General features: G+C 61.5%; 53 protein-coding genes (2 of these 53 only partly in view). 28 read left to right on the forward strand and 25 right to left on the reverse strand.

Going from position 1 to position 55,621, the window contains the following annotated elements:
• The 3 genes in view from R2E40_RS22280 to pepQ are tightly spaced (at most 36 nt apart) and all read right to left on the reverse strand, a layout consistent with a single transcriptional unit that may run on beyond the window.
• A protein-coding gene (locus R2E40_RS22280) for a TrkH family potassium uptake protein (RefSeq protein ID WP_318164403.1) crosses the window boundary here: on the reverse strand, window positions 1-620 show its 5' portion. 838 nt of this gene lie to the left of the window's left edge; the window shows 620 of its 1,458 coding nt (coding positions 1-620); it begins with the start codon at window positions 618-620; its stop codon lies beyond the left edge, outside the window.
• A gap of 36 nt (window positions 621-656) precedes the next feature.
• Complete coding sequence (locus tag R2E40_RS22285; RefSeq protein WP_024945461.1) at window positions 657-1,274, reverse strand: YigZ family protein; 618 nt, start codon at window positions 1,272-1,274, stop codon at window positions 657-659.
• Window positions 1,274-2,596, reverse strand: a complete 1,323-nt coding sequence (gene pepQ / locus R2E40_RS22290) for a Xaa-Pro dipeptidase (RefSeq protein ID WP_318164404.1) — start codon at window positions 2,594-2,596, stop codon at window positions 1,274-1,276. Before pepQ ends, R2E40_RS22285 begins: the two co-directional genes overlap by 1 nt.
• A 190-nt stretch (window positions 2,597-2,786) precedes the next feature.
• Between pepQ and R2E40_RS22295 the strand changes: the two genes are divergently transcribed.
• The 6 genes from R2E40_RS22295 to R2E40_RS22320 all read left to right on the forward strand — a co-directional run bounded on the left by R2E40_RS22295 (window position 2,787) and on the right by R2E40_RS22320 (window position 12,047).
• Window positions 2,787-4,724, forward strand: a complete 1,938-nt coding sequence (locus R2E40_RS22295) for an acetoacetate--CoA ligase (RefSeq protein WP_318164405.1) — start codon at window positions 2,787-2,789, stop codon at window positions 4,722-4,724.
• 202 nt (window positions 4,725-4,926) lie between these two features.
• A complete protein-coding gene (fadB, locus tag R2E40_RS22300) occupies window positions 4,927-7,074 on the forward strand; it encodes a fatty acid oxidation complex subunit alpha FadB (protein WP_318164406.1) in 2,148 nt (715 codons plus the stop codon).
• 21 nt (window positions 7,075-7,095) lie between these two features.
• Complete coding sequence (gene fadA, locus R2E40_RS22305; RefSeq protein ID WP_016348993.1) at window positions 7,096-8,259, forward strand: acetyl-CoA C-acyltransferase FadA; 1,164 nt, start codon at window positions 7,096-7,098, stop codon at window positions 8,257-8,259.
• Between the two features lie 325 nt (window positions 8,260-8,584).
• A complete protein-coding gene (locus tag R2E40_RS22310) occupies window positions 8,585-9,307 on the forward strand; it encodes a response regulator (RefSeq protein ID WP_016348992.1) in 723 nt (240 codons plus the stop codon).
• Between the two features lie 51 nt (window positions 9,308-9,358).
• Window positions 9,359-10,804, forward strand: coding sequence for an ATP-binding protein (locus R2E40_RS22315; RefSeq protein WP_016348991.1), 1,446 nt, complete (start codon window positions 9,359-9,361; stop codon window positions 10,802-10,804).
• Between the two features lie 4 nt (window positions 10,805-10,808).
• On the forward strand, window positions 10,809-12,047 hold the full coding sequence (locus R2E40_RS22320; protein WP_318164407.1) for an ABC transporter substrate-binding protein: 1,239 nt from the start codon (window positions 10,809-10,811) through the stop codon (window positions 12,045-12,047).
• A gap of 72 nt (window positions 12,048-12,119) precedes the next feature.
• Here R2E40_RS22320 and R2E40_RS22325 read toward each other — a convergent pair whose 3' ends face one another.
• Entirely contained in the window at window positions 12,120-12,311 is a 192-nt protein-coding gene (locus R2E40_RS22325; RefSeq protein ID WP_005307420.1) for a hypothetical protein, read from the reverse strand.
• A 281-nt stretch (window positions 12,312-12,592) separates the two neighbouring features.
• Between R2E40_RS22325 and tusA the strand changes: the two genes are divergently transcribed.
• From tusA to R2E40_RS22340, 3 genes are read left to right on the forward strand one after another with little or no spacing between them, the layout of a single operon-like run.
• A complete protein-coding gene (gene tusA / locus R2E40_RS22330) occupies window positions 12,593-12,838 on the forward strand; it encodes a sulfurtransferase TusA (RefSeq protein ID WP_274277369.1) in 246 nt (81 codons plus the stop codon).
• A gap of 21 nt (window positions 12,839-12,859) precedes the next feature.
• Window positions 12,860-13,207: a RidA family protein gene (locus R2E40_RS22335; protein WP_318164408.1), complete on the forward strand. Its 348-nt coding sequence runs from the start codon at window positions 12,860-12,862 to the stop codon at window positions 13,205-13,207.
• A gap of 10 nt (window positions 13,208-13,217) precedes the next feature.
• Complete coding sequence (locus tag R2E40_RS22340; RefSeq protein ID WP_010672406.1) at window positions 13,218-13,325, forward strand: endoribonuclease L-PSP; 108 nt, start codon at window positions 13,218-13,220, stop codon at window positions 13,323-13,325.
• A gap of 145 nt (window positions 13,326-13,470) precedes the next feature.
• Here the strand turns inward: R2E40_RS22340 and R2E40_RS22345 are convergent, their stop codons facing one another.
• Complete coding sequence (locus R2E40_RS22345) at window positions 13,471-14,127, reverse strand: OmpA family lipoprotein (protein ID WP_029305236.1); 657 nt, start codon at window positions 14,125-14,127, stop codon at window positions 13,471-13,473.
• A 256-nt stretch (window positions 14,128-14,383) separates the two neighbouring features.
• Between R2E40_RS22345 and R2E40_RS22350 the strand changes: the two genes are divergently transcribed.
• On the forward strand, window positions 14,384-14,944 hold the full coding sequence (locus tag R2E40_RS22350; RefSeq protein ID WP_029302619.1) for a cysteine hydrolase family protein: 561 nt from the start codon (window positions 14,384-14,386) through the stop codon (window positions 14,942-14,944).
• Window positions 14,945-15,006: 62 nt separating this feature from the next.
• Here the strand turns inward: R2E40_RS22350 and R2E40_RS22355 are convergent, their stop codons facing one another.
• Window positions 15,007-15,588, reverse strand: a complete 582-nt coding sequence (locus R2E40_RS22355) for a DNA-3-methyladenine glycosylase I (RefSeq protein WP_318164409.1) — start codon at window positions 15,586-15,588, stop codon at window positions 15,007-15,009.
• A gap of 209 nt (window positions 15,589-15,797) precedes the next feature.
• Here R2E40_RS22355 and glyQ point away from each other — a divergent pair, with 209 nt between their 5' ends.
• Together glyQ and glyS are read left to right on the forward strand one after the other, a co-directional pair.
• Entirely contained in the window at window positions 15,798-16,742 is a 945-nt protein-coding gene (gene glyQ / locus R2E40_RS22360) for a glycine--tRNA ligase subunit alpha (RefSeq protein ID WP_075111873.1), read from the forward strand.
• Between the two features lie 9 nt (window positions 16,743-16,751).
• Window positions 16,752-18,821 carry a glycine--tRNA ligase subunit beta gene (gene glyS / locus R2E40_RS22365; protein ID WP_040069876.1) on the forward strand — a complete coding sequence of 690 codons (2,070 nt, stop codon included), beginning with the start codon at window positions 16,752-16,754 and terminating at the stop codon, window positions 18,819-18,821.
• A gap of 74 nt (window positions 18,822-18,895) precedes the next feature.
• On the opposite strand, the gene R2E40_RS22370 is transcribed toward glyS, so the two are convergent.
• From R2E40_RS22370 to R2E40_RS22380, 3 genes are all read right to left on the reverse strand, one after another.
• Window positions 18,896-19,633: an HIRAN domain-containing protein gene (locus tag R2E40_RS22370; protein ID WP_158654916.1), complete on the reverse strand. Its 738-nt coding sequence runs from the start codon at window positions 19,631-19,633 to the stop codon at window positions 18,896-18,898.
• Complete coding sequence (locus R2E40_RS22375) at window positions 19,626-20,597, reverse strand: HipA domain-containing protein (protein ID WP_158654915.1); 972 nt, start codon at window positions 20,595-20,597, stop codon at window positions 19,626-19,628. The genes R2E40_RS22370 and R2E40_RS22375 overlap by 8 nt, the downstream gene beginning before the upstream one ends.
• Before the next feature lie 369 nt (window positions 20,598-20,966).
• Window positions 20,967-21,473: an AAA family ATPase gene (locus R2E40_RS22380; protein ID WP_318164410.1), complete on the reverse strand. Its 507-nt coding sequence runs from the start codon at window positions 21,471-21,473 to the stop codon at window positions 20,967-20,969.
• A 565-nt stretch (window positions 21,474-22,038) separates the two neighbouring features.
• Here R2E40_RS22380 and R2E40_RS22385 point away from each other — a divergent pair.
• The 3 genes from R2E40_RS22385 to R2E40_RS22395 all read left to right on the forward strand — a co-directional run bounded on the left by R2E40_RS22385 (window position 22,039) and on the right by R2E40_RS22395 (window position 23,677).
• Window positions 22,039-22,419: a hypothetical protein gene (locus tag R2E40_RS22385; RefSeq protein ID WP_318164411.1), complete on the forward strand. Its 381-nt coding sequence runs from the start codon at window positions 22,039-22,041 to the stop codon at window positions 22,417-22,419.
• 260 nt (window positions 22,420-22,679) lie between these two features.
• A complete protein-coding gene (locus R2E40_RS22390) occupies window positions 22,680-23,084 on the forward strand; it encodes a PPC domain-containing protein (protein ID WP_049045715.1) in 405 nt (134 codons plus the stop codon).
• A 113-nt stretch (window positions 23,085-23,197) separates the two neighbouring features.
• The gene (locus R2E40_RS22395) at window positions 23,198-23,677 is read left to right on the forward strand and encodes a DM13 domain-containing protein (RefSeq protein WP_318164412.1); all 480 of its coding nucleotides are present in this window, start codon (window positions 23,198-23,200) and stop codon (window positions 23,675-23,677) included.
• An 83-nt stretch (window positions 23,678-23,760) separates the two neighbouring features.
• Here R2E40_RS22395 and R2E40_RS22400 read toward each other — a convergent pair whose 3' ends face one another.
• Entirely contained in the window at window positions 23,761-25,302 is a 1,542-nt protein-coding gene (locus tag R2E40_RS22400) for an ADP-ribosyltransferase (RefSeq protein WP_318164413.1), read from the reverse strand.
• Between the two features lie 198 nt (window positions 25,303-25,500).
• Between R2E40_RS22400 and R2E40_RS22405 the strand changes: the two genes are divergently transcribed.
• Window positions 25,501-25,857 carry a CesT family type III secretion system chaperone gene (locus R2E40_RS22405; protein ID WP_318164414.1) on the forward strand — a complete coding sequence of 119 codons (357 nt, stop codon included), beginning with the start codon at window positions 25,501-25,503 and terminating at the stop codon, window positions 25,855-25,857.
• A 122-nt stretch (window positions 25,858-25,979) separates the two neighbouring features.
• Here R2E40_RS22405 and R2E40_RS22410 read toward each other — a convergent pair whose 3' ends face one another.
• The 6 genes from R2E40_RS22410 to norV form a co-directional block, all read right to left on the reverse strand.
• The gene (locus tag R2E40_RS22410) at window positions 25,980-26,279 is read right to left on the reverse strand and encodes a hypothetical protein (protein ID WP_017410841.1); all 300 of its coding nucleotides are present in this window, start codon (window positions 26,277-26,279) and stop codon (window positions 25,980-25,982) included.
• Between the two features lie 166 nt (window positions 26,280-26,445).
• Window positions 26,446-27,672, reverse strand: a complete 1,227-nt coding sequence (locus tag R2E40_RS22415; protein ID WP_041218429.1) for an aromatic amino acid transporter — start codon at window positions 27,670-27,672, stop codon at window positions 26,446-26,448.
• Window positions 27,673-27,959: 287 nt separating this feature from the next.
• Complete coding sequence (locus tag R2E40_RS22420) at window positions 27,960-29,177, reverse strand: 4Fe-4S binding protein (protein ID WP_318164415.1); 1,218 nt, start codon at window positions 29,175-29,177, stop codon at window positions 27,960-27,962.
• Between the two features lie 119 nt (window positions 29,178-29,296).
• Window positions 29,297-29,638 (reverse strand): DUF1971 domain-containing protein, encoded by a 342-nt coding sequence (locus tag R2E40_RS22425; protein ID WP_016348974.1) that lies wholly within the window; start codon window positions 29,636-29,638, stop codon window positions 29,297-29,299.
• Window positions 29,639-29,689: 51 nt separating this feature from the next.
• Window positions 29,690-30,856 (reverse strand): NADH:flavorubredoxin reductase NorW, encoded by a 1,167-nt coding sequence (gene norW, locus R2E40_RS22430; protein WP_318164416.1) that lies wholly within the window; start codon window positions 30,854-30,856, stop codon window positions 29,690-29,692.
• Window positions 30,853-32,337: an anaerobic nitric oxide reductase flavorubredoxin gene (gene norV / locus R2E40_RS22435; RefSeq protein ID WP_318164417.1), complete on the reverse strand. Its 1,485-nt coding sequence runs from the start codon at window positions 32,335-32,337 to the stop codon at window positions 30,853-30,855. The genes norW and norV overlap by 4 nt, the downstream gene beginning before the upstream one ends.
• A 170-nt stretch (window positions 32,338-32,507) precedes the next feature.
• Between norV and norR the strand changes: the two genes are divergently transcribed.
• Complete coding sequence (gene norR, locus R2E40_RS22440) at window positions 32,508-34,034, forward strand: nitric oxide reductase transcriptional regulator NorR (RefSeq protein WP_318164418.1); 1,527 nt, start codon at window positions 32,508-32,510, stop codon at window positions 34,032-34,034.
• A gap of 78 nt (window positions 34,035-34,112) precedes the next feature.
• On the opposite strand, the gene R2E40_RS22445 is transcribed toward norR, so the two are convergent.
• A complete protein-coding gene (locus R2E40_RS22445; RefSeq protein ID WP_010635556.1) occupies window positions 34,113-34,820 on the reverse strand; it encodes a GntR family transcriptional regulator in 708 nt (235 codons plus the stop codon).
• A gap of 284 nt (window positions 34,821-35,104) precedes the next feature.
• Between R2E40_RS22445 and R2E40_RS22450 the strand changes: the two genes are divergently transcribed.
• Window positions 35,105-36,691 (forward strand): alpha-glucoside-specific PTS transporter subunit IIBC, encoded by a 1,587-nt coding sequence (locus tag R2E40_RS22450; RefSeq protein WP_318164419.1) that lies wholly within the window; start codon window positions 35,105-35,107, stop codon window positions 36,689-36,691.
• Window positions 36,688-38,013, forward strand: coding sequence for a 6-phospho-alpha-glucosidase (locus R2E40_RS22455; protein WP_286042428.1), 1,326 nt, complete (start codon window positions 36,688-36,690; stop codon window positions 38,011-38,013). Before R2E40_RS22450 ends, R2E40_RS22455 begins: the two co-directional genes overlap by 4 nt.
• A gap of 69 nt (window positions 38,014-38,082) precedes the next feature.
• On the opposite strand, the gene R2E40_RS22460 is transcribed toward R2E40_RS22455, so the two are convergent.
• On the reverse strand, window positions 38,083-39,087 hold the full coding sequence (locus R2E40_RS22460; protein ID WP_011704143.1) for a substrate-binding domain-containing protein: 1,005 nt from the start codon (window positions 39,085-39,087) through the stop codon (window positions 38,083-38,085).
• 435 nt (window positions 39,088-39,522) lie between these two features.
• On the opposite strand from R2E40_RS22460, the gene R2E40_RS22465 reads away from it, so the two are divergent.
• The 6 genes from R2E40_RS22465 (at window position 39,523) to R2E40_RS22490 (ending at window position 45,326) form a co-directional block, all read left to right on the forward strand.
• A complete protein-coding gene (locus tag R2E40_RS22465) occupies window positions 39,523-40,644 on the forward strand; it encodes a branched-chain amino acid ABC transporter substrate-binding protein (protein WP_016348967.1) in 1,122 nt (373 codons plus the stop codon).
• 64 nt (window positions 40,645-40,708) lie between these two features.
• Complete coding sequence (gene livH, locus R2E40_RS22470) at window positions 40,709-41,635, forward strand: high-affinity branched-chain amino acid ABC transporter permease LivH (protein ID WP_318164420.1); 927 nt, start codon at window positions 40,709-40,711, stop codon at window positions 41,633-41,635.
• Window positions 41,636-41,729: 94 nt separating this feature from the next.
• Window positions 41,730-42,998, forward strand: coding sequence for a high-affinity branched-chain amino acid ABC transporter permease LivM (locus R2E40_RS22475; protein WP_017410832.1), 1,269 nt, complete (start codon window positions 41,730-41,732; stop codon window positions 42,996-42,998).
• Window positions 42,995-43,768, forward strand: coding sequence for a high-affinity branched-chain amino acid ABC transporter ATP-binding protein LivG (gene livG / locus R2E40_RS22480; RefSeq protein ID WP_011704139.1), 774 nt, complete (start codon window positions 42,995-42,997; stop codon window positions 43,766-43,768). Before R2E40_RS22475 ends, livG begins: the two co-directional genes overlap by 4 nt.
• Before the next feature lie 10 nt (window positions 43,769-43,778).
• Window positions 43,779-44,480 (forward strand): ABC transporter ATP-binding protein, encoded by a 702-nt coding sequence (locus R2E40_RS22485; protein WP_011704138.1) that lies wholly within the window; start codon window positions 43,779-43,781, stop codon window positions 44,478-44,480.
• A 3-nt stretch (window positions 44,481-44,483) separates the two neighbouring features.
• On the forward strand, window positions 44,484-45,326 hold the full coding sequence (locus R2E40_RS22490) for an AraC family transcriptional regulator (protein ID WP_318164421.1): 843 nt from the start codon (window positions 44,484-44,486) through the stop codon (window positions 45,324-45,326).
• Here R2E40_RS22490 and R2E40_RS22495 read toward each other — a convergent pair.
• The gene (locus tag R2E40_RS22495; protein ID WP_318164422.1) at window positions 45,323-45,910 is read right to left on the reverse strand and encodes a LysE family translocator; all 588 of its coding nucleotides are present in this window, start codon (window positions 45,908-45,910) and stop codon (window positions 45,323-45,325) included. The two genes, R2E40_RS22490 and R2E40_RS22495, sit on opposite strands and share 4 nt — an antisense overlap.
• A gap of 169 nt (window positions 45,911-46,079) precedes the next feature.
• On the opposite strand from R2E40_RS22495, the gene glpE reads away from it, so the two are divergent.
• Window positions 46,080-46,403 (forward strand): thiosulfate sulfurtransferase GlpE, encoded by a 324-nt coding sequence (glpE, locus tag R2E40_RS22500; RefSeq protein ID WP_011704135.1) that lies wholly within the window; start codon window positions 46,080-46,082, stop codon window positions 46,401-46,403.
• Window positions 46,400-47,233: a rhomboid family intramembrane serine protease GlpG gene (glpG, locus tag R2E40_RS22505; RefSeq protein ID WP_011704134.1), complete on the forward strand. Its 834-nt coding sequence runs from the start codon at window positions 46,400-46,402 to the stop codon at window positions 47,231-47,233. Before glpE ends, glpG begins: the two co-directional genes overlap by 4 nt.
• Before the next feature lie 125 nt (window positions 47,234-47,358).
• On the opposite strand, the gene R2E40_RS22510 is transcribed toward glpG, so the two are convergent.
• A complete protein-coding gene (locus R2E40_RS22510) occupies window positions 47,359-49,779 on the reverse strand; it encodes a VolA/Pla-1 family phospholipase (protein WP_318164423.1) in 2,421 nt (806 codons plus the stop codon).
• A gap of 301 nt (window positions 49,780-50,080) precedes the next feature.
• Here R2E40_RS22510 and ubiK point away from each other — a divergent pair, with 301 nt between their 5' ends.
• Window positions 50,081-50,338: a ubiquinone biosynthesis accessory factor UbiK gene (gene ubiK, locus R2E40_RS22515; RefSeq protein ID WP_005307315.1), complete on the forward strand. Its 258-nt coding sequence runs from the start codon at window positions 50,081-50,083 to the stop codon at window positions 50,336-50,338.
• Window positions 50,339-50,467: 129 nt separating this feature from the next.
• Here the strand turns inward: ubiK and fre are convergent, their stop codons facing one another.
• The 5 genes from fre to trxA all read right to left on the reverse strand — a co-directional run.
• Window positions 50,468-51,166, reverse strand: coding sequence for an NAD(P)H-flavin reductase (gene fre / locus R2E40_RS22520; protein ID WP_318164424.1), 699 nt, complete (start codon window positions 51,164-51,166; stop codon window positions 50,468-50,470).
• Window positions 51,167-51,334: 168 nt separating this feature from the next.
• Window positions 51,335-52,804: a 4-hydroxy-3-polyprenylbenzoate decarboxylase gene (gene ubiD, locus R2E40_RS22525; RefSeq protein WP_101150834.1), complete on the reverse strand. Its 1,470-nt coding sequence runs from the start codon at window positions 52,802-52,804 to the stop codon at window positions 51,335-51,337.
• A gap of 30 nt (window positions 52,805-52,834) precedes the next feature.
• Complete coding sequence (locus tag R2E40_RS22530; protein ID WP_318164425.1) at window positions 52,835-53,842, reverse strand: hypothetical protein; 1,008 nt, start codon at window positions 53,840-53,842, stop codon at window positions 52,835-52,837.
• 106 nt (window positions 53,843-53,948) lie between these two features.
• A complete protein-coding gene (rho, locus tag R2E40_RS22535; protein ID WP_005307308.1) occupies window positions 53,949-55,214 on the reverse strand; it encodes a transcription termination factor Rho in 1,266 nt (421 codons plus the stop codon).
• Window positions 55,215-55,421: 207 nt separating this feature from the next.
• Window positions 55,422-55,621 carry the 3' portion of a thioredoxin TrxA gene (gene trxA, locus R2E40_RS22540; protein WP_005307306.1) on the reverse strand. The gene runs 127 nt beyond the window's last position, so the window shows 200 of its 327 coding nt (coding positions 128-327); its start codon lies beyond the right edge, outside the window; the stop codon is at window positions 55,422-55,424.

The raw sequence follows: 55,621 nt of genomic DNA on the forward strand, positions 1-55,621 counted from the left end.
AGGGTCATGCCCGCCATCCAGTACGCCAGGGCACAGAGGGAGGTAAGCAGCAGATAGATGAACCAGAGTGCCTTGGCTGTCTCGGCGATGCGCGGGGTGACCTTGTTGTCCTTGACCGGCCCCGGAATTTCGGCGCGATAGAGCTGCATGCCACCGATGCCGAGCAGCGGCAGTATGGCCACCGCCAGCACGATGATCCCCATGCCCCCCAGCCACTGCAGCAGCTGACGATAGAACAGAAACGCCTTGGGCAGGTTGTCCAGCCCGGTCAGCACGGTCGCCCCGGTGGTGGTCAGGCCGGAGAACGACTCGAAGAAGGCCTCGGATACCGTCATGCCGGGCACCTCTCCCAGCAGGAATGGCAAGGCCCCCACGCTGCCCAGCACCACCCAGAACAGCACGACGATGAGGAAGCCTTCCTTGGATCTGAGATCTTTCTTCTGATGGCGGTTGGGAAACCAGAGCGCGGCGCCGAGCAGCAGGGCGATGAAGAAGGAGTTGACGAACTCGGCACCACCGCCATCACGATAGCCAAAGGCGACCAGCGCGGGCAGCAACATGGTCGAACTGAACAGCGCGACCAGCAGGCCAACGATACGAATGATGCTCAGAATCTGCATTCCGGCTCCCTCTTCAGACTAAAAGAGCGATGGATTCTAGCCATCTAAGGGACGAAGAGATACCCGACCCTGGGTTCGGTCGGTCAATTCCTGTGCGATTCTGCTCCAAACAGCGGCTTCCCACGCCACCTGCAGGGTGACGCTGGCGCCGTAGTCGGCCGCCAGCAACTGACCCTGATGCGCCTGGATCAGCGCCTCCACCGCCCCCATGTCGGTATAGTCGCACTGGATGAGGGAGGCAGTCTGCTGGCGCTTGATACGGGTTTCGAGCTGCTTGAGGGCCGCGCCTACGCCACCGCCATAGGCCTTGACCAGGCCGCCGGTACCCAGCAGTACCCCACCGTAATAGCGCACCACCACGGCGGCGATCTCCCCGAGACCGGCCCCCATCAGCTGGGCCAGCATGGGCTTGCCGGCGGTGCCCGAGGGCTCGCCGTCATCGCTGAAACCGTACACCTGACTGTCCTGCGGGGCACCGGCGACAAAGGCCCAGCAGTGATGCCGGGCCCCGGGATGTTGCTGTTTTATCTCGCCGATCCAGGCTTTGGCAGCCTCTACGGTCGGCGTGTGGGCAATATAAGTGATGAAGCGGCTCTTCTTGATCTCCTCACTCACCTCCAGCGGTGCGGCCGGTATGGAATAGTCTGCCGCCATCAGAGCCCTGCTTGTCTGGTCAGGTTTTCCACCCCGTTGGCGTGCAGCACCACGTTGTCTTCGATACGGATACCGCCATAGGGGCGCAGCGCCTCGACCTTGTTCCAGTTGACCCGCTTGCCCTGTTCACCGAGGCGCAGCGGCTCCAGCAGGCTGTCGATGAAGTAGAGACCCGGCTCGATGGTGAACACCTGGCCCACTTCCATCACCCGGGTGCAGCGCAGATAGGGGAACTGTTCGGGGGCCGAAAGGTGGGTCCCGCGTTCATCCTGCATGAAGCCGCCGGCATCGTGTACCTGCAGGCCGAGGAAATGGCCGAGACCGTGGGGGAAGAAGACGTTGGTCACCCCGGTATGGATCATCTCGTCCACTGACATGTCCACCAGTTCGGTGGCTTGCAGCAGGCGCGCCAGTCGGTGGTGCATCTGCAGATGCAGCTCGCTGTAACGGCGACCCGGCTTGATCTCCTCGATGATCTCCTGCTGCTGGGCATCCAGCGCCGCAATCAAATCGGCAAACTCACCGCGGCGCCAGGCCCAGGTCCGGGTGATGTCGGAGGCATAACCGTGCACATCCACACCGGCGTCGATGAGGAAGGAGTACCGCTCTGCATCGGGCACCCGCTGGGTGGAGAGGTGGGTGTAGTGCAGGATGGCCGCATTGCGGTTGATGGCGACGATATTGCCGTAGGGCGCCTCATTGGCCCCCTGCCCGACCGCCTTCATGTAGGCCAGGTTGATCTCGAACTCGCTCGCCCCCGCCATGAAGGAGTCCTTGGCCGCAATGTGGCCGCGTACCCCGATGCGGTTGGCATCGCGCAGGCATTCCAGCTCATAGGCCGTCTTGTAGGCGCGATGATAATGCAGATAGTTGAGCACCGCCTCCGGATTGGGCTGGCCCAGCCCCAGCAGCTCGGCCACCTCCAGGTGGCCGCCCAGATAGGCCCACTCCTGCTTGTTGGCCGGCAGGTGATCCGCCACCTGCTCCGGTCGAGTCAGGAAACGGATATCGAAGAATTCGACCCAGAAGGCGTTAGGCAGCTCCGCCACCTTGTGCCAGAAATCCACCGGCCGGTAGAACAGCAGCACCGGCTTGTTCACGCCATCCACCAGCAACCAGCAGTGGGGATTGTCCAGCACCGGCAACCAGGCCTTGAACTGGGGGTTCACCTTGAAGGGGTAATCCTGATCATCGAGGAAGATGCGGTGGGTCTGGCCGGAGTGGATGGCCAGACCGCTCAGTCCCTGCTGTTGCAGTATGTCGCGGGTGCGTTGCTGCAAGGTGTCGAGGTGCTGGGCAAAAAGTTGGCTGTAGCTGCTCATGGCGTCCTGCTCCGGGAGAAATGTGGTTTCAGCATAACATCAAGCGAATCAAGGCTCGAACCGTCAAGCAATCGCTTCGTGAGGTAACGCATACGTTACAAGGCTTTTGTTATGAAACAAAAACCAACCATTAACAAATAAAAAACAATTCAATACACTGCCGGTAGATACATGCAGTCAGGGACTACTCATGCACAACCTTTGCCTGTGGCAACCGGATCAGGAGCGGATTCAGCAATCCAACCTCCAGCACTTCATGGCCGAGGTCAACCGCTTCCACGGCCTGCAGCTGCACAGCTACGCCCAGCTCTACCAGTGGTCGGTGGAGAAGACAACCCGTTTCTGGCCGCTGGTGTGGCAGCACTGCGGCGTCAAGGGCGAGCTCGGCAACATAGTGGCGGAGAACCGCCAGGAGATGCAGCGTACCCGCTGGTTCCCGGACAGCCGACTCAACTTCGCCGAAAACCTGTTGCGCCGCCAGGATGACACGCCGGCCATCATCTCCCGCATCGAGGGTAGCCCCAGCCACACCTTGAGCTGGCGCGAGCTGGCGGATCAGGTGTCCAGGCTGGCCCAGTGGCTGCGTGGCCAGGGCATCGGCCGGGGCGACGTAGTGGCAGCCTACCTGCCCAATATCCCGGAAACCGTGGTGGCCATGCTGGCGACCACCAGCCTGGGGGCGATCTGGACCTCCACCAGCCCCGATTTCGGCGAAGCCAGCGTGGTGGAGCGCTTCGGCCAGACCCGGCCGCGGGTGCTGTTTGCGGTGGATGGCTATCGCTACAACGGCAAGGCCATCGACATTCAGGACAAAGTGGCGGGGGTCGTCGGCCAGATCGACAACATAGAGCAGACAGTCATGATCCCCCTGCTGGGCCACCCCCTGCAGCTTGGCCACGACTGGCGCCAGATCCTGGCCAGCCAGCCGGATGCCAGCCTGCAGTTCGAGCCCATGGCCTTCAATGACCCGCTCTACATCCTCTATTCGTCCGGCACCACCGGCAAGCCCAAGTGCATCGTGCACGGCATCGGCGGCACCCTGCTGCAACATCTGAAAGAACACCAGCTGCACTGCGACATCAAGCCGGGGGAGCGCATCTTCTACTTCACCACCTGCGGCTGGATGATGTGGAACTGGCTGGTGAGCACGCTCGCCTCCGGCGCCACCCTGGTGCTCTACGACGGCTCCCCCTTCTACCCGGACGGCAACGTGTTGTGGGATCTCGCCCGCGACGAAGAGGTCGCCCTGTTCGGCACCTCGGCCAAATACCTGGATGCGCTGCACAAGCAGGGCTATGCCCCCATCAAGACTCACCAGCTGCCGCAGTTGCAGCTGATCTGCAGCACCGGCTCCGTGCTGTCGCCGGAGGGGTTCGACTACGTCTATCAGCAGATCAAGCGGGATGTGCAACTCAGCTCCATCTCCGGCGGCACCGACATCTGCTCCTGCTTCGTCATCGGCAACCCCATCAGCCCCGTCTACCGCGGCGAGAGCCAGGGACGCGGCCTCGGCCTCGCGGTACAGGTATTCAACGAAGCAGGCCAGCCGGTGCAGGGGGAAAAAGGCGAGCTGGTCTGTACCAAACCCTTCCCGGCCCAGCCCATCGGCTTTTGGGGGGACGACAGCGGCGACAAGTACCACGCCGCCTATTTCGAACGGTTCGACAACATCTGGTGCCATGGCGACTGGATCGAGCTGACCCCGACCGGCGGCATCCTGTTCTACGGCCGCTCCGACGCCACCCTCAACCCGGGCGGCGTGCGCATCGGCACCAGCGAGATCTACCGCTACGTCGAGCAGCTGGAGGAAGTAGAAGAGAGCATCGTCATCGGCCAGCAGTGGCAACAGGATGAGCGGGTGGTGCTGTTCGTCAAGCTCAAGCCAGGCCTCATGCTGGACGAAGCGCTGCGCGAGCGCATCCGCCAGCAGGTGCGCCAGCACTGCACCGCCCGTCACGTGCCGGCCCGCATCCTGCAGGTGGACGCCATTCCGCGCACCAAGTCCGGCAAAATCGTGGAGCTGGCGGTGCGGGAAGTGGTGCACAACCGGCCCGTCAACAACACCCACGCCCTCGCCGATCCCGAGGTACTGAGCCAATATCGCGACCGGCCCGAGCTGGCCAGCTGAGGCCACACAAGGTTAATAAAGGCGTCATCAGACGCCTTTATTTTGGTTGTTAATCTGAGGCGAGCTTTTACTCGAGATCTGTTAAACGAATGTTTTAAATAGGTGTTGAAATTGTCTTCTTTTGGATCAATAGTGAGCCTCGCCCCCTGCTGGGGATAAAGGAGCACCACCCCCCACCATGTGGGAACAAGGAGACACTCTCATGATCTACCAAGGCGAAACCCTGACGGTCAGCTACCTCGAAGACGGCATTGCCGAGCTGAGGTTCGATGCTCCGGGTTCAGTCAACAAGCTGGATCGCGCTACCCTGCTCTCCCTGAGCGAAGCGATCGCCGCATTACAACAAGAACGTGAACTAAAAGGTCTGATCCTCACCTCCGGCAAAGACGCCTTCATCGTCGGCGCCGACATTACCGAATTCCTGGAACTGTTCGATCTGCCGCAGGCTGATCTGCTCGGCTGGCTGAAAAAGGCCAACGACATCTTCAGCGCCATCGAAGATCTGCCGGTACCCACCCTCTGTGCCATCAAGGGTCACGCCCTGGGCGGCGGCTGCGAGACCATTCTCTCCACCGACTTCCGACTGGCTGACACCAGCGCCAAAATCGGCCTGCCCGAGACCAAGCTCGGCATCATGCCCGGCTTTGGCGGCACCGTCCGTCTGCCGCGGGTGATCGGCGCCGACAACGCGCTGGAGTGGATCACCACCGGCAAGGATTACCGTGCCGATGATGCCCTCAAGGTGGGTGCCATCGACGCCGTGGTCGCCCCAGAGGTGCTGCAGAGCGCTGCAGTGCAGATGATCAAGGACGCGATCAAAGGCAAGCTGGACTGGCAGGGCCGCCGCGCCGCCAAGAAGGCCCCGCTGCGCCTCTCCAAACTGGAAGCCATGATGAGCTTCACCACCGCCGCTGGCATGGTTGCCGCCGTGGCGGGCAAACACTATCCGGCGCCGATGACGGCGGTAAAAACCGTCGAAGCCGCTGCCGGCATGGGTCGTGACGAGGCGCTGGCCGTCGAGGCACAAGGCTTTATCAAGCTGGCCAAGACCGATGTCGCCAAGGCGCTGGTCGGTATCTTCCTCAACGATCAGCACATCAAGGCGCTGGCCAAGAAGGCTGCCAAGCAGGCAGCTAAGGCCACTAGCCACGCCGCCGTACTGGGTGCCGGCATCATGGGGGGCGGCATCGCCTACCAATCCGCCAGCAAGGGTATCCCGGCGGTGATGAAGGATATCAACGAGAAGGCGCTGGCGCTTGGCATGAATGAGGCCACCAAGCTGCTCAACGGCCAGCTCGAAAAGGGCCGCATCGACGGCATCAAGATGGGCCAGGTGCTCTCCGCCATCACCCCGACCCTCAGCTATGACAACGTCAAGCATGTGGACGTAGTGGTCGAAGCCGTGGTCGAGAACCCGAAAGTGAAGGCCGCCGTGCTGGGCGAAGTGGAAGGGATCATTGGCGAAGACGCCGTGCTCGCCAGCAACACCTCCACCATCCCCATCTCCCTGCTGGCCAAGGGACTGAAGCGCCCGCAGAACTTCTGCGGCATGCACTTCTTCAACCCGGTGCACCGCATGCCGCTGGTGGAGATCATCCGCGGCGAGCAGACCTCCGATGAAACCATCAACCGCGTGGTGGCCTACGCCGCCGCCATGGGCAAGTCCCCTGTAGTGGTCAACGACTGCCCGGGCTTCTTCGTCAACCGGGTGCTGTTCCCCTACTTCTTCGGCTTCAACAAGCTGGTTGCCGATGGCGCCGACTTCGCCGCCGTCGACAAGGTGATGGAGAAGGAGTTTGGCTGGCCGATGGGCCCCGCCTACCTGCTGGACGTGGTCGGCATCGACACCGGTCACCACGCCGGTGACGTGATGGCGCAGGGCTTCCCGGCACGCATGAGCAAGGAAGGCCGTACCGCCATCGACGTGATGTACGAAGTGAGCCGCTTCGGTCAGAAGAACGGCAAGGGCTTCTACGCCTACGAGCAGGACAAGAAGGGCAAGCCGAAGAAGGTGGCCGACGCCGCCAGCTACGAGCTGCTGGCCCCCATCGCCAAGCCGAAACAGGATTTCGACAAGGACGCCATCATCGCCCGCATGATGATCCCGATGATCAACGAGGTGGTGCTCTGTCTGGAAGAGGGCATAGTCGCCACGCCAGCCGAAGCCGACATCGCGCTGGTCTACGGTCTGGGCTTCCCTCCCTTCCGCGGCGGCGTGTTCCGCTATCTGGACACGATTGGTCTGGATCGCTACGTGGCTATGGCCGACCAGTATGCCGACTTGGGTCCGCTCTACCGCGTCAGCGACAAGCTGCGTGAGATGGCCGCCCAGGGCAAAACCTTTTACTGATTGCGGAAAGGAGATCCATTCATGAAAGACGTAGTCATTGTCGACTGTATCCGGACCCCGATGGGCCGGTCCAAGGGCGGCGCCTTCCGCAACGTGCGTGCAGAAGACTTGTCCGCGCACCTGATGAAATCCATCCTGCTGCGCAACCCCAACCTCGACCCGAACGAGATCGAGGATATCTACTGGGGCTGCGTGCAGCAGACCCTGGAGCAGGGCTTCAACATCGCCCGCAACGCCGCGCTGCTGGCCGGCATTCCGAAGCAGGTGGGGGCGGTCACCGTCAACCGCCTGTGCGGCTCCAGCATGCAGGCGCTGCACGACGCCTCCCGCGCCATCCAGGTGGGTGATGGGGATATCTTCATCATCGGCGGCGTCGAGCACATGGGTCACGTGCCGATGAGCCACGGGGTAGACTTCCACCCCGGCATGGCCAAATCGGTGGCAAAAGCCTCCGGCATGATGGGACTGACCGCCGAGATGCTCGGCAAGCTGCATGGCATCAGTCGTCAGCAGCAGGACGAGTTTGCCGCCCGCTCCCATCGCCGCGCTCACGCCGCCACCGTGGAAGGGCGTTTCGCCAAGGAGATCGTCGGGCTGGAAGGCCATGACGCCAGCGGCGCCCGCTTCTTCTACGACTATGACGAGGTGATCCGCCCGGAGACCACGGTGGAAACCCTGAGCCAGCTGCGCCCGGTGTTCGACCCGGTCAACGGCACCGTCACCGCCGGCACCTCCTCGGCGCTGTCCGATGGCGCCGCCGCCATGCTGGTGATGAGTGCGGATCGCGCCAAGGCGCTCGGTCTCACCCCGCGCGCCCGGGTGCGCGCCATGGCCGTCGCCGGCTGCGATGCCGCCATCATGGGTTACGGCCCGGTGCCGGCCACCCAGAAGGCGCTCAAGCGGGCCGGCCTGACCATCGGCGACATCGATCTGTTCGAACTGAACGAGGCGTTTGCCGCCCAGTCCCTGCCCTGCGTGAAGGATCTGGGTCTGCAAGACGTGGTGGATGAGAAGGTGAACCTGAACGGCGGCGCCATCGCCCTGGGTCACCCGCTCGGCTGCTCCGGCGCCCGCATCTCCACCACCCTGCTCAACCTGATGGAAGAGAAGGACGCCACCCTGGGGGTTGCCACCATGTGCATCGGCCTGGGTCAGGGCATCGCCACCGTGTTCGAACGAGTGTAAATAGCGCCCTGGCCGGTTCGCCGGCCGGGGGCTGGATTGACAGAGAGGAGCCCGTTCCTGCTTCCCGGCGAAGCGGGCTCCTGTCACCGGTTTTGGGGTCGATCTGCCCGGCCCGTCATCGAGTCTGTGGAGTGCGCCACACGGGGTGCACTTCTGCCGTCGGAATCTGCGTATTGGCCGGCCCGTTTGGGTCGGCCTTTTTTATTTGCACGGCAGGATATGGGAGGATATTGCCCATAACCTCACATTAGATGGGGGGCTTGCTTGCTTTTTGCGCCCCTGACAGGTTCAATCTGCACAAAAAAATGGGTGGATGCACATACATATGTCAACGAGCAAACAACTGCTGATCGTCGACGACGACCAAGAGATCCGCGAACTGCTCAACGAATACCTGACCAGGGCCGGCTTCGAGGTATTGACCGCAGCGGAGGGCAACGAGATGCGCAAGCAGCTCGCCCAGCACAACCCGGACCTCATCATTCTCGATATCATGATGCCGGGCGATGACGGTTTTACTCTCTGCCAGCAGATCCGTCGCGACTCCCAGGTGCCCATCATCATGCTGACCGCCGCCTCCGACGAAGCAGACCGGGTGATCGGCCTCGAACTCGGTGCCGATGACTACATCGCCAAGCCGTTCAGCCCGCGCGAGCTGCAGGCCCGCATCAAGGCGCTGCTGCGCCGCGCCGAATTCCGCCAGCCGGAGAAAGAGAAAGAGCCGAGCCGCCGGCTGCGCTTCGCCGAGTGGACCCTGGATACCCTGAGCCACCAGCTGACCCACGAGGACGGCAGCCTGCTGGACCTCTCCGGCAGCGATGCCCTGCTGCTCGGCATGTTCCTGCAGCAGCCCGGCGTGGTGCTGGACCGGGATACCATCTCTGACGCCACCCGCGGTCGCGAGAGCCTGCCGATGGAGCGCGGCATCGACGTGCAGATCAGCCGCTTGCGCCAGAAGCTGGGTGACAACGGCAAGAGCCCGCGCATCATCAAGACCATTCGCGGCAGCGGCTACATGCTGATCGCCGAGGTGCACGAGATCCCATGAGAGCCAGCAAGGTAGCGACGGCATGCTGATCGACACAAGGCGAGAGATCCCATGAATACCAGATGGTTCTGGCGGGCGCTGGTGCCCCGTTCCCTGCTGTCGCGGATGCTGCTGCTGTTGCTGCTGGCGATCCTGCTCTCCCAGACCATCCTCACCGGCATCTGGATGCAGCAGATCCAGAAGCGGGAACTGGAAGGCATGCTCAGCACCACCCGCAACCTGGCGCTGTCGGCAGCCTCCACCGTCAACTTCTTCAAATCCTTGCCGCTGCAGTATCGCCACATCGCGCTGGACCAGCTGCGCAACATGGGTGGCAGCCGCTTCTTCGTGTCGCTGAACGAAGAGGAGATCCACATCAGCGCCATCCCCGACAGCGAGCGCAAGACGCTGGTGCTCAAAGAGGTACAGGGGGTACTGACCCGCAAACTCTCCGACGCCATGGCGATCAAGGTGGATTTCTCCCGCCCCGAAGAGCTGCACGTCTTCAACAACGACACCCTGCTGGCGGATCTGCCCTCCTCCTGGGCCCGCTACACCCTGTCGCTGGAGCCGATCAATCCACCTGTGCTGGTAACCCAGATCGAGATAGAGCCGGGCGAGTGGCTCTATCTGGCAGCCCTGCTGCCGGCCCCCTACATGACGCTCGACGATACCGTGATGCCGAGCAACCAGGTGCGCTTCATCGCCCTGATGACGGTGTTCCTCTGCTTCTTCACCTTCCTGCTGGTGCGCTGGCAGACCCGGCCGCTGCGCCGGCTGGCCAAGGCGGCGGTCAACCTCGGCAAAGACATCGACCAGCCCTCCCTGAAAGAGGAGGGGGCCTCCGAGATCGTGGCGGCCACCCGCGCCTTCAACATCATGCAGCACCGCATCCGCCGTTATATCGACGATAGAGAGCGGCTGTTCAGCTCGATTTCCCACGACCTCAAGACCCCCATCACCCGGCTGCGGCTGCGGGTCGAGCTGCTCGACGACGAGCAGCAGATCGCCAAGTTCAACAAGGACCTGGACGAGCTGGAGCTGATGGTGAAGGGGGCGCTGCAGACGGTGAAAGACACCGACATCCACGAGAACATCGAGCAGCTCGACATCGACGCCATGCTGGAGCAGATGGCGGAAGCCATGAACCTGCACGACGAGCGGCTGACCATCGAAGGCCACTGCAAGCAGCCCTACCGCGGCAAGCCGCTGGCCCTCAAGCGCTGCATCGGCAACCTGGTAGACAACGGCATCAAGTACGGCCAACGGGTACGCATCATCATCATGGACGACGAGGAGATGCTGATCCTGTTCATCATGGACGAGGGTCCCGGCCTGCCGGAGGATCAGTTCGAACGCATCTTCGAGCCCTACTATCGGCTCAGCACGGATCTGGCCGGTACCGGTCTGGGTCTGGGCATTGCCCGCAACATAGCCCACGCCCACGGCGGCGATCTGGTGCTGGAAAATCGTCCGCAGGGCGGCCTGCAGGCTACCCTCTCCCTACCAAGGCAGTAACCTTATGAAGTGGTTGTCTTTTTCTGTCATCGCCCTGCTCTCAGCCCCCGTTGTCGCCTCTCAGGTAGAGGTACTGCACTGGTGGACATCCGGCGGCGAGGCCAAGGCGGTGGAAGTGCTCAAGTCCGAGTGGACCGAGCAGGGCAACCAGTGGAACGACTTCGCGGTGCAGGGCGGCGGCGGCAAGAGCGCCATGACAGTGCTGAAAAGCCGGGCACTGGCGGCCAATCCGCCGGAGGCGGCCCACCTCAAGGGGTTCGAGTTGCGGGAGTGGGCCGGACTCGGCTTCCTGCGCGATCTCACCCCCATGGCCGAACACCTCGGCTGGTATCCCCAGCTGCCGCCCATGGTGCGGGAGACCCTCAGCCAAAATGGCGCTCTGATGGCGGTACCGACCGGCATCCACCGGGTCAACTGGCTGTGGCTCAACCGCAAGATCTTCGAGCGCAACAAGCTGACGCCGCCCACCAGCTGGGCCCAGTTCGTGACCGTGGCCGATCGGCTCAAGCAGCAAGGGATCACCCCGCTTGCCATCGGCAACGAACCCTGGCAGCTGGCGGTGCTGTTCGAAACGGTGGCGCTCGGCGAAGGGGGCAAGGCGTTCTACCGCAAAGCCTTCGTGGAACAGGACAGTGCCACCCTGACCGGCCCCGACATGGTGCGGGTACTGACCCGCTTTCAGCAGCTGCGCGGCTATGTGCCGGAGAAATACGCAGGCCTGAAGTGGCACCAGGCCACCAACCTGCTGGAGAGCGGCGGCGCCGCCATGCAGATCATGGGGGACTGGGTGAAGGGCGAACTGAGCGCCGGCAACTACCGACCCGGCGAGGATATCGAGTGCCTGCCGAGCCCCGGCAGTGCCAACCTGTTCAGCTACAACCTCGACTCCATCGCCATGTTCAAGCAGCGGGATCCCGCCCAGCTGCAGGCCCAGGGCGAGCTGGCCCAGCTGCTGATGACGCCGCGCTTCCAGCAGGAGTTCAACCGGGTGAAGGGCTCGATCCCGGCACTGACCAAGCCGGACATGAGCAAGTTCGACCGCTGCGCCATCCGTTCCTATCAGGATTTTCTGCTGGCGGAGCGGGAGGGCAACCTGCTGCCCAGCATGGCGGAGGGGATGGCGACGCCGACCAACATGCGCCAGGCGATCATGGATGTACTGAGCAACTTCTTCAACGACCCCAGAGCCAACCCGCAGCAGACTGCGCTGCATCTGGAGCGGGCCATGCGCTCGACCCGCTGACGCTTTTCGCGGCGGCCAGAAACGACAAAGGCGGATGAGATATCCGCCTTTGTCGTTATGAAAGTATTGGGGTCAGGATTGATCGTTTTCGTCCTCATCCTCGTCGTAGTAATCGCTGAGCTCGATCCAGAGCCCCAGTCCGATCATCACCATGGAACCGAACCAGGTGCCGGTATTACCGATCGGGCTGCCCATCACTATCATGGCGAAAGACAAGAACCCCATGCCTGCGTAGGCTTGTAATCTGCCGTAGGAGACCTGCATATTCACACCTCCTTGTTGAATATGGTTCAATTTTTATATTACTCATACGGCGGGGAGTGGGTAGGCCCAGATAACACTTTGGTTACATATGCTGCCAGTTGCCAGAGTGATTTGATTATTTTTTCGCCGTGAGTATTATTGGCAGCTGATTTGGTTGAAGGTTGATTATTGATGAGTGCTTTATTCTGCGACGCAACGCACGAAATGAACTCAATCGGGCTTCGTTGTCCCGAACCCGTGACGATAGCGCGCAAGAAAGTGCGGCTGAAGGTTGATTATTAATGACTACTTTATTCTGCGATGCGACTCACGAGTTGGACGCAATCGGGCTTCGTTGCCCCGAGCCAGTGATGATGGTGCGTAAAAAAGTGCGGTTGATGGCTGACGGGGAGACCCTGCTGGTCAGTGCCGACGACCCCTCAACCACCCGCGACATCCCCAGTTTCTGCCGCTTCATGGATCACACTCTGGTCGCCAGCGAGACAGAGCAGGCCCCTTACCGCTATTTGATCCGTAAGGGTCAATGAGCCCCAACACCGGAGCAATCCATGCCAGCCATTACCCGAATCGGCACCACCCAGCGTTGGTCTGACGTGGTCATTCACAACGGCACCCTCTACGTGGTGGAAGTGCCCGCCACCGACACCGCCGATATTCACCAGCAGACCCGTGAAGTGCTGGCAAGCCTGCAGCGCCTGCTGGAAGCCAACGGCTCCGGCGTCGACAAGACCCTGATGGCCAACATTTATCTCAAGGACATTGCGGACATTACGGCCTTCAACGAGCAGTGGGATGCCTGGATCCCGGCTGGCACAGCGCCGGTCCGTGCCTGCGTACAGGCCCGCCTCGCCCACGAAGGCTACAAGGTCGAAGTGCAGCTCACTGCAGCCGTCTAAGCAAAACGGGATGCCTGGCTCCCCTGATGCCGACACAGCCCCTGTCCGCGCCTGCGTGCAGGCCCGCCTGGCCCACGAAGGCTACAAGGTGGAAGTGCAGCTGACCGCGGCAGTCTAAGAAGCAGTTATCCCCCTCATCCCCGCCCCTTCTCCCACAAGGGGAGAAGGGAGCAGAGAACAAGGCGCCACTGCCCGCAGCACTGGATAGCAAAAGGCCCCGCCATCGCTGGCGGGGCCTTTTTCATGGCTGCGAACCGGACCGCTTAGGCGATCGGGGTCAGGGTGATGGTCACCCGACGGTTCTGGGCCTTGCCTTCGGCGGTGCTGTTGGTGGCAACCGGCTGATCCGGGCCCACGCCGCTGGTGGAGATACGGCTGCCAGTCACACCCTGGCCGATCAACTGGGCGGCGACGGCATCGGCGCGCTGGGCAGAGAGCTTCATGTTCAGCTCGCGGGAGCCAGTGCTGTCGGTGTGACCAACCACGTTCAGGCGGGTCTTGTCGAACTCACCGACCACCATGGCCACGCCGGACAGGGTGTTGGCACCGGCCGCTTTCAGCTGGGCGCTGGAGCTGTCGAAGGTGACGTTGTTCGGCATGTTGAGGATCAGCTGGTCACCGTTGCGGGTCACGCTGACACCGGTGCCCTGCAGCTTCTCGCGCAGCTTGGCTTCCTGCACGTCCATGTAGTAGCCGATACCGCCACCCAAGGCGGCGCCGGCGGCCACGCCGGTCAGGATCCCCTTCTTGCGGTCACCCTTGCTGGAAGAGAGCGCGCCCACGGCAGCGCCAGTGGCCGCGCCAGCCAACGCGCCCCAGGCACCCTTGGAGGTCTGGGATTCGCCAGTGTAGGGGTTGGTGGTACAGCCGGTCAGGGCTACGAGCAGGGCAACGGCGGGAACAAGTGTCTTGAAATGCATGAAAAACCTCTAAAAAAACCGACTCAAATCCAAAGAGGGCGCATTCTACCCCAGAGCTGTGCCAAGGTGTGACGCTGTCGATGCAGATCCCCATCTGCCACGCATGGCTGCCGCTCGGGCAGAGGCATGCGCCCCGAACCTCGCTGACGTTTCACGGTCAGCGCGAACAACACATAGGCCCATGCCCCCCAGATGCGGGTTGCCGACCCGGTGACATTACCGCCAGAGTGGGGCTCCCCCACAACGGAGCCAGCCCATGTCTTCACTCGCCCATTCCGCCCTGCTCATCATCGACATGCAGGTCGGCCTGCTGCATGGCCCGGAGGCACCCCATGCCGGCCCACAGCTACTGGCCAACATCAACCGGCTTGCCGATGCCGCCCATAGTGCCGGCATCCCCGTACTGGCGGTACGCCACACGGGCCCGACCGGCAGTCCCATCGCTGCGGGCAGCCCCCTCTGGCAACTGGTGCCCGAGCTGGCCGTGACCGCTGCCGACCTTGTGTTCGACAAACAGCGACCAAGTGCCTTTCACGGCACAGCCCTCGATAGTTGGCTGAAGCAGCGCGGGGTACAAACCCTGCTCGTCACCGGCATGAAGACCCAGTACTGCATAGATACCACCTGCCGGGCGGCAGCGGATCTCGGTTATTCCGTGGTACTGGTCAGCGATGCCCACACCTGCATGGATACCCAGACACTTGCCGCAACCCAGATCATCGCTCACCACAACACCACCCTGGCCGGCCCCTTCGTCCAGCTGATGAGCAGCGACGAGGTGTGCGAGGCGCTGACTCACCCCCTTCAGCCCGGATAATCCTGGGCTCAAGATGCAAGAGGGAGGCATCAGCCTCCCTTCTCTTTTGCCTTGCGCCCGGTTTATTGGCGCGCAGGCCCCTGCTGGCACTCGGCGTGGCAGGGGCAGGTCACCAGATGATCGTTCACCATGCCCACCGCCTGCATGAAGGCGTAGCAGATGGTGCTGCCGACGAAGGTGAAGCCCAGCTTCTTGAGCGCCTTGGACATGGCATCCGACTCCGCTGAGGTCGCCGGAATGTCGCCGTTGCCCTGCCGCTGGTTGACGATGGGGGCGCCGCCCACGAAGCCCCACAGATAATCGACGAAGTCGATGCCTTCGGCCTCCAGCGCCAGATAGGCGCGGGCGTTTTTGATGATCGACTGTACCTTGAGCCGGTTGCGGATGATGCCGGTGTCCTGCATCAGCCGCGCCACATCCTGCTCGTCGAACTGCGCGATGCGCACCGGATCGAAGTCGGCATAGGCGCGATGGTAGCTCTCGGTGCGTTTCAGGATGGTGATCCACGACAGCCCCGCCTGCTGGCCGTCGAGGCAGAGCTTGGCAAACAGCTCACGCGAGTCATGGACCGGCCTTCCCCACTGTTTGTCATGGTATTCGATGTATTCCGGGTCTTTGGTCACCCAGGCGCAACGCAACTCCATTCCCTCTCTCCTGTCATTTCATCCAATCCCCGGGGTCGATGCCAACCCGGGCGTGGGAGTGCTGACAACCCCTCTCGCCCAGGCCCGACGCAGCGCCATCACATTAATCCGCTGTAATTTCGCCTATTATCCGACCATGCCAGACGGTATACTCCTTCGGTTCACATTCAGCAAATCTTGCTCTGATTTCATTTCGCGCGAAAAAAATTATGCAAAAATTCGATGTCAAAACCTTTCAGGGCCTGATCCTGCAGCTGCAGGACTATTGGTCCCGCCAGGGCTGTACCATCATTCAGCCGCTGGATATGGAAGTGGGTGCCGGTACTTCTCACCCCATGACCTGCCTGCGCGCCCTGGGCCCCGAGCCCATCGCCTGCGCCTACGTGCAACCGTCCCGCCGTCCGACTGACGGCCGCTACGGTGAAAACCCGAACCGCCTGCAGCACTACTACCAGTTCCAGGTGATCATCAAGCCTTCCCCCGACAACATTCAGGAACTCTATCTGGGCTCCCTGAAAGAGCTGGGTATGGATCCTGAAATCCACGACATCCGCTTCGTGGAAGACAACTGGGAAAACCCGACCCTGGGTGCCTGGGGTCTGGGTTGGGAAGTGTGGCTGAACGGCATGGAAGTGACCCAGTTCACCTACTTCCAGCAGGTTGGCGGCCTCGAGTGCAAGCCGGTCACCGGCGAGATCACCTACGGTCTCGAGCGTCTGGCCATGTACATTCAGGGCGTAGACAGCGTCTACGATCTGGTCTGGTCTGACGGCCCGCTGGGCAAGACCACCTACGGCGACGTGTTCCACCAGAACGAAGTGGAGCAATCCACCTATAACTTCGAACACGCCGATGTGGAGTTCCTGTTCCACTGCTTCGAGCAGTACGAGAAGGAAGCCCAGCACCTGCTGGCACTGGAAAAACCGCTGCCGCTGCCTGCCTACGAGCGCATCCTCAAAGCCGCTCACTCCTTCAACCTGCTGGATGCCCGCAAGGCCATCTCGGTCACCGAGCGTCAGCGCTACATCCTGCGCATTCGCACCCTGACCAAGGCCGTGGCCGAGGCATACTACGCCTCCCGCGAAGCGCTGGGCTTCCCGATGTGCCAGCGTAGCGACGACACGCGTGAGCGCAGTGAGAACAAGCAAGGTTAAGGAACGGACATGGCACAACATACATTTCTGGTAGAGATCGGTACTGCTGAGCTGCCGCCCAAAGCCCTGCGCTCCCTGGCCGAAGCCTTTGCCGACAACTTCAAAGCCGAACTGACCAAGGCCGACCTGGCCTTCGGCGACGTCGAGTGGTTTGCCTCACCGCGCCGTCTGGCGCTGAAGGTGAGCGAGCTGGCCGGCGAACAGCCGAGCAAGAGCGTCGAGAAGCGCGGCCCGGCCGTAGCGCAGGCGTTCGATGCCGAAGGCAAGCCGACCAAGGCAGCCGAAGGCTGGGCCCGTGGCAACGGCATCACCGTCGAGCAGGCCGAGCGTCTGGTCACCGACAAGGGCGAGTGGCTGGTTCACACCGCCAAGGTCGAAGGCCGTCCGGCCAAAGAGTTGCTGGGTGAGCTGGTTAGCCAGGCGCTGGCCAAGCTGCCGATCCCGAAGATGATGCGCTGGGGCGACAAGACCATCCAGTTCGTGCGTCCGGTGTTCACCGTGACCCTGCTGCTGGATGGGGAGCTGGTTCCCGCCCACATTCTGGGGATCGATTCTGCCCGCACCATTCGCGGCCACCGCTTTATGGGCGAGAGCGAGTTCACCATCGACAACGCCAGCCAGTACCCGCAGATCCTGCAGGAGCGCGGCATGGTGATTGCCGACTTTATGGCGCGCAAGGCCAAGATCAAGGCTGACGTCGAAGCGGCCGCAGCCGCCTTCGGTGGCGTAGCCGATCTGGACGACGCCCTGCTGGAAGAGGTCACCGCACTGGTCGAGTGGCCGGTGGTGCTGACCGCCAACTTCGAAGAGAAGTTCCTGGCCGTTCCGGCTGAGGCGCTGGTGCACACCATGAAGGGTGACCAGAAGTACTTCCCGGTCTACGACAAGAACGGCAAGCTGCTGCCGAAGTTCATCTTCGTCACCAACATCGAGTCCAAAGACCCGAGCCAGATCATCAGCGGCAACGAGAAAGTGGTTCGCCCCCGTCTCTCTGACGCCGAGTTCTTCTTCAAGACCGACCTCAAGCAGACTCTGGCCTCCCGCCTGCCGCGCCTTGAAACCGTGCTGTTCCAGCAGCAGCTGGGCACCGTCAAGGCCAAGGTCGAGCGTATCGAGACCGTCGCCGGCTTTATCGCCGAGCGTATCGGCGCCGACGTGGCTCAGGCCAAGCGTGCCGGTCTGCTCTCCAAGTGTGACCTGATGACCAACATGGTCGGCGAGTTCACCGACACCCAGGGTGTCATGGGGATGCACTACGCCCGTCACGATGGCGAAGACGAAGCGGTTGCCGTGGCCCTCAACGAGCAGTACATGCCGCGCTTTGCCGGCGATGCCCTGCCGTCCGGTCTGGTGGCCTGCGCCGTCGCGCTGGCCGACAAGTTCGACACTCTGGCCGGTATCTTCGGCATCGGCATGCTGCCGAAGGGTGACAAGGACCCGTTCGCCCTGCGTCGCGCCGCCATCGGTGCCCTGCGCATCATGACCGAGAAGCAGCTGGATCTGGATCTGGTTGAACTGGTTGAAGAAGCGGTACGCGTCTACGGCGACAAGCTGACCAACAAAACCGTCGTTACCGACGTGGTCGACTTTATGCTGGGCCGCTTCCGCGCCGCCTATCAGGACGAAGGCATCGGTGCCGACGTGGTGCTGGCCGTGCTGGCCCGCCGCCCGACCCGTCCGCTCGACTTCGATCGCCGCGTCAAGGCCGTCAGCCACTTCCGCACCCTGGATGCCGCACTGGCACTGGCTGCCGCCAACAAGCGCGTGAGCAACATTCTGGCCAAGGTCGAAGGCGAGTTGCCGACGGCCGTCAAACCGGAACTGCTGGTCGATGCCGCCGAGAAGGCGCTGGCCACCCAGGTTGCCGAACTGCAAGCCGAACTGGCCCCGCTGTTCGCCGCCGGTGACTATCAGGCCGCCCTCACCCGTCTGGCCGCCCTGCGCGAGCCGGTCGATACCTTCTTCAACGAGGTGATGGTGATGGCCGACGACGAGGCCCTCAAGGCCAACCGTCTGGCGCTGCTGAACAACCTGCGCAACCTGTTCCTGCAAGTGGCGGATATCTCCCTGCTGCAGTGATCCTGGTTGGGTAAGTGATATTAAAAACGGCGCCGTTAAGGCGCCGTTTATTTTATGGAAAACAGACTGAATTATTATGAAGACACAATTGGCTGATAATCTTGTGAGCTAAATGGCTTGAAACTTTCTGGCCATACACTCTTAAACTCACACAGGATTTTATATTGCTCTGGTGCGTCAGCATTAAATTTGATAGTTGTAATTTTGGGTAATGGTTTTCTTTCTGAATTCAAGATGTCTGTTAGCACCCAAATATCTTCGTTAAGATATTTAGGAAAATAACCAATTTTTCTTTCCCCATGAAATAATGCTACAGCCAAACTGTCATGGGAGTTAGTTCTTTCAAACTCATAATCAATTTTCTCTCCTGGGGTAAGCATCAATGATTCATCTTGCACTGGCTCCATATAACGATGCCCACTAACAAAAAAATTGAATGAGTAAATATCACTCCCATTTCTCTCTGGAGCTAGAATGACACGGAAATTATCAGTTGTCTTTGAACCACTTGTCACACCTAAAAAACGGAATAGATCGAAATCGTCACTATTCATATCTGTCCATTCAAGCATAGAGTGATATTCTGGTCTACGACTAGAAAGAATTCGATTACTTAAAAATGGGAAAATATCTTCTGAAAAATATGTTTTATCCTTACTTTGCATGCGAGGAAGACCAGAAAAATTCTTATGATTGGCACCCTTTGTGTAAGAAAGAATAAATAAGTTATCTTTGTGTTCTAACTTAGCAACAGGAATCCACATTCTTGATTGTGGCTGTGGGTCTTGCCAGATAACATATAAGCTACTCATATGTCCTCATTAATTCCTTTCGAACTGCTGGATTTAAACATTTCACAAAAGTTTTTTCTAGAGAAATTATATTATCTCTATTACATTTAAACATTTTGCTTGCAAACTGTTTTGATACATCATCCAACACCTCCTTTGGAATCAAATTCAAGATCTCATCAAATCTCTCACATGGGTAATTTTTAATTTTCTCTACCCATTTTAGCGCCGCGTTTGGTGTAAGTATACCAAAGAATTCAAAAGCGCTAAGAGTCTTTAATCTGTTATCTTTTAGGTAGAAATAAGACTTTGATTTCTTGACGTAGGTCTCAACTTTTTGACCTCGATCTTTAGACATGAGCCTCTGGCTCTTCTTCTCAATTGACTCATTTCTGCCTAAACTGGCAGCGTGGTCAAATGTAGGAGATAAATGATATGTACCATTTTTTGTAGTCAAGAACCCCCAGTTTTCACTATGTCTATCTTGGTTTGAAATTAATGCATCAAGCATCAGATACCCACAGAAAAAATCTGCAGCACTCTTTATTCCAGTTTGACTATTGAATTTTAAAGGTTTATTTCTGATGAGCCTGCGCATAATTAGATAAACGAGAAATATATTCTGCTTCTCTTCTGTTACTAGCGATTGCTGATCGTTATATTTTTTTAGAATTTCGTTCCCAAGGCTTAAGGACAGAGTCTTATCAACCACAATGTTTGGCGTTAAAACACCTCTTTCACCATTATATATTGCAAGTTCATAATCAGCACATGGTATGTCAATTGCCTTTGCTAACTCACAAGCAACCTTTTCAGCCCAATCTTCACCATATCGTTTTATTTCATGCCCATCTCTGTCGTAAGTTACAACAGATTTAAACAAAAACTCTCCACCTGACTCATCAGTGTACCAGAACTTAGATTTCGTACCGAGTTCTTCTATGTTAACTTTGTCAAAAGCTGATATATCATAGATCCTAAACATTGGAGATTGTCTGATTATTGTTTATGACTCACATGTAATCATTGGCACAATCATTTTTCAATAAATTTCATATCTAGATGCAGCTATGATGTATTCAAGAATCCTCTTGGTGGTTTATATGCTTGTTTTCCAATTACGTTTGGTTTCGCTCGGAAAACCACCACAGAACTAGCAGCTTAGATTGATATTTCACTGCTGAGAAGGTTGCCATGACCATAGCTCGTTCACGCCAGAGCAACCTCGCTGATACGTCCTATTGCCACCTGGTCAGCCGCAGCGTTCAGCCAGCCGAATTTCTACCTCTCTGTTGCATGGCAGAAACCGCAATCAAAGTCTCTCGTTCGTCCGATTACGCTGCGCTAATCGAACCTACAACGGCTTTGCCAACGCAGCGACAATCGCTTCCACGCTCTGGGTGACCGACAGGGTGGCGCTATCCAATACCAGACGCTCACTGTCCCAGGGTTGATAGTCGCGATCGATCACCGCCTGCCAATCCGGCAATGCCAGCCCCTCGATATCCGCCGTCCGATTTTCGACCCGCTCGCGGTGCAGCTTCGGATTGGAGCAGATCACCTCGACATCGAGACAGGGCACCCCGACCGAGAGGGCGATGTCGTGGTAAGCATCGCGGGTCAGCTGGATGGGATTAACGGAATCCGTGATGACGATCGAGCCAAGTACCAGGTTCTCTCGAGCCAACCCATAGGCAACGAAATAGCCGGCGGGCCCCATCTCGTTATCCGCCTGCTCAGCGGCACGAATGGCCTGCTCTATGGTATCGATGCGCAGGTAGACGGCGCCCAGTCGCCGGGCCAGGGCCCGTGCTATGGTGCTTTTCCCGCTGCCCGGCAAACCACTGAAGATGATCAGCATGTCCCATTCCCGTGATAAAAGAAGAACCCGAGCCATAGGGTATCGGATTGCCATCGTGCCCGCAGCGTCTTGTTCAGGGCTGCACGGGATATGCCCGCCAGTGGCTTCTCTTGCTCGACAGCCATCATCGAATACGCGCGAATATAAGCCTGCCTCTCTACCGATCATCCAAATTCATATGCAGGCTGGCTGATGGATAGCAATAACCAAAAAAGATATTTTTACGCCCCATTTCTTCTTGTTGTGACTCATCAATTAAGCTGTAGCTTTTACCAAGTCATACCTAAAAATAAACAACGCAGCATTAAAATGGCGTTGTTTTATATATCCAACCATCTTTCATATCACCGTGATGATGAAAAATGATGACATCCACATTCAAAAATAAACCATTGAAAATCAACGATTTATTTTCAAATAAAAATAGAGCATACAAACAATGCACTTGCAAAGCAATATATAAAATCAATATCAGACTTATCAGAATTAAATAGGCATGGCCTTTTCCACCTCCCCATTTTAATTTCCGCCATTCACCCAAAACACACAAATGGAGATGTGTAGAATGATAATGAAACAGAAGTTTATTGTGTTGGCCGCCTTGTCCACCCTGATGTTATCTACCAGTGCTTTGGCCACTTACCGGGTCGACGTGCAGTGTCTTGATCGGGTCATGTTGACCGATGTGCATGCCGGCTATATCAAATCGGCCAGTGGCGGCCCCGACGCCGGCAATGCGGTGGTGATTTCATGGGAAAAGAATTATGAGCAGGGCAGCACGAGCTTCCATGTCTTCAAGAACCTGAATGATTACCCCGGCAGGGGCATGTTCGAGATGGCCCTGCTGGCGCTGGATCGCGGCCTGCCGGTCAGTGCCTGGGGCAATGACTCCCAATGCTCCGGTGGGATTCATCAGTTGAAGATCACCCGCAGCTTCAACCCCTAATCCTGCCCGCGCACTGATTCGTGCGATAAAGGGAGTGAACACAAAGCCGGGCCCATCAGCTGCGCCCGGCTTTAACAACCCGCGCGACCGTCGCTTGCTTTGCGCTGCAACATGCGAAGCAGCATCGCCACCTATCTCACCTGTTCATGCCAACTCGGCCGGGACGATATCTCTGAGCCGGATAGGCAGCCCGCCGATTTGGGCATATCTTGTCGGGGCGGCTCTGCCAGGGTGACAGGGCCCCTTCACGAGGTGCAACGATGAAACGAGCAATCCAGGCCGCCCTGCTGGCCGTCACCATGGCCGCCGGTGCGCAGGCCGCCGACAAGATCACCACTGTCCCGGTGCAGTTTGCCAAGGGGGCCCACAGCGCCCAGCTCAAGGGCAGCTTCACCGGCTATGACACCATTCATTACACCCTGGTGGCCAAGGCGGGCCAGACCATGACGGTCAAGATCGGCGGCAGCAGCAACGCCAACTTCAATGTCTTCGCCCCCGGCGCCCAGCCCGGTCAGGCCGAGGCGATCGGTCGCAACGATGGCGATGGTCAGTGGCAAGGCGCCCTGCCCGCCTCCGGCAAGTACCTGATCCAGGTCTATCAGATGCGTGCCTCCGCCCGTCGCGGCGAGCAGGTGCCCCACACCCTGGCGGTCAGCATCCAGTAAACCCCACCCACACGATGCCCGTGCAACCACCGTCATGCCCCCATCCCGGGGTGGGCATGACGGCAACCTGCTGGTAGGGTGTTGCCATCAATTAATCAACGACCGAGACAGCCATGCAACGCAAAACCCTGGCCCTGCTGCTGGCCAGCCATCTGCTGGTGGGCGCAGCCGGCTTTGCGGCCGGCATCTATGCCCTGCCGATCCTGATAGCCCCAGCCGCCCCCGCCAACGAGCAGGTTGCCGCCCGGCAGGCTCAGGCCAGCTTTCACGGCACCTTTCGCCGGGATCTGCAAGACAGCGACCGGCTGCACTGGGGCGAAGGGCAGGTCAGCATCGGACCCGATGCCATCAGCCTGATGGGCAAGCTCGCGCCGGGCCCCGACTACCAGCTCTACCTGTCACCTGTCTTCGTCGAAACCGAGGCCGATTTTGCCCGCTTGAAGGAGAAGATGGTGAAAATCGGGCCGGTGAAGACCTTCGACAACTTTATCGTCCCCCTCCCTGCCGATGTGAACCCGGCCGACTACGACAGCGTGATCATCTGGTGCGAGACCTTCGGCCAGTTCATCACCGCCGCCCGCTACCGGCAGTAACTCCGCAACCGGGCTACCCACCATGTAATAACGGACACCCTGAGGTGTCCGTTATTGCATGCAGTTTCCTTGTAGGGAGCCAATTACTCGAGATAACCGGCCTCGACGCCGATATGGGCCAGGGCCGCCAGCTCCAGCGGGGTCAGCTGGCTGACGGAGTCGATCATGGTCGGCTCACCGCGCGCTGATTCGGGCAGCTGGAGGCGCACCTTCAGCTCGTCGGTCAGGCTGCCCACCAGGTTGCCCATGCGGGTCAGGCGGGAGACCAAGACGGCTTCCGGGCTGCTCTCGCTGTCGGCAAAGGTAGATACCTGCGCCACCGCGAAGTCGCAGACGGCCTTGGCTCGATCACCAAAATCCCCCTCCAGCTGTTGCAGCACCTGCCGCGCTGCACTGTCGTCAAGACGAGCCAGTTCCGTCTTCATGTGGCCGGTATCAAAGCGCAGTCTTGCCCCCGCATCGAGTCGATCCTCCGGCTTGCCGGCGGTCTGGTCTGCCCATGCCTGGTCGGTCTGACCGGCAAACTGCATCAGACCACCCAGCACCAACCGCTGGTTGGGACGCGCCGAGGCGAGACTGTCGAGTGCATTGCCCAGAGAAGCGCCATTGGCATCGCTGCCGCCCGCAAGAGAGAGTGCCAATGTACGCAGGATCTGCAGATCACCCCGGGTTTGCAGCTTGGCCATATGGGAGCCATTGATGGAGCCGTTGGCAATGTGCTGGTGCAAGGCATTGAGGTCATCACTGCTCAGGGTAACCTCGGTCGAAGCCTGATCCCGCAGCAGGTAGCTGGCCTGGTAGCTGATGAGCTCCAGCGCCTGCTTGTAACCGGTGATCTCGGTCTGGCGTGCCATGGCGACGGTGTCACGGACGGCAGGCTTGGCCTCCCCATGTGGAGCCGCCACAACCTCGGCATTGGTAGTGGCCGGCAGAGGTTCGCCGGCGACCTCGGCTTTGACCGCGCGCTGCAAGTCGGCCACTTCCACCATCACGGCGTGTAGCTGGCTTATCGCCTCCTGCAACAGTTCGGGAGTGGCGCTGGCGAGCAACTCCGTTACCTTGCCGCCCACCGTGCCCCACTGCTGGAGCTGGATACCGGCGATGGAACGTTCAAGCAACCCGGCCGCCAAGGTTTGGCTCTCCTGCCGCATGGAGCCATCCTTGATCCCGTTCAGTGAGGTTGCCAGCGAGCGCAGGGCGCCATTGCCGGTCGCCAGCCGGGCATGTTCCTGCCCCAGCTGCTGTGCATCTATGTTATTGAGCTCGCTCGCCTTATCGAGGCCACCCAGGGTAAAGGGCAGCGCCTTTTGCAGCAGCAGACGCTTTTGGTCGGCCAGGGAGAGGTTGTCTGCCGGCGGTGTGGAGCGGGCGGGCGCTGCGGGGCGAGCCCCCAGCAGATTGCCGATCCACTCTTTCAATGCCACAAACGGACGGGCCAACTGGGCTCCCAAACGGGACAGCAGCCCCTCTCCTTTTTGCGGTTCACTGCGGCTGCCCAGCTGAAGGGCATCCTGACTGGTGGCAACCTGACGAGCATCCAGCTGGCCGAACTTGCCAACCCCGGCCGCAGCATCACTGTGCTGGGCGACGGCCTGCAGGCCGCCAGTATGTGTTTGAATCTGCATGGTGTTTATCTTCTCGTGATGTTTCGGGCTCAGTCTAGGAGAGGCAATGGAGGCGGACTATCGCGATTGGTCGGGATTTTTGCACTGAGTGCGTCACGCCATCCAACTGGCCGGAAAGCTAAAAAAACAGAGCCACCATTAACAGTGTCGTCAGCGGTGAGCTGCTCTAATTGCACCATCACCAATTTGGAGCCCTCGATGAACTCTCTCTATCACGCCGCCCTCCACCAGCTGTTTCTTTCCCTCTCTCTCCCCATGCCAGCACAGGAAGAGAGCGTCACCAGCCTGCAGATCGGCGAGCAAACCTACCACCTGACCGAACACCCGGCCAACTACCTGCTGATGTTTACCCGTCTGGAAGCCGCCACCAGCGCACAAGCCGCAGCGCAGAACCTGTTCAGCCAGGACCCCTGCAAACCGGTTCTGGCATTCGATCCGGATAGCCTGACCCCAGTACTCTGGAGCCGTCAGCCACTGCAACAGCTCGATCGAGGCCAGATCCATCATCAGCTGGAGCAGCTGGTACACGCCACCAGCGAGATTGGCGCGAGCTGACTAGCCCGCAGCAGGGCCGTATGACCGACTGCTGACCACACCACCCCCAGTCCAACCGGGCTGCGGTTGCCAGCCAATAAAAAAGGCGCCATCAGGCGCCTTTTTGTACTCAACCAGACCACTCAGCTCGGTGGAAAGTGGCCACCTATGCTGATCACATTCACCTGCTGCAGGGTGCTGTTGATGGTAAAAGCGACCCTGTGCTCCTGGCTGAGGCGGATCGTGTAGATCCCTTTATTCTTGCCGCTCAACTGCTCGTAGTGCATGTCGCCCACCTTGTCGGCGGCGTTCTTGGGATCGGTACCGCGTACTATCTCCCGGCGCCACTCATGGTACTTACTCATGGCCGACGCCGTCACGGCCACGTGCTTGTCCTTGTTGTAGAGGATGCGGGGTTGCGAATCATCGATAGTCCATGCCATAGCCAGCTCCTATTTTGGCTCCAAAGAGAACCAAACTATAGTGCACACCATCCCACTGGCGAGTCCGAACGGCACCAACCTGTCTGCCTGCGTCACAATTTTGAACGCAAAACGGCGCCATAAGGAGCCGTTTTTTGTCGCAGTCTGCCGGGGCAGGCCGGGGTGGTCAGCCGGTGTAGACGGGCAGCATGCCCGCCATGTTGAGCAGGTGGAATGCCGCGGTCAGCACCCCGAACAGGAAGACGCCGGCGATCATCGGCATGCCGCCCGGCGCCCGGAAGCCCTCCTGCTTGTCACCTTGCTTGCCCTTGCCGGCGCGCACCTTCCAGGCCAGCAGGGCCGGGATGATGCAGGTCCACAGGGTGGCCACGGCGCCGGCGTAGCCGATGGCCATCAGGAAGCCGAACGGGAACAGCAGGGAGAGCAGCAACGGCGGCAGGAAGGTGGCCGCCCACGACTTGGCACGGCCGCCACGGCCGTTGTCGAACTTGAACAGATCCGCCAGATAGTCGAACACCCCCAGCCCCACCCCGATGAAGGAGGAGAGGATGGCGGCCATGGAGAAGAGGTTGAGGGCGCTGGCGACCGCCTCGGATTCGATCACCGAGGCCAGCGCCTTGAGCAGCACGTCGACGTTGCCACCCTGGGCCACCACCGGGCCGAACTCGCTGCGCGGCAGGTTGCCGAACACGCTCACCAGCCAGATGAGGTAGAACAGCAGCGCGATGGCGGTGCCGCCGAGGATGGCGTAACGGGCGCGGCGCTCCTCACCGTAGTAGGCGCGCATGGATGACACCGAGTGGTGATAACCGAACGAGGTGAGCGCCACCGGCAGCATGGCCAGCGCATAGGGGGCATAGCTGGCGTGCTCGCTCAGGGTATCGAACAGCAGGGTCGGCTTGATGTTGAGCGACAGGCCCGAGATGCCGAACACGAAGCTCAGCCCCATGGCGATGACCAGCACCACGGAGATGCGATCCACCGCCCGGGTGGAGTGCCACACCAGGCCGGAGAAGCCCAGGGTAAACAGGACTGAGCCCAACTGGCTGCCGATGCCGGTCATGCCGTCGATGATGAGGCCGGCCGAGGTGATGTAGGCGTAGAGCAGGATGCCGCCGACGAAATAGACGGTGAGGTTGTTGAGGGCGTTGAGCTTCTCCCCCAGCAGTTCGCGGGTAACGGTATCGAACGACACGCGCAGCGGATAGCCCTGATAGGACTCCAGCAGCATCCAGCCGGAGAGCGTCATCACGATCATGGTCAGGGTGATGGCCAGCACCGACCAGATGGTCCAGGCGCCCGCCCCCGCACTCGGCAAGCCCAGCATGCCGGCCCCTACACAGACGCCGGCAATGATGCATGCCCCGCCCACCAACGATGGTTTCTGTCCCATTTACTTCTCCAAAGACGATTGTGGATCTGATCGCGACCGCGGACCGTTGCATGTGCTACGCCGGTTGTCATGGTAGATCGCGCTCATCTAGGTGCCGGCGCCCGGCGCTGGCTGCTTCGCAAGGGAAGCAAGGTGCGCTCAAGGCGGGCTGCCGGCTCGACACGGCAGCAGGGCCGCATGTCGGGGAAGGGACTTTACCCTGCTACCCCTCAGGTATCAAATGCAGGTGTACTTTCTGGCTGCCCGGCGGGCCCTCAACAGACAACCTGCAACTGGCTCCTCGCTACTCAATGGGTCAGTTGCGGCAACAGTTGCAGCAGGTGGGCGCGATCCGCCAGCGGCGTCTGGCTGACCCAAATCCCCAGCAGGCCGTAAGCGAGCAGCGGCAGTACCAGCAGCAACAGGCAGAGCAGCCCCAGCAGCTGGCGGGGGGCGAGCCGGTGCCCCTGCGTGCCCAGCTGCAGCGCATCGGCCCGCTTGGGGCAGGCAGCCACGCAGCTCAGGCAGCTGGTGCACTCGAGACTGCGCACCGCGATGAGCTGGTGCACCTGGATGCGCGACGGGCAGGCCCGGCTGCACTTGTCGCAGTCGTGGCCCGCGCTGCGCAGGCAACGGGCCGGGTCACGGCGAATGCGCAGCGGGGTCAGCAGGCCGAGCAGGGCCAGCCAGGCGCCATAGGGACAGAGGTAGCGGCAGAACCCTTGCCGGAAGGTGGCGGTGAGCAGCAGCACCCAGCCAAGGCACAGACCCGAGATCAGGGTCAGGTTGAAGAAGAAGGCCCCCATCTTCATGTCCGCCGCCTGATGGTAGGGGCTGGTGAAGTAGCCGGGCAGGGCGGCGCTTGGCACCGCGATCAGCACGATAAACAGCAGAAAGGCGAGCACCAGAAACTTCTGGCCACGCAACACGACATCGAGCCAGCGCGGCGGCGCCCACTCCCCCGCCAGCCATCGGCTGCGCAGGCCATGCAGCCACTCGCCTACCAGCCCGAGCGGGCAGAACCAGGCACAGAACGCCCGCCCCAGCAGCAGGGCCGACAACGAGAGCACCAACACAGTGACGGTGGCCGCCGGATGGTGCGGATCCACCAACCCCTGCCCGAGCCAGGCCCGCAGCCCGAGCCCGCCGGCGATGGGCAGGAAGCCGTCCACCACGTCAGGGCGCACCAGCCAGGGGCTCATCCCCTGCCCCAGCTGCCAGACATGCAAGCCGTACTGCAGCGTCACCAGCCCCCAGCAGAGCAGCAGCATCTGGCGTGTGCGCGTCCGCAGCCACTGGCTGTCGAGCGCCTCGAGGGCGGGCAGCGGCCGCCGCTGGTGCCAGAGGGCAAGCGCGCCGGCCACCAGCCCGACGCCGAGCCAGAGCAGGCTGTCTGCCGCCAGCAGCCAGAGCATGAGCAGCAGGCCGAGGGCAAGACGCCACTGCCAGCCCGATCGCGCCTGCCACGCCAGCAGCACCAGATAGGCCAGGCCGGCGGCCATGGTCACGGCTTCGATCACGCTCATGTTTCCCTCACTGCCTCATCCACAACTGGCGGCAAGGATAACAGACATCTGAATTGATTATTTTGATCTGCATGGGCAGAGGGGGACATTTGCGCCCAATGCCCCCCCATGGTTGAACCTTATGCCTTGCGGCTGTTGAACAGCGGCTGGTCGGATTCGGCCTGCTCGGCCCAGAAGTGGATGTTGAAGCGGGCATCCTCCGACAGCTCGACCCTGTGCCAGTACTGGGGCGGGCTGGTGGCAAACTCCCCGGCCCGGATCACCAGGCTCAGCTCGGGCTCCTCGGCCTGTTCGTCGGCAAAGCCGTGATAGGTGACGGTCCCCTCCATCACGCAGAGCTGGCCGAACACCCCGGCCGCGGTGTTGTGGTGGGTGAGCAGGGCCTGGGGCACGTTCTGGCGGGTGAAGAAGGGGGTGGAGCGGCGCACTACCCAGTGAGACGGAATCAGTTGCATGGCCATATCGGTTCTCCTCAGATGGCCGGGTCAGCCCGGCCTGACGTTATCAATGAATCAACGGGGCAGCTGACGCAGCAGCGGGAAGGCTGCGCTCATCTGGTCGCCCCCCACCACGAAGCCGCACAGCTCGCCGGCTTCATCGCGCGCCTCGGCCACCATGCCGTGGCTGTTCCAGCGGCACTGCCAGGCGAGATCCTCGCCCTTGGTGCGGCCAGCCAGTTGCAGCGGGTAGCGCGGCATCTTCACCTTCACCAGCATGGGCGGCAGGGCCAGCGGGGTCGGTGTGCCGAGCAGGGTGCGTGCCAGCGCATTGGCCCCCAGCACGATTGGTTGCAGGAAGGGGAGCAGCTGGCCCTGCCACTGCACGCAATCCCCCAGCGCGAAGATATGGGGGTCGCTGGTCTGCAGCCGATCGTCGACCAGGATGCCGCGCTCCACGGCCAGCCCAGCCCCAAGGGCCAGGGCCAGATTCGGCCGCAGGCCGATCGCGGCGATCACCAGATCCTGCGTGCTGACGCGGCCGTCACTCAGGGTGACGCGCCAGCCATCGCCCGGCTGGGCATCTATCCTGGCGAGACCTGTCCCGCACTGCAGGCTGACCCCCTGACTGCGCAGCGCCTGTTGCAGCGGCTGGGTCAGGGTGGCGGGCAGCAGGGCGCTTAAGGGGCTGTCGGCCAGATCCAGCAGGGTGACCTCGCGGCCATCGCTCGCCATGTCCATCGCCAGCTCGCAGCCGATGAGGCCGGCCCCCAGCACCAGGATGCGGCGAGCCTGCTGGATTGCCCCCTCGGCGGCGGCATACTCCTGCTGGCTGTTGAGGGTGACCAGATGCTCGCTGCCCGGCAGCTCGGGGCGTACCGCACTGGCGCCGGTGGCCAGCACCAGCTGGCCATAGGGGAAGCTGCCCTGCGAGGTCAACAGGGTGCGCCGGGCGGGATCGATACCGAGCACAGAGCAGTGGGGCAGCAGCGCGATCCGCTGCTGCTCGGCAAAGTCGCTGCCACTCTGACGGGTCATGGCTGCGGCGGCGCAGCCCCGGCTCACCACATGGCTCAAGTCCGGCTTGTTGTACTCGTCGCCGCTGTCGGCGGTGATGAGGCGGATGGGCTGCTCGGCGTCCAGCTTGCGCAGGCTCTTGACCAGCTGCTGGGCAGCGAAGCCGCTGCCGATCACCACTATCTCGCGGCTGATGCCGGCGTCACTCTGCGTTGTTGTGCTCATACACAGGCCTCCACCCCACAGGGTTCGAATACCTCCTTGCCGATGCCGCAGCCGGGGCAGAGGAAGCTGTCAGGTACCTGAGCCCAGGGGGTGCCCGGCGCCACCAGCTGATCCGGCTCGCCCTGGGCTGGGTCGTAAACCCACTGGCAGACGGTGCAGAGCATGGCCTGGTCGTCATCCCATTCGGCGGCGGCCGCTGCGGCTTGCGGCTCAACAGCAGGCATCGCGGGGACGGGCGTCACGGTTGCCTGGGTTGTGGTGATCGGGCGGGGTGCGTCCAGCGGGTGCAGCGCCCACTGACGGGCGAGCCGGCGGCCGTGCTCTCGGCATTCGGCCAGCGCCGAGCCATCCGGCCGCCACTTGGCCTTGAGGGAGATGCTGATGTCGAAACCCGCATCCATCAGCCGGGTCTGGATCCGGTCCACCGCGCCGCCGGTCCAGCCATAGCTGCCGAAGGCCGAGGCACGCTTGTTGCGAAAACGCAGGCCGGTGATCTCTTCGAGCATGCCCGCCACCTTGGGCATCATGACGTTGTTCATGGTGGAGGAGCCCACCAGTATCCCCTTGGAACGGAACACCTGGGTCAGGATCTCGTTCTTGTCGTGGCGGGCCACGTTGTAAATCTTCACCGCCACGCCGGGGTCCACCTCGTGGATGCCCTGGGCGATGGCGTCGGCCATCATGCGGGTGTTGTTAGACATGGAGTCGTAGAACAAGGTGATGCGGTCTTCCTGATAGTGGTCGGCCCACTCCAGGTATTTCAGGATGATCTGGGTGGGGTCCTCGCGCCAGACGATGCCGTGGGAGGTGGCCACCATGCTCACCGGCAGGTTGAAGCCGAGCACTTCCTTGATCTTGGCTGTCACCAGCGGGCTGAAGGGGGTGAGGATGTTGGCGTAGTAACGCTGGCACTGCTCCATCAGCTCGGTCTGATCCACCTCGTCGTTGAACAGGTGCTCGTCGCAGTAGTGCTGGCCGAAGGCGTCGTTGGAGAACAGCACCGCATCCTCGGTCATATAGGTCATCATGCTGTCGGGCCAGTGCAGCATGGGGGTCTCGATGAATACCAGCTGCTTGCCGTTGCCGATGTCCAGGCTGTCACCTGTCTTGACCGGGTGGAAGTTCCACTCCGGGTGGTGATGATGGCCGGTGATGGAGTCGATGGCGTTGTGGGTACAGTAGATGGGGGTGCCGGGGATACGGGCCATCAGCTCGGTCAGGGCGCCGGCGTGATCCTCCTCAGCGTGGTTGATCACCACATAGTCGATGGCGGCGAGATCGATCTCCGCCGCCAGGTTCTGCACGAACTCGCGGCTGAACTTGTGATCGACGGTATCGATCAGCACGTTCTTCCCTTCGCGGATGAGATAGCTGTTGTAGCTGGTGCCCTTGTGGGTCTTGTACTCGGTACCGTGGAAGTCGCGTACCTCCCAGTCCCGTTGGCCGACCCAGTGGATGTTGTTCTTGACGTGAATGCTCATCAGGCAGTTCCTCGAATGCAATAGTGTATGTTCGACTGAACCAGCTATTGCAGCGGACGTGCCAACATATAACTTGTTGTTTTTAATGGATATGAATATCCATCATTGTCATTTAGACAGCCTCTCTTTATAGTCAAAATCACAAACACACTGTCATTTGGACAATTATCGTGATCTCGACCGACAGCCTGGCGCGCATCGCCCTCGATCTGCAACTCGGCATCTCCCATCAGGACCGCTTTCACCGCCTGATCCAGAGCGTGCGCAGCCTGCTGAACTCGGATGCCTCGGCCCTGCTGCGCTACGAGGGGGGCCAGTTCATCCCGCTGGCCATCGACGGCCTGATGCAGGACGTGCTGGGGCGCCGCTTCGCCCTCAAGGATCACCCGCGCATGGAGGCCATCGCCCGCGCCGGCGACGTGGTGCGCTTCCCTGCCGACAGCAGCCTGCCCGACCCCTATGATGGCCTGCTGCCGGATCACGACGACTTCAAGGTGCACGCCTGCGTCGGCCTGCCGCTGTTCTCGGATCAGGCGCTGATCGGTGCGCTGACCATAGACGGCATGAACCCGACCCAGTTCGACGCCATCAGCGACGAGGAGCTGCGGCTGGTGGGCGCCCTGGCCGCCGCCGCCCTCAACAACGCCCTGCTGCTGGAACGGCTCGCCCGCCAGAGCAGCGAGCCGCTAGTCCCCGGCACTCGGCCCGGCCCTGAGCAACCGGAGATGATCGGCCAGTCCCCCGCCATGGCCCGGCTGCGCCACGAGATCGAGGTGGTGGCAAACTCGGAGCTGAACGTGCTGATCCTGGGGGAGACCGGGGTCGGCAAGGAGCTGATCGCCAAGGCGGTGCATCGCGGTTCCCAGCGAGCCAAGGCCCCGCTGGTCTACCTCAACTGCGCCGCCCTGCCCGAATCCGTGGCCGAAAGCGAGCTGTTCGGCCACGTGAAGGGGGCCTTCACCGGCGCCATCCACAACCGGGCGGGCAAGTTCGAGCTGGCGGATCAGGGCACCCTGTTTCTCGACGAGATCGGCGAGCTCTCCCTGCCGCTGCAGGCCAAGCTGCTGCGGGTGCTGCAATACGGCGATCTGCAGCGGATCGGTGACGACACCCCGCTCAAGGTGAACGTGCGCATCCTGGCGGCCACCAACCGGGATCTGAAGCAGGCGGTGGTCGAGGGGCAGTTCCGGGCCGACCTCTACCACCGGCTGAGCGTGTTCCCGATCCACGCCCCGGCGCTGCGCGAGCGCCCCGGCGACATCCCCCTGCTGGCCGGTTACTTTTGCGAACGCTGCCGGCTCAGCCTAGGGCTGGAGCGGCTGCGCATCCAGCCACAAGCGCTGCAACTGCTCGAGCGCCACGACTGGCCCGGCAACGTGCGCGAGCTGGAGCACGCCATCCACCGCGCCGCCGTGCTGGCGCGGGCCGAACAGGGCAGCCAGGCCCCGACCCTCGCCAGCCATCACTTCAACCTAGCAGCCGGCCCCCTGCCCCCCTCCACCAGCCCCGCCATGGCGCCAATGACCCCCTTGCCCGGCGGCCTCGGCCTGCGCGCCGCCACCGACGCCTTCCAGCTCGCGCTGATCGAGCAGACCCTGGCCGCCCATGACGGCAACTGGGCCGCCACCGCCCGCGCACTGGAGCTCGACGGCGGCAACCTGCACCGGCTCGCCAAGCGGCTCGGCCTCAAGACGTGAGGCGCCCATTCTGGGCCCATCAAACAAAAACCCCCTCGCTGGCGAGGGGGTTGGCATACACAGCAAGATGGGGGCAGGCTAGCCGCGGGCGCGGCGCAGGTGGTAGTCGACGTGATAGTCGTTGGCATTGCGGAACATGATGGAGTAGTTGAGAAACTCGCCGTTCTCACCGTATGAGAGCGAGGTGAGCCGCAGGATGGGCGCCCCCTGCTCGATGTGCAGCAGTTCGGCCATGCGCCGGTCGGCCAGCACGGCGCTGAAACTCTCGTAATTGCCGGCGATGGGGAGCTGGCACTCGTTCTCGATGTAGGCGAACTTGGATCCCTCCAGATGGGCCACCGAGAGGGTGCGAAACAGCCGCACCGGCATGTAGCTCTCCTCCACCAGCAGGGCCCGACCGTCCACCGAGCGCACCCGGTTGGAGAAGTAGACCGGCTCGTTCACCTTGATCCTGAGCTGGCTGGCGATGGCGGGCGGGGCCGGCATGGTGCGAAACTCCAGCACCTCGCTGGTCAGGCTGCGGCCCTGTTCACGCATCAGCTCGGTGAAACCGCTCAGCCCCTTGGTCTCGTGCTGCACGTCCTTCTTGGTCACGTAGGTGCCGCTGCCGTGGCGCCGCTCCACCAACCCCCACTCGATCAGCATGTCCACCGCCTTGCGCACCGTCATCCGCGATACCCCGAACTGACTCGCCAGGGTTTTCTCGCTCGGCAGGACATCCCCCACCCGGCAATCTGCCCCGTTGACCCGGATACGCAACCGATCCGCCACCGATTTGTAGATCACTGCTAGACCTCTCCTCACCCCACCGGGGTGGCGCTCCATTTGCTCGCCTTTATTTCAACCAGCTGAAAATAAACAACTTTAAATTCAATTAACCCGATAAAAACGTCACAAAAACAAGACGTACAACAATATCGCAAAATTTAGATCTCTTTGTCTAAATAAGTGCATGCGCCGGATCACATAACCACCACATATTTCATGAGGGCCTGATCGCTTGTTGTTAGGTTCAATTCAGCAACACGACAACAGCAGTCAGACAATTCTCTAATAAAAAGGGACGCTATATGCTCAGTCAAATTCAACGTTTTGGCGGGGCAATGTTTACGCCTGTATTACTGTTTCCATTCGCAGGTATGGTGGTAGGCATTGCAATCATGCTGAAAAATCCCATGTTCGTGGGAGAGACGCTGGCCAATCCTCAGGGACTGTTTTTTCAAATAGTCCATATTATTGAAGAGGGTGGCTGGACGGTATTTCGAAATATGCCGCTGATATTTGCCATCGGCCTGCCGATCGGGCTGGCAAACAAGGCTCAGGCCCGCGCCTGCCTCTCCGTGCTAGTCAGCTTCATGACCTGGAACTACTTCATCAATGCCATGGGGATGACCTGGGGCGACTATTTCGGGGTCGACTTCAACCAGGCCGTGGGTGGCGAGAGCGGGCTGGCCATGGTGGCCGGCATCAAGACCCTGGACACCAGCATCATAGGTGCCATCGCCATCTCCGGCATCGTCACCGCCCTGCACAACCGGCTGTTCGACCGGCAGCTGCCGGTCTTTCTCGGCATCTTCCAGGGCAGCTCGTTCGTCACCATCGTCGCCTTCTTCGTGATGATCCCCTGCGCCTGGCTGACCCTGCTGGGCTGGCCCAAGGTACAGATGGGCATCGCCTCTCTACAGGAGTTCATGCTGGTCTCCGGCCCGCTCGGCGTCTGGGTTTACACCTTCCTCGAGCGGATTCTGATCCCGACCGGCCTGCACCACTTCATCTACGGCCCCTTCATCTTCGGCCCGGCTGCGGTGGAAGGCGGCATCCAGCTCTACTGGGCCCAGCACATGCTGGAGTTCAGCCAGAGCACCCGGCCGCTGATCGAGCTGTTCCCCCAGGGCGGCTTCGCCCTGCACGGCAACTCCAAGATCTTCGGGGCCATGGGGATTGCGCTCGCCATCTACGCCACCGCCGCCAAAGAGAACAAGGCCAAGGTGGCCGGCCTGCTGATCCCGGCGACCCTGACCGCCATGCTGGTGGGGATCACCGAGCCGCTCGAGTTCACCTTCCTCTTCATCTCGCCCCTGCTGTTCGCCATCCATGCCCTGCTGGCGGCCACCATGGCGACCGTGATGTACCTGTTCGGGGTCGTCGGCAACATGGGCGGCGGTCTGCTCGACCAGTTCCTGCCGCAGAACTGGATCCCCATGTTCCACAATCACGCCGGCATGATATTTACCCAGATTGCCATCGGCCTGACCTTTACCGGGATCTGGTTCCTGATATTCCGCACGATCATTCTGAAATTCAATTTGAAAACCCCGGGGCGGGATGAAAGCGAAATAAAACTGTATTCCAAGGCTGATTATCAGGCCGCCAAAAAACAGCGTGGCCATGATATTGCCGGCCATATTCTGGCGGCGCTCGGTGGCGCGGAAAATATCAACAGCCTGAACAACTGCGCCACCCGGCTGCGCATATCGCTACGCGATGCGAGCCTGGCGGCACCGGATGATGCTTTCAAACAATTGGGTGCCCACGGCGTGGTCCGCCACGGTGACAGCATCCAGATCATTATCGGTCTGCATGTCCCCCAGCTGAGGGAAAACATGGAGAGCCTGATGAACAACCCCCCCTCCTCTTCTTTCGTAACGGAGTCATGATCATGAAAAAATTCTCTGTCGTCATTGCCGGCGGTGGCAGCACCTTTACCCCGGGCATCGTTCTCATGCTGCTGGAGAACCAGCACCGCTTCCCGCTGCGGGAGATCAAGTTCTATGACAACGATGGCGCCCGCCAGGAGGTGATCGCCGAAGCCTGCCGCGTCCTGCTGCGGGAGCAGGCCCCTGACATCGCCTTCAGCTATGGCACCGACCCCAAGGCGGCCTTCAGCGGGGTGGACTTCGTGATGGCCCACATCCGGGTCGGCAAGTACCCCATGCGCGAGCTGGACGAGAAGATCCCCCTGCGCCATGGCGTGGTCGGCCAGGAGACCTGCGGACCGGGCGGCATCGCCTACGGCATGCGTTCCATCGGCGGCGTGCTGGAGCTGGTCGACTACATGGAGCAGTACTCGCCGGATGCCTGGATGCTGAACTACTCCAACCCGGCCGCCATCGTGGCCGAGGCGACCCGTCGCCTGCGCCCCCACGCCAGGATCCTCAACATCTGCGACATGCCCATCGGCATCGAGGGACGGATGGCCCAGATCGCCGGCCTGCCGTCACGCAAGGAGATGCGGGTACGCTACTACGGCCTCAACCACTTCGGCTGGTGGACCCGCATCGAGGATCTGGCGGGCAACGACCTGATGCCGGCCATCAAGGCCCATGTGGCCAAACACGGCTATGTGCCCAAGCAGGCCGGCCACGCCGAGGCCAGCTGGAACGACACCTTCGCCAAAGCCAGGGACGTCTGGGCCCTTGATCCGGACACCCTGCCCAACACCTATTTGAAGTACTACCTCTACCCGGACTATGTGGTGGCCCACTCCAATCCGGAGCACACCCGCGCCAACGAGGTGATGGAGCACCGCGAGAAGCAGGTGTTCAGCGCCTGCCGCGCCATCGTGGCAGCCGGCAACGCCGCGGCCGGCGAGCTGGAGATCGACGAGCACGCCTCCTACATAGTGGATCTGGCCACCGCCATCGCCTTCAACACCCAGGAGCGGATGCTGCTGATCGTGCCGAACCGGGGCGCCATCCCCAACTTCGACCCGGAGGCCATGGTCGAGATCCCCTGCCTGGTGGGCAGCAGCGGCCCCGAGCCGCTGCAGGTGGGCAACATCCCGCTGTTCCAGCAGGGCATGATGGGCCAGCAAGTGGCCGTCGAGAAGCTGGTGGTGGAGGCGTGGATCGAGCGCTCCTATCAGAAGCTGTGGCAGGCGATCACCCTCTCCAAGACGGTGCCGAGCGCCTCGGTGGCCAAAGCCATCCTGGACGACCTGATCGCCGCCAACAAGGAGTACTGGCCGCCCTTGCAATAAACGCGGGACAAACAAAAACCCCCTCGCTGGCGAGGGGGTTTTCTTGTTGCTGGCTCTGCCGTGGCGCAATCAGCGCAGGGACTTGACCGAGCGGCGGACGATCAGCTCCGGCTGGACCGTCATCGACTCGACTTCCAGCTCCTTGTTGCGGATCCGGCTCACCAGCTGCTGCACCGCCAGCAGGCCGAGCTCGGCCTTGGGGTGGCGGATGGTGGTCAGCGGCGGGCTGGAGAAGCGCGCCATCTCCACGTCGTCATAACCGATCATGGAGATATCGTCCGGTACCTTGACCCCGGCTTCCCAGGCGGCGCAGATGGCGCCGATCGCCATGGGATCGTCGAAGGCAAACACCGCGGTCGGCCGTGGCTTGAGGGCCAGGATCCGCTGCATTGCATCGAATCCGCTCTGGCTCTCGTAATCCCCTTCGAAGATCTGCTCGTCTTTCAGGGTCAGACCCTGCTCGCCCAGGGCATCGCGCACCCCGTCCAGCCGCTGCTGGGTGGTCGGCTTGGCCAATTGACCCGTGATGCAGACGATGTCGCGGTGACCCTGCTCCAGCAGATGGCGCACCGCCAGGCGCGCACCGATGCGGGCGTTGTCGTTGATGACGTTGGCAAAGTCACACTCAGTACCCCAGTCCAGCACCACTTGCGGCACGTTCTTGTGGATGCGCAGCATGTCGCGCAGCGGGGTATCGATGTCGGTTCCCAACACCAGCAGACCGTCGACCCGCTTCTCCATCAGCATGCGCAGGTAGTGCTGCTGACGGGGCGGCTGGTTCTCGGTGTTGCAGAGGATCAGGCTGTAGCCCTGCTCGAAGCAGTACGCCTCCACCCCTTGCACCACTTCCGCAAAGAAGGGGTTGGCACTGGTGGTCACCAGCATGCCGATGGTCTTGGTCGAGTTTATCTTGAGGCTGCGCGCTACCGAGTTGGGCGCGTAGTTGAGTTCTGCCACCGCCTCAAGCACTTTTTGGGTTGCGTCTTCGCTGACCCGACGGGTGTGATTGAGTACATGTGAGACGGTGGAGATGGATACGCCTGCGCGGGAGGCGACATCCTTGATAGTGGCCATCTCTGTCTCCTGAAGATCAAAGGCGGAACATTAGCAGATTTCCCGAATAAAGGCTTGGTTTTAACGAGCACTGCCAATGAATTGTCAATGCTGGCTAATCTAGGCGCTCATTTCTATTTGCGCAAACGGATTTTGGTCAAAATGGGAGCAGTGTCAGGGTAAAATATCGTCAGTTTTTTCATCTATCATTTATCGAAAGCACACCTTGTTGAGAAGATGTTAATCAACACCCTCAGCATCAATATCTAAATCAGATTTCAATATTGGTTATTTGTTTCAAAAAAGCACTATTCCACCCTCTCTGGTTAGTATCTTTAACAGCTTGTTATTGCCCAGCGAGGAATGATAGAACCATACCTATTGCCGGACTGGCGGGATCACGGTTCGGAATGGCACACGGAAAATGAAACAATCCACTGATTAAGGGACGAATCGATGAATAAGTTGAGCAAAATGGCAGTCAGGACAGCGGTTTCTATGGCCCTGTTCGGATCGGTATCACTGGTCCACGCGGCGGACACCATCAAGATCGGCATCGCCGGTCCGGTCACCGGCCCGGTCGCCCAGTACGGCGACATGCAGTTCACCGGCGGCAAGATGGCAGTCGAGCAGATCAACAAGGCCGGTGGCATCAAGGGCAAGCAGATCGAAGCCGTCATCTATGACGACGCCTGCGATCCCAAGCAGGCCGTGGCGGTCGCCAACAAGGTGATCAACGACGGCGTCAAGTTCGTGGTCGGCCACCTTTGCTCCGACAACACCCTGCCCGCTTCCGACATCTATGAAGATGAAGGCGTGCTGATGGTCACCCCGGCCTCCACCAACCCCAAGATCACCGAGCGAGGCTATCAGCTGGTGCTGCGTACCATCGGCCTGGACAGCGACCAGGGGCCGACCGCCGCCAAGTACATCATCGAGCAGGTCAAGCCCAAGCGCGTGGCCGTCATTCACGACAAGAAACAGTACGGCGAAGGCATCGCCTCCAGCGTGAAAGCGGCGCTGGACAAGGCCGGCGTCAAGGTGGTGGCGTTTGAAGGCATCACCGCCGGCGACAAGGACTTCTCCGCCCTGATCGCCAAGCTGCAGAAAGAGAACGTCGACTTCGTCTACTACGGCGGTTATCACCCCGAGCTGGGTCTGATCCTGCGTCAGGCCGGCGAGAAGGGCCTCAAGGCCAAGTTCATGGGTCCGGAAGGGGTCGGCAACAAGGACATTTCCGCCATCGGCGGTCCGGCCTCCGAAGGCCTGCTGGTGACCCTGCCGAACAAATATGACCTGGTGCCGGCCAACGCCCCGCTGGTGGCCGCGTTCAAGGCCAAGGGTCAGGACTCCTCCGGTCCGTTCGTGTGGACCACCTATGCCGCGGTGCAAACCCTGGCTGCCGGTATCGCCAAGGCGGGTGAGGATGACCCGGCTGCCGTGGCTGCCGCCATCAAGGCCGCACCGATCGATACCGTCATGGGCACCCTGAGCTGGGCTCCGAGTGGCGACCTGAAAGGCTTTGAATTCGGTGTGTTCCAGTGGCACGCCGACGGTACCTCCACTCAAGTCAAATAATCTGCCGGTCGGGGTGACATGAGTCACCCCTCCTTTCTTTGCGGGCAAGTACAGGGAACGCAGTATGTCCGAACACTTCCTTTACCTGGTTCAGCAGTTGCTGAACGGGTTAACCATAGGCAGCACCTATGCGTTGATCGCCATCGGCTACACCATGGTCTATGGCATCATCGGCATGATCAACTTCGCCCACGGCGAGGTCTACATGATCGGCTCCTATGTCGCTTTCATGGTGATGGCGGGGCTCATGATGATGGGCATCGACAGCACCTTCCTGCTGCTGGGGGGCGCCTTCCTGGTCAGCATCGTCATCACCGGCACCTATGGCTGGACCATAGAGCGGGTCGCCTACCGCCCGCTGCGGGGCGGCAACCGGCTGATCCCCCTCATCTCCGCCATCGGCATGTCGATCTTCCTGCAGAACATGATGCGGATGGCCCAGGGCTCGCGCGACATCGCCATGCCCACCCTGATCTCCGGCGGCTGGACCCTGGGTGAAGCCGACGGCTTCCAGGCCAGCCTCTCCTGGATGCAGCTCATCATCTTCGTGGTGACCTTCGTCACCATGCTGGCGCTGACCCAGTTCATCGGTCGCTCCCGCATGGGCCGCGCCTGCCGCGCCTGTTCGGAAGATATCAAGATGGCCAACCTGCTGGGTATCGATACCCATGTGGTCATCTCCATCACCTTCGTGCTGGGGGCTACCCTGACCGCCGTCGCCGGCGTGCTTCTCGGCATGTATTACGGCGTCATCAACCCCTACCTCGGCTTCATGGCCGGACTAAAAGCCTTCACCGCGGCTGTCCTCGGCGGTATCGGCAGCATTCCCGGCGCCGTGCTGGGCGGCCTGCTGCTCGGCGTGGTCGAGGCGCTCACCGCCGGCTACCTCAGCACCGAGTACAAGGATGTGATGGCCTTTGCCCTGCTGATCGGCGTGCTGCTGTTTATGCCGACCGGTATTCTCGGCCGCCCGGAGGTGGAGAAGGTATGATGCAACATCAATTCATTCATGCACCTATCACCTGTCTGATGCTGCTGTTCATGTCCATATACAGCATCCTGGGTCGCCCGGAGGTCGAAAAGGTATGAAAAAACAATTCATTCATGCCTGCATCGCCAGCCTGGTGCTGCTGGTGCTCTCCTTCTGGCTGCTCGGCTTCAAGCTCGAAACCGACGGCACCCGCCTGCTGGTGACCAGCCGGCTCGACGTGTCGCTGGCCTGGCTGCTGGGCGGTGCCACTCTGGTGTTCTGGTTCCAGATGCTGCGCGGCCAGATATCCAGGCTGTTTCAGGCTTCCATCAGCGGCTTCTCGGTCGGCTTCACCAAGCTGGTGCTGCCAAGCCCCGAAGAGGCCCCCAAGCTCTATAACCTCACCGCCGTGCTGGTACTGCTGTTTGCGGTGAGCTGGCCCTTCATGGCCTCGCGCGGTGCCATCGATCTGGCCACCCTGGCCCTCATCTACATCATGCTGGGGCTGGGCCTTAACGTGGTGGTCGGCCTCGCCGGCCTGCTGGATCTCGGCTATGTCGGCTTCTACGCGGTCGGCGCCTACAGCTATGCCCTGCTCAACACCTACTTCGGGCTCAGCTTCTGGGAGTGCCTGCCCATCGCCGGGCTGACGGCGGCCACCTTCGGCTTTTTGCTCGGCTTCCCGGTGCTGCGGCTGCGGGGGGATTATCTGGCCATCGTCACCCTGGGCTTTGGCGAGATCATCCGCATCCTGCTCAACAACATGACCAGCCTGACCGGCGGCCCAAACGGCATCTCCGGCATTCCCAAGCCGACCCTGGGCGGTCTGGAGTTCAACCGTACCGTCAAGGATGGCGGCTTCGAGACCTTCCACGAGTTCTTCGGCATCGCCTACAACGCCAACCACAAGGTGATCTTCCTCTACCTGATGGCGCTGGTGCTGGTGATCGCCACCCTGTTCGTCATCAACCGCCTGCTGCGCATGCCGCTCGGCCGCGCCTGGGAAGCATTGCGGGAAGACGAGATCGCCTGCAAGTCGCTGGGGCTCAACCCCACCATCATCAAGCTGACCGCCTTCACCATTGGTGCCTGCTTCGCGGGCTTCGCCGGCAGCTTCTTCGCCTCGCGCCAAGGCTTCATCAGTCCGGAGTCCTTCGTCTTCATCGAATCGGCCATCGTGCTCGCCATCGTGGTGCTGGGCGGCATGGGCTCCCAGATCGGGGTGGTGCTGGCTGCCATCGTGATGACGGTGCTGCCTGAGCTGGCGCGCGAGTTCAACGAGTACCGCATGCTGATGTTCGGCCTCTTGATGGTGTTCATGATGATCTGGCGACCACAGGGATTGCTGCCGATGACCCGTCCGCATCTGGAGTTGAAAAAATGAGTGCCAATCAGAAGTTAATGGAAGTCTCTGATCTGTCGATGCGCTTCGGAGGGTTGCTGGCGGTCAACGGGGTCAAGCTGGACGTGGACAAGGGGGAGGTGATCTCCATCATAGGCCCCAACGGGGCGGGCAAGACCACCGTCTTCAACTGCCTGACCGGCTTCTACCGCCCGAGCGGCGGCATCATCCGCTACAAGGGTGAGGAGATCCAGGGCCTGCCCGGCCACCTCATCGCCCGCAAGGGGATAGTTCGCACCTTTCAGCACGTGCGACTGTTCAAGGACATGACGGCGGTGGAAAACCTGCTGGTAGCCCAGCACAGGCACCTCAACACCGGCTTTCTGGCCGGACTGTTCAAGACCCCGGCCTTTCGCCGCGCCGAACGGGAGGGGCTGGAGCAGTCCGCCTTCTGGCTGGAGAAGGTGGGGCTCAAAGATCTCGCCAACCGCGCCGCCGGCAACCTGGCTTATGGCCAGCAGCGCCGGCTCGAGATTGCCCGCTGCATGGCGACCCGGCCCGAGCTGCTGATGCTGGACGAGCCGGCCGCCGGCCTCAACCCGCACGAGACCGACGAACTGAACGAGCTCATCTCCAACCTGCGGGACGAGTTCGGGGTCTCGGTGCTGCTGATCGAGCACGACATGAAGCTGGTGATGGAGATCTCCAACCGCATCTTCGTGGTCAACCAGGGCACCCCGCTGGCCCACGGCAAGCCGGACGAAATCCGCAGCAATCCGGCAGTGATCAAGGCCTATCTGGGCGAGTCGTAAGGACAGAAAGATGTTAGAACTTCGCAACGTATCGACCCATTACGGCAAAATTCAGGCGCTGCACGACGTCAGCGTCCAGGTAAAAGAGGGGGAAATCGTCACCCTGATCGGCGCCAACGGCGCCGGCAAGACTACCTTGCTGATGACCCTGTGCGGCGAGCCCAAGCCCAGCAGCGGCTCCATCTGGTTCGAGGGAGAGCAGATAGACTCGCTCTCCACCGCCCGCATCATGCGTAAAGACATCGCCGTGGTGCCGGAGGGGCGCCGCATCTTCGCGCGCCTGACGGTGGAGGAGAACCTGCTGATGGGGGCCTTCTTCGTCGACAAGGCCGAGCAGCGCGGCCTGCTGGATCAGATTTTCACCCTGTTCCCCCGCCTGCACGAGCGATTGGAGCAGCGCGCCGGCACCATGTCCGGCGGCGAGCAGCAGATGCTGGCCATCGGCCGCGCCCTGATGAGCAAGCCGCGCCTGCTGCTGCTGGATGAACCCTCGCTGGGGCTGGCCCCCATCGTCATCCAGCAGATCTTCGACACCATAGAGCAGTTGCGCCGCGACGGCATGACCATCTTCCTGGTGGAGCAGAACGCCAACCAGGCGCTCAAGCTGGCCGATCGCGGCTATGTGCTGGAGAACGGCCACGTGGTACTGCAGGACACGGGGGCGGCCCTGTTGGCCAACCCGGCCGTCCGCCAGGCCTATCTCGGCGGCTGACCCATGAGCAGGGCCGACACGGCGCCGGATCACCACAGTTTCTGGCACGATCCGGCCCTGCCTTTCATCGAGGCGCGGGCGGTGCAGGATGGCCGCCGCGTTTGCTATGACAAGCACAGCCACCCCCACTTCTCTATCGGCGCCATCACCGGCGGCCACAGCCACTACCTCAACCAGCGCAGCCGGCAGGAGGTCGGCCGCGGCCACCTGGTGCTGATGAACCCGGAAGAGGTGCACGCCTGCAACCCGATTGCGGATGAGCCCTGGTCCTATCTGATGTTCTACCTCGATACCGGCTGGCTGCAGCGCCAGCAGGAAGAGGCGGGGCTGGGCGATGCGTTTCGTCCCTTCGACATGACCGCAAGCCGGGATCCCCTGCTCTACCAGGGGCTGTGCCGGCTCCACCGGCTCCACCGGCAGCTGTGGCAGGAGCCGGAGCCGCTCGCGCGCGAGGTGGCCTGCCACCAGTTCAGCCGCCAGCTGCTGGCCAGACTCACCCCGGCCAGCTGGGACGATCGGCCGCCGCAGCACCTGCAGCGGGCCGCCGAGCTGATGCAGGACGACTGCAGCAGCCCCCTCACCCTCGCACAATTGAGTGCGGTGGCCGGGCTCACCCCCTCTCACTTCGTGCGCAGCTTCAGCCGCCATTACGGCATGACGCCCCACGCCTACCTGCTCGATCAGCGCATCCGCCATGCCCGCATCCTGCTCAGGCGGGGAGAACCGCTAGCGGAGGTGGCGCTGGCCAGCGGTTTTGCCGATCAGGCCCACTTCCAGCGCCAGTTCAAGCGGCGGGTGGCTGCCACCCCGGGTCACTACCGCAATCAGCTGATCCGGCAGAGCTAGCGCACCAGATAGGCGGCGCAGAGCAGCAGCAACAGCGCCATCGCCCGGTTGAACCAGCGCAGCCGCTGCGGCGCGAGCAGCACCCCCTGCAATCGGCTGCCGGCACAGGCCCAGCAAGCGATGGAGCACAGACAGATGACCAAATAGAGGCCGCTGAACAGGGCCACCTGCCCCACCCCGCCCGCACTGCCATAGGCCCCCATCCCCATGCTGGCGGCGAGCCAGGCCTTGGGATTGAGCCACTGCATCAGTGCTCCGTACCAGAAGGAGGGCGCCACCCCGTCGACCCCCTCCACCCGGCCGCTGTCCACCAGCAGCTGCCAGGCCATCCAGCCGAGAAAGATCACCCCGGCCCAACGCAGTACCTCCGCCGCCAGCGGCCATTGCAGCAGGGTGGCGCCCAGCCCAAGTCCCATCAACAGCAGCAACAGAATGAACCCCAGGGTGGCCCCGACTACGTGGCGCAGGCTGGCCGCAAAGCCGTGCTTGGCGCCGCTGCCGAGGGCGACCAAGTTGACCGGCCCCGGGGTGATGGACATGGCCAGGGCAAACCCGGCCATGGATAACAGCAGACTCGTCTCCATGAATAACGCTCATATCGGCAAAAGGAGCCCCCAGCCTAGTCGGCACCCCGCCCCCGGTATTGAAGGAAATTGCGATCGGTCACGGCAATAACCGGACACATTGCGGGCTTAGCGCCGGCCTCCGCTTGCGGTAAACTGACCCTCAATCACCTATTCGCAGGACATGTTAATGGACCAGTTTGCCCATATCAGTGCCCATGATGCCCACCAGAAGCTTGCCGCCGGTGCAGCCCGCCTCGTGGATATTCGCGACCCCCAGTCGTTCGAGACGGCCCACGCGGTCGGCGCCTTCCACCTCACCAACGGCACCCTGGTGCGTTTCATGAACGAGGTGGACTTCGATACCCCGGTGATCGTGATGTGCTATCACGGCAACAGCAGCCAGGGCGCCGCCCAGTACCTGCTGCAACAGGGGTACGATGAGGTCTACAGCCTGGATGGCGGCTTCGAGGCGTGGCGCAGGGAGTTCCCGATCCAGGCGGGCGACGCATGATCCAGTTGCTGGTGCTCGACAATGCCCGCATGGCCCAGGCGCTGGTGGACTATCTCTCCACCCTCGGCATCTCGTGCGAACTGACCCAGTCCGAGCTTGGCGTCTCGGTCTGGCTGGCAGACGAACAGCGCCTCGCCCAGGCCCAGCTGGAGGTGAAACGCTTCCTGGCCGAGCCGACCCACCCCCGCTATATGGAAGCCTCCTGGCAATCCGGCCGGGCCGATGCCCGCATCGACTACAGCAAGGGGATGACCGACCCGGTCACCGACTTCCTGCATCAGGCCGGGCCGCTGACCCTGGTGGTGATCATCGCCTGTCTGGCCATCTACGGGCTCGATGCCATCGGCCTGCCGATCTTCGATGAGCTGGCCTTCCACCCGACCCTGGCCCAGTTCACCGACTGGCAGGCGTGGCGCTACTTCACTCCGGCCTTCATCCACTTCTCGGTGCTGCACCTGGTGTTCAACCTGCTGTGGTGGTGGTATCTGGGGGGCCAGATCGAACAACGGCTCGGCAGCGGCAAGCTGCTGATCCTGCTGCTGGTAGGCGCCGCCCTGCCCAACCTGGCCGAGTTCTTCGCCAGCGGCCCGCTGTTTGGCGGCCTTTCCGGGGTGGTCTATGCCCTGCTCGGCTACTGCTGGCTGCGCAGCAAGTTGCAGCCGGCCTGCGGCCTCACCCTGCCACCGGCGCTGATGGGCTTCATGCTGTTCTGGCTGGCACTCGGTTTCTTCGATCTGCTCGGCACCCGCACCGCCAACATGGCCCACCTGGCCGGTCTGCTGGTCGGGCTGCTGCAGGGCTGGCTGGACAGACACCACCAGCCCGCCTGAGTGGTAGTCATCGAGGTGCAGCAAGCTGCTCAGCCACCGACAAGGCCTGCCTGAACCAGCGACAAGCGCGATGCTGGAAAACAAAACGCCGCCCCGAGGGGCGGCGTCTTTATTGGCCGACTGGCTTACTGCTTGAGCAGGCTGCCGTTGGTCACCTTGACCGCAGTGCCGCCGCTCATGAAGAAGCTGGCGAACTGGGACTGCATCTCGGTGGTCACATCGCCGCTCGGGTCGAAGTTCTCGTCCGGCGCCAGCAGCGAGCTGTGGCCACCGGCCACGAAGCGGGCCGCGTTGTGGCTGGCCGCACCGGTGGCGGTCAGCGGCTGCAGTGCCAGCACCTTGAACAGCGGCTCGGTACCACCCAGCGGGGCGGACGCGATGCTGTTCGGGATCACCTGGTCAGACAGGCTCAGCGCGCCATCGCCGACGATCTCGGTGGCGAACAGCGGGACGCTGCTCTGGATGCCGCTGCCGAGGTTGATCGGGTCAGCCGAATCCAGCACCGACTGGGCCGCGAAGCTGTAGCTCTGCAAGGTGCTGGCTGCCGTCGCCTGCTGAGTAGCACTCAGGCTCGGCAGGAACTCGTTGACGAAGCAGGTCGGCACCGCGGTCTTGCAGTTGGGCGCGTAGGCGGTGAAGCCCGCTTTCAGCTCGGCACTACCGCTGGTCAGCACGCCCATCTTGATGGTCGGGCCGAAGGTCGGCGAGTTCAGCAGCAGCGGCGCGATACCGCCACCCGGCATGGCCAGGCCGCCGGTGTCGAACTTGAACAGAGCATCCGCCGCATTACCCATAGGATTGTTGGCAACCGCCAGCAGGTTGGTGCCGGAGATGGCACCCAGGGAGTGGCCCAGGAAGTGCACCTTGAGGCTGCCGGCGGTGCCGATGGCACCCTTGGCATTGGCCAGACCGACCGCCAGACGCAGGCCCAGCAGATCCGCCACGCTCTGTTTCAGGTTGTCGCGGGCCACGGTCAGGTAGCTCAGGTTCAGGTAGGGGGTCGGGTTGTCGGAGGTGGTCACGGTATCCATGCTGCCGCTCAGGGCGAAGCCACGCTCACCGTGCAGCGGGTGATCGATCACCACCAGCGCCACCTTCTTGCCTGCCTGCATGCCGGCATAGATCTGGCCCAGCGCCAGCGCATAGGCGTTCTCTTTCACCGAGGTGACGCCGTGCTGGTAGATGATCACGTCGGTGATGGTGTTGAGGGCATCCTTGGCGAAGATGCGCATCGGCACCGACTGCACTTCCGACAGGGATGGCAGCGGGTTGAAGCGGCCGATGTTCTGCTCGGCATCCAGCGGCTTGCCGCCGGAGGTGAGGGTCACCCCGATCAGCTTGCTCGCCTCGGCCAGCAACTCGGCCTGACGGGTCGGATCGGCAATCAGCGTCGCCAGCAGGGCCGGATCCACGCCCGCCCCCACCAGCCCGGCAATCACTTCGCTGTCGGACGCTTTCAGGGCATTGGCGATGGCGTACAGGCTGGGGATGGCACCGTGCCAGGACTGAGTCTTGGCCTTGTCCCAGGAACCGGCGGTGGCCGGCGAGGAGAGGAAGTAAGGCAGCTTGACGGTGCCGGTATAAACCTTGGTCGCTTGAGCAATCGGGTAGAGCGGAGCACCGGGGCCGAAGGCGGTGGCGATCGCGTCTTTCTGCTCCTGCGGCAGGAACTGCTCTGCGTCCAGCTGGGTCAGGAAGGGGTTGCTGCCGGTCACGGCCAGGGTATAGGTACCCGGCAGGCTGGTGTTGCCCTTGGCATCCCGCTTCCAGAGTTTGGCGGCATCCAGGGTAACGGGGTCGGCCTTGAGCACGGACGCCGCCGCCCCTTTCACCGCCACCAGTACGTCGGCACCGGACTGGGTACCGAACCAGTCGGAGAAGATGACGTGATCGGTGGAGACGCCGGTGGCGGCCTTGAACAGCCCTTCCTGCAGGGCGATCAGACCGTTGATGGTCTGCTCCTGGGCATTGCTGCCAACGTTGTTCTTGTAGTTGCCGTAGTCGCTGCCGGCCTTGACCGCGTTGCCGCTGCTGTCCTTGAGGGAGTCGGTGGCCACGATCATGTAGTAGGAGGAGGGGTTCAGCGGCTTGAGCGGCACCAGATTCAGTTTGCCGGCCGCAGCGGCCACCACGAAGTCCACCCCGTAGGTCAGCACCTTCTTCACGCCGTTCGGGCGCAGGGCAGTGCTGTCAAAGCTCAGTTCCAGCAGGTAGAGCGGCGCCACCGAGGCGGCAAACTCCGCCGCCGCCGGTGCCTGGACAGTGATGCCGGACGAGGTGACGGGCACGATCTGGATGGCCTGGGTCGTGGACCAGCCATCCAGGGTCGACATGGCCGAGACCGGGTTGGAGAGATCTGCCGTTTCGGTGGAGAATTTCAGGGTGCCATCGCTGGCCCGGGCTGCCAGAGCACTGGGGCGCACGGCGTTGGAACCGGTCAACAGATAGTCGAGATAGCTGGAGGTGTCGCCTTTGTTATCGTCACTGCCACCACAGCCAGCCAGCATAGCACTGACAACCGCGGCGTAAATTAGCTTCTTTTTCATATCCTTATCTCTTTTTAGTTGTTATCCATGAAATGCTGACTGAGTTGGGTGAGAACCCGACCGGTACATCTTAACAGCAACGCAACAATTATTAAGCCTCTGGTCGGTCATCTGATCTGCTTTTTTTGTGTACAGCATCAAGGAATTGGAATAGAAACGGGACTCGATAGGTTAACAGCTTCATCCCGAATACCAGACCCGACCAGCGACGGCCCGTATGGCAGCTGGCAAAAAGCGACCCTCGATCTCGGCAAAGCGGATCAATTGCCGGTAGAATGGCGCATTGCTTAAGGAGAACCACATGATCGACCCGAAGAAACTGGAAGAGATCGCCAAACAGGTGCACAACTCCCTGCCGCCCGGCATTCGCAGCATGGGTGAAGAGGTGGAGAAGAAGATCCGTCAGGTGCTGCAGTCCCAGCTGGGCAAACTGGACCTGGTCAGTCGCGAAGAGTTTGACGTGCAGACCAAGGTGCTGCTGCGCACCCGCGAGAAGCTGACCGCGCTCGAGGCCAAGCTGGCCCAGCTCGAGCAGCAGCTCGGTGCCAAAGGCGAATAACGCAGGTCGCCCATAAAGCAAACCCCAGCCAGGCTGGGGTTTGTTGTTTCTGGCCTGCCGCAAGGCAAGCAGCAGGCTGACTCAGCGAGGCCGCCTCGGTCACGCTATGTGGCCGGCCTCATGCCGAACTCAGATGAATTCGTAGGCGTCGCCGAAGATGCGCTCTGGCTCGGCGCCCAGGATCTTGAACTCCTCCCGCGCCGCACCCGCCATCTCGAAGCGACCGGCGACATAGATGTCGTAGTCATGCAGGCTGACGAAGTCATCCATGATGGCCTTGTGCACCAGCCCGGTCTTGCCGGTCCAGTTCGCTTCCGGCTCCTGCACCACCGGGATGAAGGTGAGCGGGGCGTAGTCGCGCTCCCACTGCTGCATCTGCTCCTGCTCGTAGAGCCAGTGCGCCTGACGCACGCCCCAGTAGAAGAACACCGGGCGCTTGCTGCCGGTATCGATCAGGTATTCCAGAATGGAGCGGGCATAGGAGAAACCGGTGCCACCCGCCATCAGGATCAGCGGCCGGGGTGACTCTTCCCGCAGGAAGGCCTTGCCCGCAGCCAGTTCAATCTCGATCTCCCCCTGCTCGCGCATGCGGGCCAGCACCTGGCCGGCATAGGCGTTTTCCGGGGTGGCGCCGATCTGCAGCTCCAGCATGCCCGGACGGGTCGGCGAGTTGGCGATGGAGAAGGGACGCTTGTCCGAATCGCTCATCACCACCAGCAGATACTGGCCCGGCTTGAAGCTGACCTCTTGCAGCGGCGTCAGAGCCACATGCCAGATGGTGTCGACATATTCGCGCAGTTCCTCTACGCGGCACTTGATACGTTGCATTCTTATCCTTGTGACGGGCTCGCTCGGCCCGCTTTCGCTCTTGATTCACTGTGGACTGGCGACCAGCAAAGTGGTCAGGTCAGTCGAGCATACCCAATTCAGCTCAAATGGCATCAATCTTTTGCATCCCGGCCAGGCGGCACGGCCCGTCGGGCCTGCCGCCGCTCTTCAGCCGAGAATGTTAAGTTCGTCCCAGAGGGCATCGATCTTCTGCTTCACCGCCTCGTCCTGGACGATGGGCTGGCCCCACTCGCGATTGGTCTCCCCCGGCCACTTGTTGGTGGCATCCAGCCCCATCTTGGAGCCGAGCCCGGAGACCGGCGAGGCGAAGTCCAGGTAGTCGATCGGGGTGTGCTCGATCAGGGTGGTGTCGCGGGCCGGGTCCATCCGGGTGGTGATGGCCCAGATTACGTCCTTCCAGTCGCGGGCGTTGATGTCGTCGTCGCAGACGATCACGAACTTGGTGTACATGAACTGGCGCAGGAAGGACCAGACCCCCAGCATCACCCGCTTGGCGTGGCCAGGATAGCGCTTCTTGATGGTCACCACCGCCATCCGGTAGGAGCACCCCTCCGGCGGCAGGTAGAAGTCCACGATCTCGGGGAACTGCTTCTGCAACAGCGGCACGAACACCTCGTTGAGCGCCACCCCGAGCACCGCCGGCTCATCGGGCGGACGGCCGGTGTAGGTGCTGTGGTAGATGGCATCCTTGCGCATCGTCATGTGGGTGATGGTAAAGACCGGGAACTCGTCCACCTCGTTGTAGTAACCGGTGTGATCGCCATAAGGCCCTTCGGGGGCCATCTCGCCCGGCTCCAGATAGCCTTCCAGCACGATCTCGGCGCTGGCGGGCACCTCCAGATCGCAGCTGATGGCCTTCACCACCTCGGTGCGGCTGCCGCGCAGCAGACCGGCAAAGGCGTATTCGGAGAGAGTATCCGGCACCGGCGTCACCGCGCCGAGGATGGTCGCCGGATCGGCACCGAGCGCCACCACCACCGGGAAGCGCTCACCCGGGTGGGCCTCCTGCCACTCGCGAAAATCGATGGCACCGCCGCGGTGATCCAGCCAGCGCATGATCAGCTTGTTCTTGCCGATCTTCTGCTGGCGATAGATGCCGAGGTTCTGCCGCTTCTTGTAGGGACCGCGGGTGATGGTCAGACCCCAGGTCACCAGCGGGGCCACGTCGCCAGGCCAGCAGTGCTGGATCGGGATCTGGTCCAGATCGACTGCCTCTCCCTCCAGCACCCGCTGCTGACAGGGGGCAGAGGAGAGCCGCTTGGTCGGCATGTTGAGCACCTGCTTGAAGATCGGCAGCTTCTCCATCAGCTCCTTGAAGCCACGAGGCGGCTCCGGCTCCTTCAGGTAGGAGAGCCAGATCCCCACCTGGCGCAGGGCGGCCACGTTGGGCTGGCCCATGCCCATGGCGACCCGATCCGGGGTGCCGAACAGGTTGGTCAGCACCGGCATGGTGTAACCCTTGGGATTTTCAAACAGCAGGGCAGGCCCGCCCGCCCGCAGGGTGCGGTCGCTGATCTCGGTCATCTCCAGATAGGGGTCTATCTCACGGCTGATGCGCTTGAGTTGTCCGCTTTGTTCCAGCTGCGCGATGAAATCACGCAAATCCTTGTATTTCATGCAGGTACCCTGTGTTCAGGCGATGCCGCATTATAACCCTGGGCGGGCGGCGGGTGTACCCGAATCGGGCAGCATCACCGGACTTGCATGGCGCTTTTCCTGCCGGGTCAGCCGATCGGCAAGCTGTGCCAGCAGCCTGGGTTCGTCCATCTGCAGCAGCAGGCTGGCCACCTGACCGCTGTATTGGCGATTGCCCAGCTCCGCTAGCAGGAACTGCTGGGCCGTGTCCGGCAGCGGCGAAAGTTGACTGAGTTGCTGCAGAGCGGGCAGCTTGAGACGGGCATTGCGACTGGCGGCAATCAGCAGATCGCTGGCCGCCTGGCCTTGGTGAAAGCGGCCCACGCTGGCGAGCGCGGCCACGCTGTCGTGATCCACCGGTTGATGCCACAGCTTCTGATAGAGGGCGCTGTCGCCGGTGCGCTCGGCCAACAGCCGCAGCAGCCGGTTGTCGGGCAGAAAGATGCTCATGGCGGCCAGCGTGTGCGCCTCCCGTTGCAGGAGCGGGAGCGGCTGCCGATCGAGTACGGTCAGCAGCGCCTGCTGCTGCTGGGCCAGATCAGGATTGCGGCTGTTGTAGATCTGCTTGAACTCGAACGTGCCCTCTTCCAGCTGCTGGCGATAGTTGTCCTGCCAGGCCTGCTGCTGCCAGCGGCTCAACACCTGCCGCGCGGCGGCGGCAAAGTCGTAGGCGGGTTGCTGCACCAGAAAGCCGTCCACCTCTTTTTCCACCAGCCAGCTGGGGGCCTTGAACGACTGGGCGCGCACCCAGGCCAGCAGTTGTGGGCTGGTGGCCCTAGGCTGGCTATTGAGGGTAGCCAGCAGCTGGCACAACAGATACTCCCGCTGCCCCACCGCCAGGGAGTCCAGCAGGGTGTCAATGGCGGCAAACTGCCCCAGCTGCAGCCGGCCGCTCAGATAGTCGAGGTGACCCTGCAGTCCCTCGTCGGCCACCAGTGTCGTCCGGGGCGGCTGCGTCTCGGCAGCCCCGACCGGCAGCACCAGCAGCCAGCTCAGCAATATCAGGAGTACATGCTTCATGACGTCCCTATCCTTGTGACATCGAGGTTTCATACTACTCAGGCGACCGTAAAATAGATAAACAAAAACCGCGACCTGGGCCGCGGTTTGATGATTTTCGAGTCGGTTACTTCTGCTGGCGCCGCATGGCGTCGAAGAACTCGTCGTTGGTCTTGGTCATGGCCAACTTGTCGATCAGGAACTCGATGCCGTCGATCTCGCCCATCGGGTGCACAATCTTGCGCAGGATCCACATCTTCTGCAGCTCGTCGCCGGTGGTCAGCAGCTCTTCCTTGCGGGTGCCGGAGCGAGTGATGTCGATGGCCGGGTAGACGCGCTTCTCGGCAATCTTGCGCGAGAGGTGCAGTTCCATGTTGCCGGTACCCTTGAACTCTTCGTAGATGACTTCATCCATCTTGGAGCCGGTATCGATCAGCGCGGTGGCAATGATGGTCAGGCTGCCGCCCTCTTCAACATTGCGCGCGGCACCGAAGAAGCGCTTCGGACGGTGCAGGGCGTTGGCGTCCACACCACCGGTCAGTACCTTGCCGGATGACGGGATGACGGTGTTGTAGGCACGGGCCAGACGGGTGATGGAGTCCAGCAGGATCACCACGTCCTTCTTGTGCTCGACCAGGCGCTTGGCCTTCTCGATCACCATCTCGGCGACCTGGACGTGACGGGAAGCCGGCTCGTCGAAGGTGGAGGCGATCACTTCACCCTTCACCATGCGCTGCATCTCGGTCACTTCTTCCGGACGCTCGTCGATCAGCAGGACGATCAGTTCGCAGTCAGGATGGTTGTAGGCGATGCTCTGGGCGATGTTCTGCAGCAGCATGGTCTTACCGGCCTTGGGCGGTGCGACGATGAGACCGCGCTGGCCTTTACCGATCGGGGAAGCCAGGTCCAGTACGCGGGCGGTGATGTCTTCGGTGGAACCGTTGCCACGCTCCATGCGCAGACGCTCGTTGGCGTGCAGCGGAGTGAGGTTTTCAAACAGGATCTTGTTGCGGGAGTTTTCCGGACGGTCGTAGTTGACCTCGTTGACCTTGAGCAGCGCGAAGTAGCGTTCGCCCTCTTTCGGCGGCCGGATCTTGCCGGAGATGGTATCGCCGGTACGCAGGTTGAAACGGCGGATCTGGCTCGGGGAGACATAGATGTCGTCCGGGCCGGCCAGGTAGGAGCCGTCTGCACTACGCAGGAAGCCGAAACCATCGGTCAGGATTTCCAGCACACCGTCGCCAAAGATATCCTCGCCACCCTTGGCGTGCGCCTTGAGGATCGCGAAAATAATGTCTTTCTTGTGCGCCCGAGCCAGATTTTCCAACCCCATGGATTCACCAAGCTGTACCAGCTCGGACACAGGAGTGTTCTTTAATTCAGTCAGATTCATAGTGGTGAAAGTCTGTAAGCAAGGATTGAAATGAGGAGACAGTCTGCTGGATTGATGCTGATCGGATTTGATTTGCCAGGCTGATGTGTGAGCAAAGAGTCAGGCAAAAAGGTTAGCAAACGAGCGATAAATTAGCACCAATCGGGGTGAGCGTCTAGGTGATAAAACAGAAGGAGCGCATTATTGCAATGCGCTCCTCTTTGATTATTACAGGTTACCGTCCAGGAACTCTTTCAGCTGAGTCTTGGACAGGGCACCGACCTTGGTCGCTGCCACTTCGCCATTCTTGAACAGCAAGAGGGTCGGAATACCACGAATGCCATACTTGGGCGGAGTGTCGGCGTTATGGTCGATGTTCAATTTCGCCACGGTCACGCGACCGGCATACTCTTGGGCGACTTCGTTCA

This window comes from Aeromonas sp. CD, from assembly GCF_033349375.1.
Lineage (GTDB): Bacteria > Pseudomonadota > Gammaproteobacteria > Enterobacterales > Aeromonadaceae > Aeromonas > Aeromonas hydrophila.

What these genes read in the sequence shown, in the direction of transcription:
- R2E40_RS22285 (WP_024945461.1), bottom strand. Translation starts at nt 1,274, where the DNA reads ATGGCGGCAGACTATTCCATACCGGCCGCACCGCTGGAGGTGAGTGAG.
- pepQ (WP_318164404.1), bottom strand. Translation starts at nt 2,596, where the DNA reads ATGAGCAGCTACAGCCAACTTTTTGCCCAGCACCTCGACACCTTGCAG.
- R2E40_RS22295 (WP_318164405.1), top strand. Translation starts at nt 2,787, where the DNA reads ATGCACAACCTTTGCCTGTGGCAACCGGATCAGGAGCGGATTCAGCAA.
- fadB (WP_318164406.1), top strand. Translation starts at nt 4,927, where the DNA reads ATGATCTACCAAGGCGAAACCCTGACGGTCAGCTACCTCGAAGACGGC.
- fadA (WP_016348993.1), top strand. Translation starts at nt 7,096, where the DNA reads ATGAAAGACGTAGTCATTGTCGACTGTATCCGGACCCCGATGGGCCGG.
- R2E40_RS22310 (WP_016348992.1), top strand. Translation starts at nt 8,585, where the DNA reads ATGTCAACGAGCAAACAACTGCTGATCGTCGACGACGACCAAGAGATC.
- R2E40_RS22315 (WP_016348991.1), top strand. Translation starts at nt 9,359, where the DNA reads ATGAATACCAGATGGTTCTGGCGGGCGCTGGTGCCCCGTTCCCTGCTG.
- R2E40_RS22320 (WP_318164407.1), top strand. Translation starts at nt 10,809, where the DNA reads ATGAAGTGGTTGTCTTTTTCTGTCATCGCCCTGCTCTCAGCCCCCGTT.
- R2E40_RS22325 (WP_005307420.1), bottom strand. Translation starts at nt 12,311, where the DNA reads ATGCAGGTCTCCTACGGCAGATTACAAGCCTACGCAGGCATGGGGTTC.
- tusA (WP_274277369.1), top strand. Translation starts at nt 12,593, where the DNA reads ATGACTACTTTATTCTGCGATGCGACTCACGAGTTGGACGCAATCGGG.
- R2E40_RS22335 (WP_318164408.1), top strand. Translation starts at nt 12,860, where the DNA reads ATGCCAGCCATTACCCGAATCGGCACCACCCAGCGTTGGTCTGACGTG.
- R2E40_RS22340 (WP_010672406.1), top strand. Translation starts at nt 13,218, where the DNA reads ATGCCTGGCTCCCCTGATGCCGACACAGCCCCTGTCCGCGCCTGCGTG.
- R2E40_RS22345 (WP_029305236.1), bottom strand. Translation starts at nt 14,127, where the DNA reads ATGCATTTCAAGACACTTGTTCCCGCCGTTGCCCTGCTCGTAGCCCTG.
- R2E40_RS22350 (WP_029302619.1), top strand. Translation starts at nt 14,384, where the DNA reads ATGTCTTCACTCGCCCATTCCGCCCTGCTCATCATCGACATGCAGGTC.
- R2E40_RS22355 (WP_318164409.1), bottom strand. Translation starts at nt 15,588, where the DNA reads ATGGAGTTGCGTTGCGCCTGGGTGACCAAAGACCCGGAATACATCGAA.
- glyQ (WP_075111873.1), top strand. Translation starts at nt 15,798, where the DNA reads ATGCAAAAATTCGATGTCAAAACCTTTCAGGGCCTGATCCTGCAGCTG.
- glyS (WP_040069876.1), top strand. Translation starts at nt 16,752, where the DNA reads ATGGCACAACATACATTTCTGGTAGAGATCGGTACTGCTGAGCTGCCG.
- R2E40_RS22370 (WP_158654916.1), bottom strand. Translation starts at nt 19,633, where the DNA reads ATGAGTAGCTTATATGTTATCTGGCAAGACCCACAGCCACAATCAAGA.
- R2E40_RS22375 (WP_158654915.1), bottom strand. Translation starts at nt 20,597, where the DNA reads ATGTTTAGGATCTATGATATATCAGCTTTTGACAAAGTTAACATAGAA.
- R2E40_RS22380 (WP_318164410.1), bottom strand. Translation starts at nt 21,473, where the DNA reads ATGCTGATCATCTTCAGTGGTTTGCCGGGCAGCGGGAAAAGCACCATA.
- R2E40_RS22385 (WP_318164411.1), top strand. Translation starts at nt 22,039, where the DNA reads ATGATAATGAAACAGAAGTTTATTGTGTTGGCCGCCTTGTCCACCCTG.
- R2E40_RS22390 (WP_049045715.1), top strand. Translation starts at nt 22,680, where the DNA reads ATGAAACGAGCAATCCAGGCCGCCCTGCTGGCCGTCACCATGGCCGCC.
- R2E40_RS22395 (WP_318164412.1), top strand. Translation starts at nt 23,198, where the DNA reads ATGCAACGCAAAACCCTGGCCCTGCTGCTGGCCAGCCATCTGCTGGTG.
- R2E40_RS22400 (WP_318164413.1), bottom strand. Translation starts at nt 25,302, where the DNA reads ATGCAGATTCAAACACATACTGGCGGCCTGCAGGCCGTCGCCCAGCAC.
- R2E40_RS22405 (WP_318164414.1), top strand. Translation starts at nt 25,501, where the DNA reads ATGAACTCTCTCTATCACGCCGCCCTCCACCAGCTGTTTCTTTCCCTC.
- R2E40_RS22410 (WP_017410841.1), bottom strand. Translation starts at nt 26,279, where the DNA reads ATGGCATGGACTATCGATGATTCGCAACCCCGCATCCTCTACAACAAG.
- R2E40_RS22415 (WP_041218429.1), bottom strand. Translation starts at nt 27,672, where the DNA reads ATGGGACAGAAACCATCGTTGGTGGGCGGGGCATGCATCATTGCCGGC.
- R2E40_RS22420 (WP_318164415.1), bottom strand. Translation starts at nt 29,177, where the DNA reads ATGAGCGTGATCGAAGCCGTGACCATGGCCGCCGGCCTGGCCTATCTG.
- R2E40_RS22425 (WP_016348974.1), bottom strand. Translation starts at nt 29,638, where the DNA reads ATGGCCATGCAACTGATTCCGTCTCACTGGGTAGTGCGCCGCTCCACC.
- norW (WP_318164416.1), bottom strand. Translation starts at nt 30,856, where the DNA reads ATGAGCACAACAACGCAGAGTGACGCCGGCATCAGCCGCGAGATAGTG.
- norV (WP_318164417.1), bottom strand. Translation starts at nt 32,337, where the DNA reads ATGAGCATTCACGTCAAGAACAACATCCACTGGGTCGGCCAACGGGAC.
- R2E40_RS22450 (WP_318164419.1), top strand. Translation starts at nt 35,105, where the DNA reads ATGCTCAGTCAAATTCAACGTTTTGGCGGGGCAATGTTTACGCCTGTA.
- R2E40_RS22455 (WP_286042428.1), top strand. Translation starts at nt 36,688, where the DNA reads ATGATCATGAAAAAATTCTCTGTCGTCATTGCCGGCGGTGGCAGCACC.
- R2E40_RS22460 (WP_011704143.1), bottom strand. Translation starts at nt 39,087, where the DNA reads ATGGCCACTATCAAGGATGTCGCCTCCCGCGCAGGCGTATCCATCTCC.
- R2E40_RS22465 (WP_016348967.1), top strand. Translation starts at nt 39,523, where the DNA reads ATGAATAAGTTGAGCAAAATGGCAGTCAGGACAGCGGTTTCTATGGCC.
- livH (WP_318164420.1), top strand. Translation starts at nt 40,709, where the DNA reads ATGTCCGAACACTTCCTTTACCTGGTTCAGCAGTTGCTGAACGGGTTA.
- R2E40_RS22475 (WP_017410832.1), top strand. Translation starts at nt 41,730, where the DNA reads ATGAAAAAACAATTCATTCATGCCTGCATCGCCAGCCTGGTGCTGCTG.
- livG (WP_011704139.1), top strand. Translation starts at nt 42,995, where the DNA reads ATGAGTGCCAATCAGAAGTTAATGGAAGTCTCTGATCTGTCGATGCGC.
- R2E40_RS22485 (WP_011704138.1), top strand. Translation starts at nt 43,779, where the DNA reads ATGTTAGAACTTCGCAACGTATCGACCCATTACGGCAAAATTCAGGCG.
- R2E40_RS22490 (WP_318164421.1), top strand. Translation starts at nt 44,484, where the DNA reads ATGAGCAGGGCCGACACGGCGCCGGATCACCACAGTTTCTGGCACGAT.
- R2E40_RS22495 (WP_318164422.1), bottom strand. Translation starts at nt 45,910, where the DNA reads ATGGAGACGAGTCTGCTGTTATCCATGGCCGGGTTTGCCCTGGCCATG.
- glpE (WP_011704135.1), top strand. Translation starts at nt 46,080, where the DNA reads ATGGACCAGTTTGCCCATATCAGTGCCCATGATGCCCACCAGAAGCTT.
- glpG (WP_011704134.1), top strand. Translation starts at nt 46,400, where the DNA reads ATGATCCAGTTGCTGGTGCTCGACAATGCCCGCATGGCCCAGGCGCTG.
- R2E40_RS22510 (WP_318164423.1), bottom strand. Translation starts at nt 49,779, where the DNA reads ATGAAAAAGAAGCTAATTTACGCCGCGGTTGTCAGTGCTATGCTGGCT.
- ubiK (WP_005307315.1), top strand. Translation starts at nt 50,081, where the DNA reads ATGATCGACCCGAAGAAACTGGAAGAGATCGCCAAACAGGTGCACAAC.
- fre (WP_318164424.1), bottom strand. Translation starts at nt 51,166, where the DNA reads ATGCAACGTATCAAGTGCCGCGTAGAGGAACTGCGCGAATATGTCGAC.
- ubiD (WP_101150834.1), bottom strand. Translation starts at nt 52,804, where the DNA reads ATGAAATACAAGGATTTGCGTGATTTCATCGCGCAGCTGGAACAAAGC.
- R2E40_RS22530 (WP_318164425.1), bottom strand. Translation starts at nt 53,842, where the DNA reads ATGAAGCATGTACTCCTGATATTGCTGAGCTGGCTGCTGGTGCTGCCG.
- rho (WP_005307308.1), bottom strand. Translation starts at nt 55,214, where the DNA reads ATGAATCTGACTGAATTAAAGAACACTCCTGTGTCCGAGCTGGTACAG.